The sequence below is a fragment of the Paraburkholderia metrosideri genome (assembly GCF_904848625.1).
Lineage (GTDB): Bacteria > Pseudomonadota > Gammaproteobacteria > Burkholderiales > Burkholderiaceae > Paraburkholderia > Paraburkholderia metrosideri.
The window spans coordinates 1-56308 of record NZ_CAJHCP010000016.1; the positions used below are offsets into that span (position 1 = coordinate 1).

The following is a 56308-nucleotide window of genomic DNA, read 5'->3' on the forward strand; positions in this document are numbered from 1 at the left end:
TCAATGTGTTTGTCTGCGCCACCTGCCTCCGGTGCAGAGCGGCACGCGCGTTTGCATATCTAAAAAACCAAGGGGTGCTCAACGAGTTGCCGAGTATTGCGACCGCACCTGTTCACGCACACCACGGAAAGAATGTCCTTTCCGGCGAGCACGAAGTGCGAGGCGGGAAGTATGACTGCCTTGTCACGAACGCGGAGTGTGCGGGAGCACCGATTCCAGATGTACCACTGCCCCCTCCAAGCCAGGGGACCCACTTAAGAGCTGGCGGTGTGAGCCCGCTTTCTTTGCTTACTTTCTTTGCGGCGGCAAAGAAAGTGAGTGCCGCCCCGCACAGGGGCAACACTAATAGACCACCGTGAAAGCAAGGAAAGGCCAACACCCGAGGAACACAACCAAAACCAACTGCCGCCCCGCACAGGGGCAGCGCTAATAGACCAGCGTGAATTCAAGGAAAGGCCAACACCCGCATAACACAACCAAACCAACCGCCAGCGGCACCCACTACAACATCGTCCTAACCTGCCAAAGCTCCGGAAACAAAACCACATCCAGCATCTTCCGAAGATAAACCGCGCCATTAGTCCCACCAGTCCCCTGCTTAAACCCGATAATCCTCTCAACAGTAGTCACATGTCTAAACCGCCACTGCCGAAAAGCATCCTCGAGGTCGACAAGTTCCTCGGCCATCTCATACAGATCCCAATGCTGCGAAGGATTCCGATAAACCTCCAGCCATGCCGCCTCAACCGAAGCATCATGCACAGTAGGCTGCGTCCAATCCCTCTCCAGCCGCGAGGCTGAAATCTCAAACCCGCGCCGGGCGAGCAACCTCACCACTTCATCGTAAAAAGAAGGCGCTTCAAGCGAAGCTTTGACTTCGGAAAAAACATCCGCCCGATGCGCATGCGGCTTCAACATCTGCGCATTCTTGTTGCCAAGCAAAAACTCGATCTGTCGATACTGGTAAGACTGAAACCCGGAAGAGCTTCCCAAATATGGCCGCATTGCGGTGTACTCGGACGGCGTCATCGTCGCGAGAACGCTCCACGCCTGCACCAGTTGCTCCATGATTCGCGACACACGCGCCAGCATCTTGAACGCCGGCGGCAACTCGTCGCGATGCACCGCTTTCAACGCGGCACGTAACTCATACAGCGCGAGCTTCATCCACAACTCGCTCGTCTGATGCTGAATGATGAACAACATCTCGTTGTGATCCGGCGACAACGGATGCTGCGCACCCAGCACCGTCCCGAGCGACAGATAATCGCCGTAACTCATCGACTCCGAGAAATCGAGTTGCGCGTCGTGCCAGCTATCGCCGGAAGAAGCATCGTCAACCGAACGGGGAGAAGAGTCCGCCGCTGTCATCTCACGGCCATGTCCGAACGGACATCCCTGTGCAGGTTTTTCTTCCGGCAAACCCGGCGTATTCATGTGATCTGTCATCGCAAGCTCCTCAGGTCACCGCCCCGCGCGCGGCGAATTCAGGTGCGCGCCAGGTTTCCTGCGTGAGCACTTCGCGCAAGGTTTCCACCGCGTCCCACACGTCGACAAAACGCGTATAGAGCGGCGTAAAGCCGAATCGCAACACATGCGGCTCGCGGTAATCGCCGATCACCCCACGCGCGATCAACGCCTGCATCACCTCATAACCATGCGGATGTTCGAAGCTCGCATGCGAGCCGCGTTGCGAATGCTCACGCGGCGTGACCAGCTTCAGCGGAAATTCGCTGCAACGCGCTTCAACCAGTTCGATAAACAGATCGGACAACGCGAGCGACTTCTGGCGGATTGTCTGCATATCGGTCTGCAGGAACACGTCGAGCCCGCATTCGACCAGCGACATCGACACCATCGGCTGCGTGCCGCAAAGAAAACGGCCAATGCCATCGTCCGGCTGATACGCCGGGTCCATTTTGAACGGCGCGCGATGACCCCACCAACCGGACAGCGGCTGCGCGAAATCGTTTTGATGCCGCTTCGGCACCCACACGAAGCCGGGCGAACCCGGTCCGCCATTCAGATACTTATACGTGCAGCCCACCGCGTAATCCGCGCCGACGCCGTTCAGATCGACCGGCACGGCGCCCGCCGAATGGGCGAGGTCCCACAGCGCGAGCGCGCCCTTGTCGTGGATCAGTTGAGTCAGCGCGGCCATGTCGTGCATGTAGCCGGTGCGGTAGTTCACATGCGTGATCATCGCGATGGCCGTGTCGTCGCCAATAGCGGAGGGCAACTCGGACGGATCGTCGACCAGACGCAATTCATATCCCCGGTCGAGTTGTTCGATCAGGCCTTGCGCGATATACAGATCGGACGGGAAGTTCGAGCGCTCGGACACGATCACGCGACGCTTCGGATCGCGCGCATTCGCGACCCGCAGCGCCGCGGACAACAGCTTGAACAGGTTGATCGAAATCGTATCGGTGACGACCACTTCGTTGTCGGCCGCGCCGATCAACGGCGCGAGCTTGTTGCCCAGACGCCGGGGCAATTCAAACCAGCCGGCGTTATTCCAGCTGCGGATCAGCCCTTCGCCCCATTCGGCGGCGATCACGGTTTGCGCGCGTTGCGCGGCGGCAGCCGGCGGCACGCCGAGCGAGTTGCCGTCGAGATAGATGGTGGTCGACGACAGCGCGAATTGAGAGCGCAGCGGCGCGATCGGGTCGGCGTTATCGAGCGCGAGTGCTTCGTCACGATGGTTCATGGCGGTTCCGTTGGTGAAATCGTTCAGATTCGGTGAAAAGTTCGATTGGGAGTGGGGATGCGGCACTTAGTGCGGTTCAGGCGACGCATCAGCCTGCATCCCCGGCAACGCCCGTAAAACCGCCCGCACCGGGCTCGCGTCGAGCGTGGTCAGCTTCAGCGGCAGTGCGATCAACTCGTAGTCGCCGGGCGCGACGGCATCCAGCACGATGCCTTCGAGAATCGCCATCCGGTGCGCGCGGATTCGATGGTGAGCATCCATCGTCTTCGATTCCTGCGGATCGAGCGACGGCGTATCGATGCCGACCAGTTTCACCCCTTTCGACGCAAACAGGTCGATCGTCTCGGGTGCAACTGCGCAGAATGCGCTATCCCAAGTGGCGGTCGGCGCATTTCTGTAAGTCCGCAGTAAGACTCGCGGCGGCAGGTTGTCGAGCGACCCGGCGAGGTGTTGTGGCATCACAACAGGAGATACCCCTATGCAATGAATCACCCTGCATAAACCGAGATAGATCTCGAGCGGCACCTCGCCGATTGCCGCGCCCTCGGCGTCGTAATGCAGCGGGGCGTCGGTGTGCGCGCCGGTGTGCGGCGACAGCGTCAGTCGCGCGACATTGACGGGCGAGCCCGCCTCCATACGCCATACGCGCTCGATGGTGACCGGCGTGTCGCCTGGCCAGACGGGCGTCGTGGTATCGACGGCGGGGGTGATGTCCCAGAGTGTTTGCATGTCTCCATCTGCGAAATATGTCTATCCGGAAATGATAGGTGGGTTGCGACGAAATGTGATTGCGAAAAAATCACCTTGTGACGCGTGTCTTGGAACATAATTTGAGTCAAACGTGAAAGGGAGACCGAATATGAACGCGATCTCGCTAGACGCCACCGATTGCCGAATCTTGACGGTGCTTCAGCAAGAAGGACGGATCAGCAATCTCGACCTCGCGGAGCGCATTTCGCTCTCGCCATCAGCCTGTCTGCGGCGCCTGCGTCTGCTTGAAGAGCAGGGCGTCATCGAGCATTACCGCGCCTGTCTGAATCGCGAAGTTCTGGGGTTCGAGCTGGAAGCGTTTGTGCAGGTGTCCATGCGCAACGACCAGGAAAACTGGCATGAGCGCTTTGCGGAAGCGGTGCGTGAGTGGCCGGAAGTGGCCGGCGCGTTCGTCGTCACTGGCGAGAGCCATTATTTGCTGCGCGTGCTCGCGCACAACCTCAAACACTATTCGGATTTCGTGCTTCAGCGGCTCTATAAAGCGCCCGGCGTGATGGATATTCGCTCGAATATCGTGCTGCAGACGTTGAAGGAAGATTCGGGCGTGCCGGTGTCGCTAGTGACGAAGACGGGCGGCCATAGCGCCGCGCATAACGATCGCTGAGCAAACGGCTGGCTGGCTTTGGCGGCCGATGAGGCGGGCGTCGGTGGAGTTTTTCGGCGGCTTGAGCTGAGGCGATTGGCCCGGTTGGCACGATACGCGGCACGGCGAATGACGTGCGGCTGACGGCGTGCATGCCGTCGAGCCCGATTTCCAACATTTTCTCCGCAGGTTCCGCGCGAGCCGCTGTTGCGGTGCGTCTCGCGTGAAGGGCGACCCGCCGTAGTTGAACGCCGTCGTCTACTCCTTGCTGGCGTGTCCTGCGCGACACCCGGATCCACCGGTGCAGACATTTCGCTGCCATTAACGCTGACGTTGACGCGACGCATGTCACTGAACTGATGAGTGCTCGCCACCTCGCGGCACCCGCTAAACCGCATTCAGAGCGATTTAAGCCCGTGAAACTGTCCGTTCTGAAACACGAGCGGCGCAATCTCCGCAGCGTTTTCATGGACGCCGCAGCGTTCCACTTCGCCGACGAAAATCACGTGGTCGCCTTCTTCGTAGCGACTACGGTTATGGCATTCGAACCATGCGAGCGCGCCGTCCAGCACCGGCATGCCGGTATCGCCCTCCGCGTGCGACACGCCTTCGAAGCGGTCGCCCTTCACGGTTGCAAAGCGCTTGCACAGATCGAGCTGCGACGCCGCCAGCACGTTGATCACGTAGTGACTATTAGAGCGGAAGGCCGGCATCGACGCCGAGCGGGTCGCGAGACTCCACAGCACCAGCGGCGGATTGAGCGAAACCGAGTTAAATGAACTGGCTGTGATGCCGATCAACTGGCCGGATGCCGAACGCGTTGTAATAACGGTGACGCCGGTGGCGAACTGGCTGAGCGCCTGCTTGAAAGCGGGCTGGTCAAAATTGGGCGGGCTGGCGTGCTTCATTGAGAGGAGGTTCCTGGCGCCAGTCGGGTGAAACCGGGGCTGAACCCACCGCGCGCGCGGTTGAAAACAAATGATTCGAAAGTCATAGTGAAAATCGTCGATTTGCCCCAATTTTAACTGCAATCGCGGTGGGCTGGCCGTGATCCCAGATGGAGAAAGGGGAAACCCGCTAAGCTGCAAAGTTCTTGCCGATGGCACGAGCGTTGCGTACCAGCAGGACCGGCATGGCCGACTATCAAAGATCAAGGAGCAGGCAGCATGAGTCAGACAGGCGAAATCGCCACCCTCGGTGGCGGATGTTTCTGGTGCCTCGAAGCGGTGTATCTGAGCGTCGATGGCGTGAATTCGGTGCAATCGGGCTATGCGGGCGGCCAGACGCAGAATCCGACCTACGAACAGGTATGTGACGGCGTGACCGGACACGCCGAAGTGGTCAACGTCGACTTCGATCCGGCGAAAATCAGCTATCGCGAGATTCTCGACATTTTCTTTGCGATCCACGATCCGACCCAGTTGAACCGGCAGGGCAACGACGTGGGCACGCAGTACCGTTCGGTGATTTTCACGAACTCCGACGCGCAGCGCGAGACGGCGTTACAGACAATCCGCGAAGTCGGCGAACAGGGCATTTACGACGGTCAGATCGTCACGCAAGTGCTGCCGCTCGATGGCAATTACTGGCCGGCAGAGGCGTATCACCAGAACTATTTCGCGCAGCATCCGAATCAGGGGTACTGCTCGGTCGTGGTGGCGCCGAAGGTGTCGAAGTTTCGTCAGAAATTCGCGCATCGGATCAAGGCGTGAGGATGGGGCGGTGGCGTGAGATTTCAGCATGAGATCCTGGCGCTGATCGTCACGACGAGGACTTGCATAGGCTGCTGCGCCCGGATGACGTCTGACGGCCGGCGCCACATGCAGTCTGTGCGGTCCTCGAAACACAAAGCGACGAGCCGCCACCTGCTCAGCGGTGCCACAGTCTGATCGCGTGCATTCGCGCTCGTCGCACAGCAACCCGCTTTAACGCGTGCCGCTCTGCTTCACCCCGGCTGGCCGCCAGGTTCGCTATCGCCATCCCGATCGTCAGCTTGGTCCGGTTGCTGCTGACTCTCAGCCTGCTCACGCTCATGAAGCAGGCGCGCATACGCATCGATAATCGCGCGCGCCAGTTCCACACAACTTAACGGCGCCGATCCCTCCGCCTTGTTGTTGATGGCGATCACCACCGGCTGGCCGGCCAGCGCATAGCGCGCGGCCAGTTCCGCGAGCGACGCCCGCGTAGCCGGATCCTGATCGACCATTTGATTGAACGGCTCGTACTTGGCCTTCGCCTGCTCGTATTTGAAGCCGCCGTGCAGACTCCAGCGCACGATCAGCGGCCCGGCCGGCTCGCCGTCCAGCAGCGCGAGTGCCGCCGCCTGGCGCGGCGGGTCCGGCATGCGCGCATGAATCCCGACGCAATACCGCACGCCGGTCGCTTTGAGCGTGCGGATAAAGCGCGGCGTCAGCAGACTCGCATCGCGGATTTCGATCGCGTAGCAACTGCCGTCGGGCAGCGTCGGCAGCGCCGTCAGAAATTCGGCCAGCCGTTCGATGAATACCGCCGGCTGCGCGAGCATCTGATCCGGCAACGGCGAAAGCTGGAACACCAGCGCACCCGCTTTCGGACCGAGCCCTTCGAGACAGGGCGTGACGAATTCGTCGATTGCCACCTGCGCGTTCAGAAAGCAGGGGTTCAGCGAGACTGGCTCGCCGCGTGCGGCGCGCACGGTGGCGTCGGTGACCGTCATCGGCGCTTTGACGATGAAGCGGAAATGCTCAGGGACCTGCTGCGCGTAGCGCAAGTAGTCGGTGACGGACAGCGCCTGATAAAACGACCGGTCGATGCTGACCGTCTTTAGCAGCGGATGCGCGCCATAGGCGGTGAGGCCTTCGCGCGAGAGTTGGCTATTGCTGTATTCGTCGCCGTAGACAATGCCGTTCCAGCCTGGAAACGACCAGGTCGACGTGCCGAGGTGAATTTGCGGCGGTAGCTCGTCTGCCAGCGCGAGCAATTCGGCCGATGGCGGCGCCGCGAGGATCTCGCGCGCGCGCCGCTTTTTGGGTGGATCGGCGGCAGTGGACGGCGCGCCGGCTTCGCGGGGCGAACCGGTGTTCTCCAGCGTCGCGCCGGTCGCTGTTGCCGGATGTGCAGGTTCGGGCGCCGCGGCGTCTTCCTGCCAGAGTGATGCAGCCGTGGAAGACTTGGCGCGCGGCTGACGTCGGGCTTCGGGCTGCGTCGATGCAGTCACGGCGGTTTGCGCGTCGCGGGCGGGCGACGCTGGCTCGATTCCAGCGGTGCGGCCTCGTTCTTTCGCCTCCTGTGTCGAGCGCGCTGGCTTCGCGTGCGAAGCATCCGCCACCGCTGCCGCCGACACCGCCCGTTCCACCGGCATCCCAAACAGATCGAACTGCGCAGCTTCACCGCCGCCGTCGACACTTTCGCCATGGCCGTCCAGCGGCTTGCCAATCCCGTTTGTCCCGCTCTGCGCCATCGATATCCGACCTGCTGTTTAAAGTTGCGCCGCGTCGCGACGCCTATCCGCGACGCGACGGCGCAACCGTATCACAGCGGCTTGTCGTACATGTAGCGGCGCGACCACGGCAGGGTTTTCGCGCTGCGGCCGGCCTTGCGGCACACCACCTGATAGATCGACACGTCGTCGGTTTCGAACGCGTAGGCGCAGCCCGCGAGATACACCCGCCAGATGCGGAATTTCTCGTCATCGACAAGTGAACGGGCCTTCTCCGCATTCGCCTCGAAGTTTTCCGCCCAGATATCCAGCGTGTGCGCGTAGTGGCGGCGCAGGCTTTCGATGTCGACCGCTTCCAGCCCGCCGCGCTGCATTGCCTCGAGCGCGAGGCTGATGTGCGGCAACTCGCCATCCGGAAACACGTAACGGTCGATAAACTCGCCGCCACCGAGCGCGGTTTCGCCGCTATCCGAATCGCTCGACGTAATGCCGTGGTTCATCGCCACGCCGTCATCGACCAGCAGGTCGTGGATCTTCTCGAAGTAGCCCGGCAGATTCTTGCGGCCCACGTGCTCGAACATGCCGACGCTCGTAATGCGATCGAATTGCCCCTGAACGTCGCGATAATCCTGCAGACGAATTTCGATCTGACCTTCCAGTCCCGCCGCCTTCACACGCGCGGTGGCGAGATCGAACTGGTTCTGCGACAGCGTCACGCCCACGCACTTCGCGCCGAATTTCTGCGCGGCGCGCAGCACGAGCGCACCCCAGCCGCAGCCGATGTCGAGCAGACGCTGCCCCGGCTGCAACTGGATTTTCGTCAGGATGTGATCGATTTTCTTGATCTGCGCGGTCGCGAGATCTTCATCGCCGTTTTCGAAGTACGCGCACGAGTACACCATGTTCTCGTCGAGCCACAGCTTGTAGAACTCGTTCGACACATCGTAGTGATACTGGATCGCCTTCTTGTCCGACGCCTTCGAATGATGAAAGTAGCGCCGCACGCGCGCCAGCTTGCTCGCGCTGGTGACGGTATTGCGCGCAAGCTGATAGCCGATATTGATGATGTCCGACAGCTTGCCTTCAATATCGATCTTGCCCTGCACGTACGCCTCGCCGAGATTGTCGAGGCTCGGTTCGAGCAGATACGGCAGCGCCGTTGCACTTTTGACATGTAGCGTGACCTGGGGCGCGGCGAACTGCCCGAAGTCATGTTGCTGACCGTCCCACAGCACGAGGCGTGCAGGCAGGTTAGCCTTGGTTTTTACGTCTTCTACCCACTGCGCCAGCTTCTTCTCCCAGAACATGTGATCTCTCCGTGTCCGTTGAATTAAAGCAAAGCTTGTGTGGATCGCGACTCAGCGCGGCGCAACTCCTATGCCGCAGACGCAATCCTGTCGTTGCGCGCTGCTACGTTGGCGGCGCGCTGTCGACGTTATATATTCCGATTCAAGGCGATAGACGGGAGATTTGCCAGTCGCCGTTTTCGCTTTCACGCGTATAGAGCATACGGTCGTGCAGACGCGACGGCCGGCCCTGCCAGAATTCGATTGCTTCGGGTACCAAACGATAACCGCCCCAGTGCGGCGGACGCGGTGGCTGGTCGCCGTATTGCAGACTGATTTCGCGTTCGCGTGTTTCGAGCTGCGAACGGCTTTCAATTACCTGACTTTGATTCGATGCCCATGCACCGATGCGCGAACCGAGCGGACGCGACGCGAAGTAGTTGTCGCTTTCTTCCGCGCTGGTTTTGACAATACGGCCCTCGATGCGCACCTGGCGTTCGAGTTCGATCCAGTAAAACAGCAGGCTCGCGTAGGGGTTGGCGGCGAGTTCGCGGCCCTTGCGGCTTTCGTAATTGGTGAAGAACACAAAACCACGCTCGTCGACGCCTTTGATCAGCACGATGCGCGCCGACGGCCGGCCGCGCGAGTCGACCGTGGCCAGCGTCATCGTATTCGGCTCGGGTAGTTTGGCGTCTACAGCCTGTTCAAACCAGGTGTCGAATTGGCGAAACGGATCGCGGTCGACATCGGCAACGTCCAAAGAACCCAGCGAATAATTTTTTCGAAGTTCTGCGAGTGAGGTCATGTTCTTATGCGAACGCTACAGTCAGGCAAGTATAGCTAAGGAGAAAATTCTTTGCGCGCGAGCAGGTCAAGCTCTCACGCTCTGAATGCACGGCTACGACGTATTGGGTGAGGCTCGACGATTCGTGCATTGCAACGTGTGCGGCGATGCGGCTCGGCGCGTTCAGGCAAAATACGGTCTGAGTGCGTTTCAGGTCGATTGTGAATCGACCCGGACGCCGCCAATTTCCGTTTTGCCAGTCTTCAACGAGTCCCGCCACCATGTCCAGCACCACCGCGCAAGCCGACGCGCAATCCGACGCGCAATCCGATCTTACTACCAGCCTCGACGGGAGTGAAAGCGCCGACCACGCACGACGCTTCGGCGGCATCGCGCGGCTGTACGGCGCGCCTGCGCTCGCCGCGTTCGAAGGCGCACACGTCGCGGTGATCGGCATCGGCGGGGTGGGGTCGTGGGTGGCGGAGGCGCTGGCGCGCAGCGCGGTCGGCACGCTGACGCTGATCGATCTCGACAACGTCGCCGAGAGCAACACGAACCGGCAGATCCACGCGCTCGACGGCAACTACGGGAAACCGAAAGTCGAAGCGATGGCCGAGCGGATCGCCGCGATCAATCCGTACTGCGATGTGCGGTTGATCGAAGATTTCGTCGAGGCGGATAATTTCGACACGACGTTAGGCGGCGGTTTCGATTACGTGATCGACGCGATCGACAGCGTACGCACCAAGACCGCATTGATCGCATGGTGTGTGGAACGCAAGCAGCCGTTGATTACCGTGGGTGGCGCGGGCGGCCAGCTCGACCCGACGCGCATTCGTATCGACGATCTCGCGTTGACGATCCAGGATCCGTTGCTGTCGAAAGTGCGCGGGCAACTGCGCAAACAGCACGGTTTTCCGCGTGGGCCGAAGGCGAAGTTCAAGGTGAGCGCGGTGTATTCCGACGAGCCGTTGATCTATCCGGAAGTGGCCGTCTGCGATATCGACGAGGAAGCGGAGCACGTGAGCACGTCGCCGGGCCACACGGGGCCGGTCGGTTTGAATTGCGCAGGGTTTGGGTCGAGCGTGTGCGTGACCGCGAGCTTCGGTTTTGCCGCGGCTGCGTACGTGTTGCGGGCGCTGGCGAAGCAGGCCGCTGCCTGACGCTCGAGCCGACAGTTTCAGCGAAAAGTTTCAGCCGGATCAGGGCGAAAAGCAAAAGGCGGTGAAAGCGGCGATGCGTCGCTTTCACCGCCTTTTTTTACGGCCCATGCCAACGCGGCAGCTAGCTTCGCAGCGGCCACGCGTGGATGAAGCCAGCGCAAATCAATACAGCGACGCGCTCAACTTGCGCCGCCATTGCGCCACCAGTTCCGGCTGATGCGCGGCCAGATCGAACACGGATAACATCGTCTTGCGGCCGATATCGTCGCGGAACGTGCGGTCGCGTTGCACGATTGCCAGCAGATGTTCAAGTGCTTCTGAATATTTGAGGCGGGCGATCAGCGCGCTGGCCAGATCGAAGCGGGCTTCGAGATCGTCGGGTGCGGCGGCGACTTTAGCTTCGAGTGCGTCGGTGGGCGGCAGATCGGCGGCGGCATCGACGGCGTCGAGGCGGGTTTTGATCGCGTTGAAACGCGCGTCGATACCCTGTGTGGTTTTCGGCGACAGCAGATCGACTTCGTTACGCGCTTCGTCGATACGGTTGTCATCGAGAAGCAGTTCGATGCGGTCCATGCGCGCTTCGTCGAAGCCCGGGTCGTAGGCGAGGGCGGCTTGCAGCGCGTCGTACGCATCGTCGCGACGGCCTTCGGCGAGCGCAGCCTGTGCTTCGAGACGCGCGGCGTCTGCGCCTTGCGGCACGAGCCGGTCGATGAATTCGCGCAACTGGCCTTCCGGCAGCACGCCGACAAACTGGTCGACCGGGCGGCCGTCGGCAAACGCCATCACGTGCGGAATGCTGCGCACCTGGAAATGCGCGGCCAGCTCCTGATTCTCGTCCACGTTCACTTTTACCAGCTTCCATTTGCCGGCGGCTTCGGCTTCGAGCTTTTCGAGCATCGGGCCCAGGCTTTTGCAGGGGCCGCACCACGGCGCCCAGAAATCGACCAGCACGGGGGCCAGTGTCGACGCCGCGATGACGTCCTGTTCAAAAGTGGCCAGAGTGGTGTCCATTGCGTCCTCGTCGATAAAACGGTTTGTCAGTAAATGGGGCCGAACGGCGCGGATTCAATGCGGGGCACGCTTGCCCACGCGAGCGTCGGGGTTAATCGGCGCGGACTCGCGCTCGTGTGCTCATGTGCGCTGATTCGCGCATGTTGCCGCTCACTTACGCTCCGGCAGCGGAATCCATTCGATTTCGCCCGGCACCTTGCCCATTTCCTGATTGCTCCACGCGAGCTTCGCTGCGTCGATTTTCTCGCGCGAACTCGCCACGAAATTCCATTCGATAAAGCGCTCGCCATCCAGTTTTTCGCCGCCGAGTAGCATCGCGCGCGCACCGTGCGTGCTCGCGAGCGTGACAGTTTCGTCAAGCGCGAGCACGGCCATCTGACCGACTTCGAGCGGCGTGCCGTCGATTTCCAGATCGCCGTCGACCAGATAGACACCGCGTTCCTCATGCTCCGGTTCGAGCGCGAACGCGCCGCCCGGCGCGAACTCGGCGGCGACGTACAGCGTGCCGGAGAACGTCGTGACCGGCGACTCCGCGCCGAACGCCGTGCCCGCGATCACACGCAACGTGACGCCATTGCGTTCGACTACCGGCAACGTGTCAGCCGCGTGGTGCGCGAACGACGGCTCGACCTCTTCGTCTTCGAGCGGCAACGCGACCCACGTCTGGATGCCGTGCATGGTCAGCCCACTCGCGCGGTCTTCGGCGGGTGTGCGTTCGGAATGAACGATGCCGCGCCCGGCCGTCATCCAGTTGACGTCGCCGGGGACGATTTTCTGCTCCGAGCCGAGGCTGTCGCGATGCATGATCGAGCCTTCGAACAGATAGGTCACGGTCGCGAGTCCGATATGCGGATGCGGCCGCACATCGAGGCCGGTGCCGGGTTCGAGGGTAGCGGGGCCCATGTGATCGAAGAAGATAAACGGGCCGATCAGACGAGCGGCCATGGCGGGCAGCACACGCCGCACGGTCAGACTGCCGACGTCGCGCAGATGCGGTTTGAGGACGGCTTTGATCGAGGTAGACATGGCAGGCTCGGCTGGAATGGTGGGCGGAAATCTTGCGCAATGGACGATTCTACTGCGCAGCGCACCATGCCGACGCCTCGGTGCCGGCCCGCACTCCGGGAATCCGTAGCGGGGCCGGCGACCGGCAAGGTAAGGCTCCGCTAAACTGCCGGATTGAACAATGGGATGGAGACCGGGATGTCGCCCAAGGATCTGCTGCTCGCGCTGATCGTCGTGGTCGCGTGGGGCGTCAATTTCGTCGTGATCAAGGTGGGTTTGCATGGCGTGCCGCCGATGCTGCTCGGCGCACTGCGCTTCACGCTCGCTGCCGTGCCTGCGGTGTTTTTCGTGAAGAAGCCGAATCTGCCGTGGCGCTGGCTGTTCGCGTACGGCGCGACGATTTCCTTTGGCCAGTTCGCGTTCCTGTTTTCCGCAATGTACGTCGGCATGCCGGCGGGGCTCGCTTCGCTGGTGTTGCAGGCACAGGCGTTTTTCACGCTGATTTTCGCGGCGATTTTCCTGCACGAGCGCTTTCGTTTGCCGAACGTCGTGGGTTTGCTGATCGCGGCGGCCGGTCTCGCTGTAATCGGTTTGCAAGGCGGCCATGCGATGACACTCGCCGGCTTCGTGCTGACCTTGTGCGCCGCATGTTCGTGGGCGCTCGGCAACATCGTCACGAAGAAGGTCGGCAAGGTCGATCTCGTCGGGCTGGTGGTGTGGGGGAGTCTGATTCCGCCGCTGCCGTTTTTTGCGGCGTCGTACGCGTTCGAAGGGCCGCAGCGGATTGCCGCCGCGCTGTCCGGCATCAGCGCGATGTCGATTTTCGCGATCGTCTATCTGGCGTTTATCGCGACATTGATCGGCTATGGATTGTGGAGCCGCCTGTTGTCGCGTTATCCGGCGAGCCAGGTCGCGCCGTTCTCGTTGCTGGTGCCGATTGTCGGGCTGGCGTCAGCATCGTTGCTGCTCGATGAGCAATTGACCGCGGCGCAGGTCGGCGGCGCGTTGCTGGTGATGGCGGGCTTGGCCGTGAATGTGTTCGGCGGATGGGTGGTGCAGAGACTGACGCCAGCGCGCTGAGCGCAGGTGCTGCGGGTCAGTGTCGCGGAGCTCATACGCATCGCGCATCGTGCATCGACAAAAAAACGGCCGCTTCGTCACTGAGCGGCCGTTGTTCATTGCTTCGTTCACTGCAAGCCGAAGCGCGTCAGGTCATCCGGTTTTTCGCCAGCGGCGGATTGGCTGCGAAATAACGCTTGATGCCATTCATGATCGCGTCGGCCATCTTGTCGCGATACGCGTCGTCGTTCAGGCGGCGCTCCTCGTCCGGGTTGCTGATGAACGCGGTTTCCACGAGGATCGACGGAATGTCCGGTGCCTTCAGCACCGCAAACCCCGCCTGTTCGACCGAACCCTTGTGCAGCTTGTTGATACCGCCAATTTCGTTCAGCACGAAGTTGCCGTAGCGCATCGAGTCGCGAATCTGCGCGGTGGTCGACATGTCGAACAGCGCGCGGTTGACGGTTGCGTCGGCGGACTTGATGTTGATCCCGCCGATCTGATCCGACGAGTTTTCCTTGTTCGCCATCCAGCGAGCCGCCGCGCTCGTCGCGCCATGCTCGGACAGCGCGAATACCGACGACCCCTTCGCCTCGGGTGTCGTGAACGCGTCTGCGTGGATCGACACGAACAGGTCCGCGCCGACGCGCCGCGCCTTCTGTACGCGCACGTTCAGCGGCACGAAGAAGTCGGCGTCGCGCGTCATCATTGAGCGCATGTTGGGTTGCGCGTCGATCTTCGCGCGCAGCTTCTTCGCGATGTCGAGCGCGACGTGCTTCTCGTACGTGCCGCCGCCGCCAATTGCACCCGGATCCTCGCCGCCGTGGCCTGGATCGATCGCGACGGTCAAGAGGCGCACCGTGTTGCTCTTGCCGGACTTCGGCGTGGAGAACGCATAGGTGTCGTCGCCGCTGTCGTCGTTGTCGCTGCCCAGGTTGTTCGGCTTGCTGCTGCCTTTGTTGCGCGCAATCGCGGCAGGCGGCGAAAGCGGAACCGCCGGCTTGCCAGCAATGATCGGCGCCGAAGGCGTGGGCGCGACATGCACCTGCGGACGCGGCACGCCCTGCGCAGGCGCTGGACCGCTGTTAGCGCCGCCATTGCTGCCATTCTGCGCATAGCGCTCGAAGAACGCTTCGCTGTTATCCGCGGCGGGCGGCGTGGTGCCGGGACCGCTCAACGTGGCAGGCGGTACGCCGTTCTCTTCGTTGAACGTCTGTTGCTTGTGTTCGGTCTGCGCGAGCAGATCCATTAGCGGATCGGGCGCAACGGCCGGATACAGATCGAACACGAGCCGGTACTTGTACGCGCCGACCGGTGGCAACGTGAACACCTGCGGCTTCACGGAACCCTTCAGGTCGAACACCATACGCACCACGTGCGGCTGATTTTGCCCGACCCGCACCGCCGAAATCTGCGGATCGTTCGGCGTGATCTTCGACACCAGGTCCTTCAGCGCCTGGTCCAGATCGAGACCGCTCAGATCGACCACCAGCCGGTCCGGTGCCTGCAACAGTTGCTGCGTGTTCTGCAGCGGCTGATCGGATTCGATCGTCACGCGGGTGTAGTCGCGCGCGGGCCAGACCCGCACGCCGAGCACCGAGCTGGCCATGGCCAGACGTGGCGCAACCAGCCCGAGTACGAGCGTGGACGCTCCCGCCCGCAGAATCTGCCGGCGCCGCCAGTTATGCGTGGCGGTAGCCGCGGATTCGATTGAGCGGAACGGTTTGATCAACATCTTTCGAGACATGCCTTTCCTGATTCGCTGTATGCCCGTGCGACGAGCACGCGTCCGTCGTTCTCGCTGTCCAGATCGAGTGAGAAGACGAGATCCGGCACCCCCAGAAGGGACCCCGCGCGCTGCGGCCATTCGACAAGGCAGACGGCACCGCTGTCGAAGTACTCGCGAAAGCCCGCGTCGGCCCATTCGGCCGGATCGGTGAATCTGTACAGATCGAAGTGATACAGCGCGAGTTCCCCAGCAGGGCGCTCGAGCGCATAAGGTTCGACGAGCGTGTAGGTCGGACTGCGCACGCGGCCGGTGTGACCGAGGCCGCGTAAGGTCGCGCGTACGAGAGTGGTCTTGCCGGCGCCAAGGTCGCCGATGAGTTGGACTTGCAGCCCGTGGAATGCCGTGTTGCCGTTCGCTTGCGGCGCAAGTTGCGCGGCTTCGCGCACGCTTTCGATCGCCTGCGCGAAACGCTCGCCGAACGCGTGCGTGGCGGCTTCGTCTGCGAGCGCGAAGCTGCGTTCGAGCAGAGGAGTGGCGGACGGCAGAATCGCGTGATCGGGATTGGCAGGCATTCTCGTAAAATGGCGTGATGAAACGAAGTCCGGAGTCCCCCGAGTCCACAGTTGCCAGCCTGCATTCGTCCATCGCAACGGACGATGCGGATAGCGCTCGTCATTACGATGAAGCGGCGCTGAATGCGCTCGCGTTGAACATCAAAAGCTGGGGCCGTGAACTGGGTTTCGGGGCGATCGGCATTAGCGATACCGATCTCTCCGCAGCCGAAGCGCCGCTTGCAGCCTGGCTGGAAGCGGGTTGCCACGGCGAGATGGATTATATGGCGAAACACGGCATGAAACGCGCGCGGCCCGCCGAGCTTGTGGCCGGCACGCGACGTGTGATTACCGCGCGCATCGCCTATTTGCCCGCTCAGACGTTGAAAGGAATCGCGCAGGAAAGCGGCTCCGGCGATGCGTCAATCGCGCAAGACTGGCGCGCAGCCGAGCATGCGCGGATCGCGGACCCGTCGGCTGCGGTGGTGTCGGTCTATGCGCGCGGCCGCGATTATCACAAGGTGATGCGTAACCGCTTGCAACATCTCGCCGAGAAAATCGAAGCGGAGATCGGTGCGTTCGGCTACCGCGTATTTACCGATTCGGCGCCGGTGCTGGAGGTAGAACTTGCGCAGAAGGCCGGCATCGGCTGGCGCGGCAAGCACACGCTGTTGTTGCAACGCGATGCGGGCTCGCTGTTTTTCCTCGGCGAAATTTATGTCGATGTGCCGTTGCCGACCGATGCCGTGACGTCGCCAGACCTCGCGCCCGAAACGCCTGGCTCGCATTGCGGCAGTTGCACGCGCTGCCTCGGCGCCTGTCCGACTGGCGCGATCGTCGCGCCTTATAAGGTCGATGCGCGTTTGTGCATCTCGTATCTGACGATCGAACTGAAAGGCAGTATTCCGCTGGAAATGCGGCCGCTGATCGGCAATCGTGTGTATGGCTGCGATGATTGTCAGCTTGTGTGTCCGTGGAACAAATTTGCGCAGGCCGCGCCCGTTGCCGATTTCGACGTGCGGCATGGGCTCGATCGCGCGTCGCTGGTCGAACTGTTTGCATGGACCGCCGACGAATTCGACACGCGGATGCAGGGCAGCGCGATTCGCCGGATCGGCTATGAAAGCTGGTTGCGCAATCTTGCAGTGGGGATGGGCAATGCGCTGCGTGCAGCGTCGGGAAGTTTGAATGCGTCGGCGCGTGATGCCATCGTGCAGGCGTTGAAGCGACGCGCCGACGACGCCTCCGCGATCGTGCGCGAGCACGTGCAATGGGCGCTGGAAGCGGCGTAAAGTAGCGCAGGCCGCGTGCCCCATGCAGGTACGCCAGCGTGCACCGTCGAGCCGCCGCGAGAGTAAGGAGCAGGCCATCATGTTCAACGCAGTGATTCATGCACCGTTCGGCAAGGTCGGCATTCGTCTCGAAGGCGAAACCGTGCGCGAGATCGTCTATCTGCCGGACTCGATCAACAGCGTCGCGCCCGACTCGCCGTTGGCGAAGCAGGCCGCTGAGCAGATAGATCGATATTTCGAGCGCGCGTCGGCGAAATTCGAGTTGCCGCTGGCCCCGGTCGGCAGCGCGTTCCAGCGCCGCGTCTGGCAGGCGATCAGCGACATTCCACCGGGCGTCGTGCTGACCTACGGGCAAGTGGCGAGGCAAATCGGCAGTGCGCCGCGCGCGGTCGGCCAGGCGTGTGGCGCCAATTTTTTCCCCATTGTGATTCCCTGTCATCGCGTGGTGAGTTCGAGCGGCATCGGCGGATTTGCGCACCACGGCGACGATGGTTTCTTTCGCAACGTCAAGCGCTGGCTGCTGGCGCATGAAGGCATTCCGTACGCATGAGCATGAGCGATACAAGCAATACCCTGACCGATGACGCGAACCTCGCGTCACCTCTTTTCATAGCGAGCACTGCATCGATCGATGCGTTCTGCGACGCGATATGGCTCGAACACGGGCTGTCGCGCAACACGCTCGACGCGTATCGCCGCGACCTGCGGCTCTTTTGCGAATGGCTGGCGCAGACCCGCAACGCGTCGCTCGATACCGCCAGCGAAGCCGATCTCAATGCCTATAGCGCCGCGCGGCATGGTGACAAATCGACGTCGGCGAACCGGCGTTTGTCGGTGTTTCGTCGCTACTACGGCTGGGCGGTGCGCGAGCATCGGGCGCAGGCCGATCCGACGCTGCGCATCCGGTCGGCCAAACAGCCCATGCGTTTTCCGTCGACGTTATCTGAAGCGCAAGTTGAAGCGCTGCTCGGTGCGCCCGATATCTCCACGCCGCTGGGTCTGCGCGACCGCACGATGCTGGAGTTGATGTACGCGAGTGGTTTGCGCGTCACTGAACTCGTCACGCTGAAGACCGTGGAAGTCGGCTTGAACGAAGGCGTGGTGCGCGTGATGGGCAAGGGCTCGAAGGAACGGCTGATTCCGTTTGGTGAAGAGGCGCATGGGTGGATCGAACGCTATCTGCGCGAGGCTCGCCCGGCGCTGCTCGGCGCGCGCTCGACCGATGCGCTGTTCGTCACGAGCCGCGCTGAGGGGATGACGCGCCAGCAGTTCTGGAACATCATCAAACGACATGCGGTGGCCGCCGACGTGCATGCGCCTTTGTCTCCGCATACGTTGCGGCATGCGTTCGCGACGCATCTGCTGAATCACGGCGCTGACTTGCGCGTCGTGCAACTGCTACTCGGGCACACCGATATTTCGACCACGCAGATTTACACGCACGTGGCGCGGGAGCGCTTGAAGTCGCTGCATGCGATGCATCATCCGCGAGGATGATGCATCCAACGCGGCGGCTTCAGACGAATTCGCGCAGCCGGTGCTTGAGAATCTTCCCGGTCGACGCAGCCGGCAGCGCGGCAAGCACTTTCAATTCGGCCGGCCGCTTATACGGCGCAAGACGCTCGCCGCACCACGCGATCAATTCAGCCGATGTCACCGTCGCGCCCGCGATCAATTCGACGAACGCGACCACTTCCTCGTTACCTTCGACCGCGCGCCCGATGACCGCCGATTGCACGACCTGCGGATGCGCGTTCAATACATGTTCGACCTCCGCCGGGTACACATTGAACCCCGAGCGGATGATCAACTCCTTGCTGCGCCCGACGATATGCAATGCACCGTCCGTGTCCTGCCGCGCGAGATCGCCGGTTTTCAGCCAGCCGTCTGCGGTCACGGCTGCACGTGTCTGCTCGGGGCTGTGGTAGTAGCCGAGCATCACATTCGGCCCACGCACCCATAGTTCGCCGATGTCTCCCGACGCTGCTTCGACGCCGTCGAGTCCGACGAACTTCACTTCGACGCCGGGAATCACCTCGCCGACCGAGCAATCGCTGCGCGGCGCGTCGAGCATCGTGTGAGAAACGGTCGGGCTGCTTTCCGTCATTCCGTAGCCGTTGTGCAAAGTCAAACCGTAGACGGATTCGACCTGCGCTTTCAGCGCAGCGTCGAGCGGCGAGCCGCCCGAGTAGGCAAAACGCAGATGCGGTGCCGACCACGCGTGGCCGTGCGTTTGCAAATGTTCGAGCAATTTGGCATGCATGGCCGGCACGCCCTGGAAGATCGACACGCGTTCGTCGGCGAGCGCGCGGCGCACGGCTTCCGGCGAGAAGCGCGGCACGAGCCGCAGCGTTGCGCCTGCATGCAGGCTGCCCAGACACACCGACGCGAAGCCATACACGTGCGAGATGGGCAGCACGGCGTACACGACGTCGTCGGGACCGACTTTACGCAGACGGCTCGACACAGCCGCGATGTACAGCAGATTGCGATGCGACAGCATCACGCCTTTCGGTGCGCCGGTCGTGCCGGTGGTATAGATCAGCGCGGCGCATTGGCGGTCGTTCGCGGCTTCGACTGGCTCGGCTTGCGCGGTGTGGTCCACCGAGTACGACCAAGCGCCGATGTCCAGCGTCATTGCGGGCGCCGGCGTTGCCAGATGGCGCTGCGCATGCTGCTGGGCGTCGGCGGAGCTTTCCACCGCATACGCGACCACACGAGGTTGTGCATGCGCGCGGATCGAATCCAGCTCCGCCGCTGATAACCGCGCGTTCGACACCAGCGCCCACGCGTCGAGCCTGGCAGTCGCGAACAGCAGCACGATCTGCACGATGCTGTTTTCCGCGACGATCATCACGCGATCGCCGCCGCGCACGCCCCATTCGCGCAGCAGTGCGGTGGCGGCATCGACGGCTTGCAGCAGTTGTGCGCTGGTCAGGCGGCGCGCGTCTTCGATCAACGCGACGTGGTGTGGATCACGCGCGGCGGCGAGTGCGGGGATGTCGGCGATGCGTGCAGGCAGTTCGACCAGCAGCGCGGGAATGTCGATGGTGGAACGGGTGGGTGAATCAATGCTCAACACTGTCTCCTACGATTCGATGCCGGCATCCATTGCGCCGGAAGATTTTCGAACGATCGTGCCATAAACGTCAGGCGCGCACAATTGGCCATTCGGCAAATAGCCGTTGCGCAAACTCGCCATTACAATGCGCCGATGAGCAAATCCAGACACGTCTCCGAAACGCCGGCCACGCAGTTCCTGCGCCGTCACGGCATCACTTTCGGCGAGCATCCTTACGAGTATGTCGAGCACGGCGGCACCGGGGAATCGGCGCGCCAGCTCGGCGTGGACGAACATCATGTGGTCAAGACGCTGGTGATGGAAGACGAGCACGCGAAGCCGCTCATCGTGCTGATGCACGGCGACCGCACCGTCAGCACCAAGAACCTCGCGCGGCAGATCGGCGCGAAGCGCGTCGAGCCGTGCAAGCCCGAAGTGGCGAACCGGCACTCAGGGTACCTGATCGGCGGCACGTCGCCGTTCGGCACGCGCAAGCAGATGCCGGTGTATGTCGAATCGACCATTCTCGAGATGGACAAGATCTGGCTGAACGGCGGCCGGCGCGGTTTTCTGGTCAGCATCGAGCCGACCGTGCTGACCGGTCTGCTGGCGGCGAAAGCGGTTCAATGCGCGAGCGTCGATTGACGTTTGCCTGAATGTTTTTCGATCGCGCACGTTGGGTAGAATGTGCGCCGCTTTGCGCCGCGTTGTTTGTTGGCGTTCCCTGTTGCGGCTGAGGTGTCGAGTTTCATCGACTTCAGACCGCCGATCCTTATAAGAGTCCCAGATGCAAAACCTGATCGTTGCTGTCGTTGCTTACCTGATCGGTTCGATCTCGTTTGCCGTCATCGTGAGCGCCGCGATGGGCCTCGACGACCCGCGCTCGTATGGCTCGGGCAATCCGGGGGCGACCAACGTCCTGCGCAGCGGCAGCAAGAAAGCGGCCATTCTGACGTTGATCGGCGACGCCTTCAAAGGGTGGCTGCCGGTGTGGTTCGTCGTGCACTACGGCGCGCGTTACGGGCTGGACGACACGTCGGTGGCGATTGCGTCGATTGCGGTGTTTCTCGGCCACCTGTATCCGGTTTTCTTCCGCTTCAAGGGCGGCAAGGGTGTGGCGACCGCGGCAGGCGTGCTGCTCGCCATCAATCCGATCCTTGGCGTCGCCACGTTGCTGACCTGGCTGATCGTGGCGTTCTTCACGCGCTATTCGTCGCTGGCAGCGTTGGCCGCGGCGGTATTCGCGCCGATTTTCGATGCCTTTCTGTTCGGCCCGCATGTCATCGCGCTGGCTATCGTGGCGATGAGCTCGCTGCTCGTGTGGCGGCATCGCGGCAACATTGCCAAGCTCGCGCGCGGGCAGGAAAGCCGGCTCGGCGACAAGAAGAAGGCGAACGCCCCGGCGGCGGGCAACGATTTGTGACGGTGGAAGGGCGCTGCGCGCCCCTCGCGGTGAATCGCGGAATCAGTCGCGGAAGTTATTGAAGTCGAGCGGCGTATCGGTCACGTCCTTGCGCAGCATCGCGATCACGCTTTGCAGATCGTCGCGCTTGCCGCCCGTGATGCGCACCGCGTCGCCCTGAATGCTCGCCTGGACCTTGATCTTGCTGTCCTTCACAAGACGCACGATTTTCTTCGACAGATCGCCGGACACGCCTTTCTTGATCTTGATGACCTGCTTGACTTTGTCGCCGCCGATCTTCTCGGTCTTGCCGTAGTCGAGGAAGCGCACATCCACGTTGCGCTTGGCCATTTTCGACACCAGCACGTCTGTGACCTGACCGAGTTTGAAATCGTCGTCCGCGTAGGCGGTGATTTCGTTTTCCTTATGTTCGACACGCGCGTCCGACCCTTTGAAGTCGAAGCGCGTTGAGATTTCCTTGTTGGACTGTTCGATCGCGTTCTTGACTTCGATCATGTTCGCTTCGCAGACGACGTCAAACGATGGCATTGCATTCTCCCAATAGTGCTGCGGTGCGTGACGCGGCCGGTCGGCTGCTCACGGGGCACTCGCTATAATCACGGACCGGACGTCATTTTACCGACGCCACTCCCTTTTGCCCAAGGCCGCGCGCATTGTCGCTAGCCTGAGGGCTAGCCTGGCCTCGTTCGCGGTCTCTCTTTCGTCGTTTCATTGCTCTCATTCCGATGTCCCACTCCGATTCCGCCCAGTTCATTGCCGGCTATCCGCTGAAGGCGCACAACACCTTTGGCTTCGATGTCCGTGCGCAGTTTGCATGCCGGATCGAACACGAAGAACAACTGATGGCGGCAGTGCGCGATCCACGCGCAGCCGGCCTGCCGCGCCTCGTGCTGGGCGGCGGCAGCAATGTCGTGCTGACCGGCGACTTCGGCGGCCTGGTGCTGCTGGTCGCGCTGCGTGGCCGCCAGGTCGTACGCGAGGACGACGAAGCATGGTACGTCGAAGCGGCTGGCGGTGAGCCGTGGCACGAGTTTGTCGGCTGGACCTTGTCGCAGGGGATGCCCGGGCTGGAAAACCTCGCGTTGATCCCCGGCACGGTGGGTGCCGCGCCGATTCAGAACATCGGCGCGTATGGGCTGGAGATGTGCGAACGGTTCGCGTCGCTGCGGGTGGTGGAGCTGGCCACGGGCGAAGTCGTCGAGCTCGATGCGCGCGCTTGCCAGTTCGGCTACCGGGACAGTTTCTTCAAGCGGGAAGGGCGCGACCGCTTCGTGATCACGTCGGTGACGTTCCGTTTGCCGAAGGTCTGGCAGCCGCGCGCCGGGTATGCGGATCTGGCGCGGGCGCTGGCTGTGAACGACACGGCGGTTGGCTCGCCGTCTGAGTCAGATGGCTCGCAGCCTTCCGCCCAGGCGATTTTCGATGCGGTGGTGGCCGTGCGTCGCGCGAAACTGCCTGACCCGCTGGAGCTTGGCAATGCCGGGAGTTTCTTCAAAAATCCGGTCGTGGATGCGGCGCAGTTCGGCGCTTTGAAGCTTCGGGAGCCGGAGGTCGTGTCTTATCCTCAGCCGGATGGTCGCGTGAAGCTTGCTGCGGGCTGGTTGATCGACCGATGCGGCTGGAAAGGCCGTGCGATGGGCGCAGCAGCCGTGCATGAGCGCCAGGCGCTGGTGCTGGTGAATCGCGGCGGCGCGAGCGGGGCGGAAGTGCTGGCGCTCGCGAAGGCGATCCAGCGCGACGTGCTGGAGCGATTTGGGGTCGAGTTGGACGCGGAGCCGGTTTGTTTGTGATCTGGACGCAACGGCATGGCGGGAAATGACAACGTGTGCTGAAGGCGAGCCGGGTTTCTAACCGAACTTTGGTTTCACGCCGCGTCGGCACGGTGATTCATGAGGTGGCCATTTCGCCGTGCACCCGTTGATCGGATAACGGGTGCCACGACGCCTGGCGGTGGTTTCGACCTTCGTCGTGCCCGGGTACGCGCTGCCCGGACGCTCAAGACGAGGTCAGGGAAGCGCGCCGGCTCATCAAGGCTCTTGCATTGCATGCAGCCGCAGGACTTGTGGCAAAGCGGGGTGTGCTGAAATTGAAAAAGGCGCCGGGAGTTTCCTCCCGGCGCCTTTTTTTGCATCCGCGTTCGAGACGGACTGCGCTTCACAGCGCACGACTTCACTCGCGCAAAGTCAGCCCAATCTCAAACAGATGCGTTAGTCCCGCTGACGGCGTGCATTCTCCGCAATCCGCATACGCAGCGCGTTCAGCTTGATGAACCCGCCGGCGTCAGCCTGGTTGTAGGCGCCGCCGTCGTCGTCGAACGTAGCGATCGTCTTGTCGAACAGCGTTTCCTTCGAATCACGCGCCACCACCGACACGCTGCCCTTATACAGCTTCACACGCACCCAGCCGTTGACCTTCTCTTGAGTATGGTCGATCAGCACCTGAATCGCGCGACGCTCCGGGCTCCACCAGTAGCCGTTATAAATCAGCGACGCGTAGCGGGCCATCAAGTCGTCCTTCAGGTGAGCCACTTCACGGTCGAGCGTGATCGACTCGATGCCGCGGTGCGCCTTCAGCATGATCGTGCCGCCCGGCGTTTCATAGCAGCCGCGCGACTTCATGCCGACGTAACGGTTTTCGACCAGATCCAGACGGCCAATGCCGTGCTTGCCGCCCAGGCGGTTCAGTTCAGTCAGCATTTCAGCCGCCGACAGACGCTTGCCGTTGATCGCGACCGGATCGCCGTGCTCGTACTCGATGTCGAGGTATTCAGCCTGGTCCGGCGCCTGTTCGGGCGACACGGTCCAGCGCCACATATCGGCTTCGGCTTCGGCCTTCGGGTCTTCCAGATGACGGCCTTCGAACGAGATGTGCAGCAGGTTCGCGTCCATTGAATACGGCGCGCCGCCTTGCTTGTGCTTCATTTCGATAGGAATGCCGGCCTTTTCTGCGTACGCGAGCAGCTTTTCGCGTGACAGCAGGTCCCATTCACGCCACGGAGCGATCACCTTGATGCCGGGTTCCAGCGCGTAGTAGCCGAGTTCGAAGCGAACCTGGTCGTTGCCCTTGCCGGTTGCACCGTGCGACACCGCTTGCGCGCCGGTCGCACGGGCGATCTCGATCTGACGCTTCGCGATCAGCGGACGCGCGATCGACGTGCCCAGCAGGTATTCGCCTTCGTAGACCGTGTTCGCGCGGAACATCGGGAACACGTAGTCACGCACGAATTCTTCGCGCAGGTCTTCGATGAAAATGTTTTCCTGCTTGATGCCGAGTTGCAGGGCTTTCTTGCGCGCCGGATCCAGCTCTTCGCCCTGGCCGATGTCGGCCGTGAACGTGACGACTTCGGCGTCGTAGTTGTCCTGCAACCACTTCAGGATGACGGAGGTGTCGAGGCCGCCCGAATAGGCGAGCACGACTTTCTTGATATCGCTCATGGTGAACTCGTAGCTGGAAAAAGCGGGAAAACAGGCGCACCGGCGGTTCCGGAGCGCGGAAAAGCGCTATTTTGACACTAAACCGCCGGGTGCCCGCGTTTTTGGGACAAGGCGGATCCAGCCGGGTCCGCTTGCAACCGTGGACCCCGGCTCGATGCGCGGCGCTAACGTGGATGCGTTGCCTCGTAGTCAAGGCCCCGTCGCGCTTCGCGCAGGTGTTGCGTGGATGCTACGTAGCGGCTCGCTTAGTGATTCAGCTTGCCCAGCAGCAGGAATTCCAGCAAAGCCTTTTGCACGTGCAGACGGTTTTCCGCTTCGTCCCAGACGACGCTCTGCGGACCGTCGATCACTTCCGCGCTGACTTCCTCGCCGCGGTGGGCGGGCAGGCAGTGCATGAAGAGCGCGTCGGAATTGGCGCGTGCCATCATTTCAGCATCGACGCACCAGTCTGCGAAGGCTTTCTTGCGTGCTTCATTTTCGGCTTCGAAGCCCATGCTGGTCCAGACGTCGGTCGTGACGAGGTCGGCGCCGGCGCAGGCCTCGTTCGGATCGTCGAACTCTTCGTAGAACGGCGCGCTTTCGGCAGCGACCATCGCGCGGTCGAGCTTGTAGCCCGGCGGCGTGGACAGGCGCAGCTTGAAACCGAGAATCTGCGCGGCTTCGATCCACGTGTACAGCATGTTGTTGGCGTCGCCGACCCACGCGACTGTCTTGCCGCGAATCGGGCCGCGATGTTCGAAGAACGTGAAGATGTCCGCGAGCACCTGGCAAGGGTGATATTCGTTGGTCAGACCGTTGATGACCGGGACGCGCGAATTCTCGGCGAAGCGCTCGATGATGTCCTGTCCATACGTGCGGATCATGATGATGTCGACCATGCGCGAAATGACTTGCGCAGCGTCTTCGATCGGTTCACCGCGACCGAGTTGCGTGTCGCGCGTGCTCATGAAGACGGCGTGGCCACCGAGCTGGAAGATGCCGGCTTCGAACGACAGGCGCGTGCGAGTCGAATTTTTCTCGAAGATCATCGCCAGCGTGCGGTCGTGCAGCGGGTGGTAGGTCTCGTAGTTTTTAAACTTGCGCTTGAGAATACGTGCGCGCTCCAACACGTACTCGTAGTCTTCCAGCGAGAAATCCTTGAACTGCAGATAGTGGCGAATTTTCTTGGCGGTCATGAAACAAATACGGCGGTCTCACCCGGCAGGATTGCCGGACGGCGCCGCCGTCGTTTGTGGTAACTCAATGCAGCATAAAGGATTTTGCCCCGTTTGACGAGTCGGCCAAAAGGCCGGGCAAGCCGTCTGAAAGACGCCAGAGCGTGTCGGGCGGAGCTTGTGTGCGCTGCGGAAAAAGGTCCGCTGCGCTATAATCTGCCGGTTATCTCAAAGCCCAGCAGGTAGCTTTTTTGCTTGCGGGACACGGCTCGCGCGGTTTGGAAAGTCTGCTCGCGGTGCGCCGTCATGACAAACGCCGCGGCGGCGCTCAGCCTGCCTCTGGCGGTTTCTGGCGGCACGATTCGCCATCGTGGCGTAGGCAGCGAGTTCAGGCATTCGAGCCGGTTTGCCGTCGGCTTTGCCGTCATCCGCTGGGCAGTCACACAGGTATTCCTACATGGCCGAAGCACCAACCGAATATTTCATTCAGGGCATCACGTCGAAAGGAAAAAAGTTTCGGCCGAGCGACTGGTCGGAGCGGCTTGCGGGCGTGATGGCATGTTTTGGTCCCGGCGCGCGGAAAGGGCCGAACGCCTACATGCAGTATTCGTTGTACGTCCGGCCCACCATGATCGGCGACCTGAAGTGTGTGATTCTCGATTCGCGCCTGCGCGACATCGAGCCCATGGCTTTCGATTTCGTCCTCAACTTTGCGAAAGACAACGACCTCGTCGTGACTGAGGCGTGTGAGCTGGAACTCGAACACGTCGCGCCGCGAGAAAAGCGGCACGTGATCTAGTCCGAGTCGGCCGGGCTGGATCTGCAAAAGCAAAAACCCGCGAGAAGCGGGTTTTTTTGTGCCTGGAAACAACGGCGTCAGGCGGGCGGTCTGTTGAGCCGCAATTCACGAATGATGAGTCACGTGGATCGGAAGGGCGCAAAGTCCCAAGCAAAAAAGCCCGCCGAGGCGGGCCTTTCTGTGCAGCGGAAACAGGAGTTAGCCCACCGAAGCGGGCCGACCGGAATTACTGAGCTGCGGCCGCTTGCAGACCCTTGATGGCTGCAGCGAGGCGGCTCTTATGGCGAGCTGCCTTGTTCTTGTGAACGATGTTCTTGTCGGCAATGATGTCGATGGTCTTCGACGATGCCTGGAAGATTTCTGCGGCCTTAGCCTTGTCGCCGGCGTCGATCGCCTTGCGGACAGCCTTGATAGCCGTGCGGAACTTCGAGCGCAGTGCCGAGTTGTGCGAGTTTGCCTTGGCGGCCTGGCGGGCGCGCTTGCGTGCTTGTGCGGAGTTTGCCATGACGGTTCCTTATCCTGTTCCTGTTTCCAGTACCTGACCTTCAAGTGGTGAGGTGCTGCTTTTAGATCCGAACTCTTGGAAGCGATTGCCCAAGAGCGCAAAAAGTGTCGAAAAATCGATCGAACTACGCGAAGGCGGGCTCGGCTTTTCTTGGTGCTGGAGGGTATTAGCAGGGGGCTTGGTGCCAACCCGCGGTGTCAACACACACCGCCCGAAAATTGAGCGAGCTCTTCGAAGCCGACGATTATAGCAACAAAATCAGGCACGTGGCAACGGGAAAGCGTGATCACGCGATGCCGGCCTGTGGAGCAAGGCCCTGCGAGCCGCAACGCGCCGTGTGTGGCGAGTGCGAAGCGGGCAACGCGGTTGCTGTGCCGGCAGCCGCGCCCAGCACATCTTTTGCGCCGCCCGCAGGCCTCCGGAATCTGCAAAAAAACGCGGTGGACCGCCCATCCAATCGAACGTCTGCACGGTAAATCGGTCCGAATCGCGTCCCGGCTCGTCGTCCGCACTTGCGGCACCCGTATAATAAGCGCCCCATGAATCTAATCCGAGCCTTGCTGACGGTCAGCGGCTTCACGCTGCTGTCGCGCGTGACCGGTCTGGCCCGCGAAACGCTGATCGCTCGCGCGTTCGGCGCCAGTCAATTTACTGACGCGTTCTACGTCGCCTTCCGCATTCCGAACCTGCTGCGCCGCATCTCCGCCGAGGGCGCGTTCTCGCAGGCTTTCGTGCCGATCCTCGCCGAGTTCAAGAACCAGCAAGGCCATGACGCCACCAAGGCGCTGGTCGACGCCACCTCGACCGTGCTTGCCTGGGCGCTGGCGGTTCTGTCGGTAATCGGCGTGCTGGGTGCGTCCGGCGTGGTGTTCATCGTTGCCTCGGGACTTGCGCATGAAGGCCATGCGTACGCGCTCGCGGTCACGATGACGCGCATCATGTTCCCGTACATTATTTTCATTTCGCTGACGTCGCTGGCGTCGAGCGTGCTGAATACGTACAAGAGCTTCTCGTTGCCCGCGTTCGCGCCGGTGCTGCTGAACGTGGCATTCATCCTGGCGGCCGTATTCGTCGCGCCGCGTCTGCAAACGCCGGTCTATGCGCTGGCGTGGGCGGTGATCGTCGGCGGGCTGTTGCAGTTCCTCGTGCAACTGCCGGGTCTGAAGAAGATCGACATGGTGCCGCGCATCGGCCTGAACCCGGTGAAGGCGCTCGCGCATCGTGGTGTCAAGCGGGTGCTGTCCAAGATGGTGCCGGCCATGTTTGCGGTGTCGGTCGCGCAGATCAGTCTGATCATCAACACTAATATCGCGTCGCGCATCGGCCCCGGCGCCGTGTCGTGGATCAACTACGCCGACCGGCTGATGGAGTTTCCAACCGCGCTGCTCGGCGTCGCGCTGGGCACGATCCTGTTGCCGAGTCTGTCGAAGGCGCACGTCGACGCCGATCCGCACGAATATTCGTCGCTGCTCGACTGGGGGCTGCGCGTGACGTTCCTGCTGGCCGCGCCGAGCGCGGTCGCGTTGTTCTTCTTCGCCGAGCCGCTGACGGCCGTGCTATTCCACTACGGCAAATTCGACAGCAACTCGGTCGTGATGGTGAGCCGCGCGCTGGCGGCGTATGGCGTCGGGTTGATCGGCCTGATCCTGATCAAGATCCTCGCGCCCGGGTTCTACGCGAAGCAGGACATCAAGACGCCGGTGAAGATCGGCATCGGCGTGCTGATCGTGACGCAGTTGAGCAACTACGCGTTCGTCCCGATTTTCGCGCACGCAGGCCTGACGTTGAGCGTCGGGCTCGGCGCTTGCGTCAATGCATTGCTACTGTTTCTCGGCCTGCGCAAGCGCGGCATCTATATGCCATCGAGCGGCTGGCTGAAATTTTTCGTGCAGATGCTGGGCGCCTGTCTGGTGCTGGCCGGCGCGATGAGGTGGTTGGCGATCAGCTTCGACTGGATCGGTATGCGTGAGCATCCGGTCAACCGGATCGTGCTGCTGGGTGCGTGCCTCGTGCTGTTTGCCGCGCTATATTTCGGTATGCTCTGGCTGATGGGCTTCAAGTACGCGTATTTCAAAAGACGAGTGAAGTGATCACGATGACGCGAGTTCTCGACTATTTCAGCACGCTCGTTGCCGAAGACGAAAGTCTGCCGTTGACCGAAGCGGCGCTCTCGCTCGCGCAGGACGCTTATCCCGACCTTGATCTGCAAGCGACGCTGGCTGAGATCGACGAACTGGTGTTGCGTCTGCAGCGCCGTATGCCGGAGGACGTCGACCCTCGTCAAAAGGTCGGCATTCTGAACCGGTTCTTCTTCCGCGAGCTGGGTTTTGCCAGCAACCTGAACGATTATTACGACCCCGACAACAGTCATCTGAATGTCGTGCTCAAGCGTCGGCGCGGCATTCCGATTTCGCTCGCGGTGCTGTATCTGGAGATGGCGGAGCAGATCGGTATTCCTGCACGTGGCGTGTCTTTTCCCGGACATTTTCTGCTGCGCGTCACGACGCCTGACGGCGATCTGATGCTCGATCCGACCAGCGGTCATTCGCTGACCGAGTCGGAGATGGTCGACATGCTGGAGCCTTATGTGGCGTCGGCGGGGGAGTCGGTGAGCAGAGCGCTGCGCATGCTGTTGCAGCCGGCCACGAGTCGCGAGATTCTCGCCCGGATGCTGGGCAATCTGAAAGCTGTTTATCGTCAGACGGAACGTTGGCAGCGTTTGCTGGCGGTACAGCAGCGTCTTGTCATTCTGCTGCCGGGCAATATCGAAGAAGTGCGCGATCGTGGCTTTGCTTACGCGCGGCTCGATTATCTGCGGCCCGCACTTGAGGACTTGGAAAACTATCTCGGCGACCGCCCCGATGCCGAGGACGCGATGGTGGTGGAGTCGCAATTGCACGAGTTGCGGCAACGCACGCAGCAAGACGATCACGGCTAGTCGCGTCGCGTTCTGGAAGCGTACCCTGCACGAAACGAAACGCCTGTTCATGATCGACTCATGAGCAGGCGTTTTTTATTGCCGCGTGATGCGTCGTATCGTGGCGACGCACAACTACAGGTCGTTACTTCGGCTGCATCCGGATCGCGCCGTCCAGACGAATCACTTCACCATTCAGCATCGGGTTGTCGAAAATTTGCTTGGCCAGCATCGCGTATTCGGCCGGTTTGCCCAGACGCGGCGGGAACGGCACCATCGCGCCGAGCGCGTCCTGCACTTCCTGCGGCATGCCGAGCAGCATCGGCGTTTCGAAGATGCCGGGCGCGATCGTCATCACGCGGATGGCGTTGCGTGACAGGTCGCGCGCAATCGGCAACGTCATGCCGACCACGCCGCCCTTGGAGGCCGCATAGGCGGCCTGGCCGATCTGTCCGTCGTACGCAGCCACCGACGCCGTGTTGATAATCACCCCACGCTCACCGCTCGCAGTCGGCTCGTTCTTCGACATCGCCGCAGCGGCGAGACGAATCATGTTGAAAGTGCCGATCAGATTGATGGAGATGGTGCGCGCAAACGACTCGAGCGGATGCGGGCCGTCTTTACCGACCGTCTTGACTGCGGGAGCAATGCCCGCGCAATTGACCAGCCCGCGCAACGTGCCGAGCTTCGCCGCGGCCTCGACTGCTTGCGTTGCGTCGTCTTCGCGGCTCACGTCGCATTTGACGAAGATGCCGCCGAGTTCCTTTGCGAGCGCCTCGCCAGCGTCCTGATTCAGGTCGGCCAGCACCACCTTGCCGCCGTTCTCGACGAGCAGGCGCGCGGTGGCGGCACCCAGACCCGATGCACCGCCGGTGATCAGGAACACATTGTCACGAATCTCCATGTCTTCTCCTTTGCTACGGTTATTCAGTCGTGGCCAGATCGAATATTTTTTCGATGATCGATTGTAGCGGCTATGTTGCAACGCGGAAAGCGAGCGGGCAGGGCGCCGGATGCAGACCGCTACGGATGTCTAATTAATGCTGGGCGCCTGGCGGCCAGGGACTGCGAGGGCGTGCTCGAAGCGCTTCGCGCAGCGCACGCCGCAATAAAAAAACCCGCCAACATGGGCGGGTTTTTCGTCAACCAGAAGCCGTGCGCGTTGCGCTTATTTCAGCGCTTCGAACGCGCGCTCACGAATTTCGTCAACGCTGCCGAGGCCCGAAATGCGGCGGTATTGCGGCGCCTTCAGCGAACTCGCCGCATCGCCGTTTTTTGCCCAGCCGTTGTAATAGTCGATCAGCGGCTTGGTCTGCGCTTCATACACTTGCAGACGCTTCTTCACCGTTTCTTCCTTGTCGTCGTCGCGCTGGATCAGCGGCTCGCCGGTCACGTCGTCAACGCCTTCAACCTTCGGCGGATTGAACTTGACGTGGTACGTGCGGCCCGAAGCGGCGTGCGAGCGGCGGCCGCTCATGCGCACGATGATCTCGTCGAACGGCACGTCGATTTCCAGCACGTAGTCGATCGCGACGCCTGCCTGCTTCATCGCTTCCGCTTGCGGAATGGTGCGCGGGAAACCGTCGAACAGATAACCGTTCGCGCAATCGGCTTGCTGCAGACGTTCTTTCACCAGGTTAATGATGAGTTCGTCCGTCACCAGCTCGCCAGCGTCCATGAAACGCTTGGCTTCGAGGCCCAGCGGCGTGCCAGCCTTGACGGCTGCACGCAGCATGTCACCGGTGGAAATTTGCGGAATACCGAATTTTTCCTTGATGAAGTTTGCCTGAGTGCCCTTACCCGCGCCGGGCGCACCCAAAAGGATCAAACGCATGTGATATCTCCAGATCTGTGTGAATTCTTTGATGACGCTGCAGCCATCCGACGATCCGCCGGGGACCCGCATCGGCTACCGTTCGGCTCTCGCGCTGCACGTCGAAACACGACGGCGCTGCAAGATGGAAACGGTGCGACCGGGGCAAACCCTGGCGCTCGCTTGGTGTAGGAGGCGCGCACAACCGTCCGATTATGCCATGGCTTTTTGCGGTCAAGACCCGAATAAAGCCCTGACGCGTGCCAGGTCTGCGGGTGTGTCGACGCCGGGCAGCGGCACGTCCTGGGTGACGAGCACTGCAATTCGTTCGCCATGCCACATCGCCCGCAACTGTTCGAGCGCTTCGACCTGTTCGATCGGCGAGATCGAGAGATTGGGGTAGGTGCGCAAAAACTGGGCGCGGTATGCATACAGGCCGATATGCCGATGAACTACCGCAGGCGCAGGCGGCGCGGGCATTGACGGGACGTTCGGCCAATGCGGCTGATAAGCGTCGCGGGCCCACGGAATCGCCGCGCGCGAGAAATACAGCGCGACGTTGCGAGCGTCGAGTACGACCTTGACGACATTCGGATTGAAGATTTCGGCGGGGTCGGTGATCGGATGCGCGGCGGTGGCGATCGCGCAGCCGTTGCTGGCCGCGAGGTGCGACGCAACGCCGCACACGAGTGCCGGGTCGATCAGCGGTTCGTCGCCTTGCACGTTGACGACGATCGTGTCGTCGCTCCAGCCGAACCGCGCTGCGACTTCTGCGAGACGGTCCGTGCCCGACGGGTGGTCGGCGCGCGTCAGCACGGCTTCGAAACCGTGATCGCGCGCGGCGTCGAGCACTTCCTGTGCATCCGACGCGACCAGCACCTGCTGTGCGCCCGATTCGCGCGCGCGTTCGGCGACCCGCACCACCATCGGTTTGCCGCCGAGGTCCGCGAGCGGCTTGTTAGGCAGACGCGTCGAAGCGAGCCGGGCCGGCACGACGGCGATGAACGGGGGAACAGCGGTGGAGTTGGCTTGAGTCATCAGCGAGATGAGCAGGAAGAGGGGCGGAAAGACGGCGGGCGGCGGAACCGTAAAACGCTTCCGCGCGAGCAGCACGGCGCGAACGAACGGCTACGACGGCAAATGACGGAGAGACTGCAAACGGATCAGTGCACGCGGTTCAACGAAGCGAAGCAGCGCGCAGTTCCGCAACTCCCACTTTGCCCGCGAACACTGGCGCCCGGCGATTCAGGCGACCGAGCCCGGATTCAGATCGACCGGCGTGCCTTCGACGGTCTGCCGCGCTTCGTCGACGAGCATGACGGGAATGCCGTCGCGGATCGGATACGCGAGCTTGTCGGCATTGCAGATCAGCTCCTGGGCGGAACGGTCGTAGCTGAGCGGGCCCTTGCAGATCGGGCAGACGAGAATTTCAAGCAGGCGAGCGTCCACGGACTTTCTCCACAACTAATGCAATGAGGCGATGATCGAGCGCGGCTTCGACCGGGACAACCCAGATGCGCGCATCGTGCCAGGACCCTAATTTTACCGCATCCTTTTCGGTTATCAGGATCGCGTCGGCGTCCACGTCGGTGAAAGGATTGCGCTCGAACGCGTAGTGATCGGGCAGGGCGCGGGTGGCGGGCGTGAGGCCGGCGGCGCGCAGCGTGGCGAAAAAGCGCTCGGGCGAGCCGATGCCCGCTGCGGCCAGCACGCGCTCGCCGCTGAATTGCGCGAGCGGACGGCGTAGCGCAGGGTTATCCAGATGCCATGCCTCGGCGGGCGCGAGCTGCAGCGCGAACGTGTTCGGCCACGGCGGCAGGGAGCGGGCGTAGGGATCGTTGATCAGCGTCGCGTCGCGCCGACGCGACAGCGGCTCGCGCAGCGGGCCAGCCGGCAGCAGAAAACCGTTACCGCCGAGCCGGTGATCGAACACGACGAGTTCCGCGTCGCGCGCGAGGCGGTAGTGTTGCAAACCGTCATCGCTGACGATCACGTCGACTTCGCGATGTGCGGCGCGCAGTGCCTGCGCAGCGGCCACGCGATCCGGGCAGACCCACACTGGCGCACCGGTGCGGCGCGCGATCAGCAACGGTTCGTCCCCGCCGACGCTCGCCGCTGACGCCGGCGTGACCTGTGTCGGCCCCTTGACGCGCGCGCCGTAGCCACGCGACACCACGCCGGGCGTAAAGCCGGCAGCGCGCAATGCTTCGACCAGTGCGATGACAGTCGGTGTCTTGCCGGTGCCGCCGACAGTCACGTTGCCGACCACCACCACCGGCACGCCGACGCGCACCGATTTCAGCCAGCCGAGCGAAAAGGCGGCGCGGCGCGCGGCGGCAACTGCGCCGAACACACACGCGAGCGGCGACAACGCCCACGCGAACGGGCCACGCTGCTGCCATTCGCGCGCAAGGCGCGCTTCGAGGCGGTGGTTGAATTCGCTCATGGGCGAGCCATCTCAGCGGGCGGCACGCGTCTGGCCGAAACCGAACGGCAACTCGCCGGCGTGGAGGCGCCATGCGCAATACGCGGGGTCTGCATCAACGCGGTTCTCCGGAGAATCGAAAGTGAAGCAAAAAATGAAGCAGCGAGGGCTTGAACCTCAGCGCCTGATGCTCTCGCGCAGTGTGCCGCAACGGCAGGGTTCGCGGGCGTCCGGCATGCCGTCGAACCCGCCACTCTAGCGCGCAGGCGTCCCGCCCGGCAAGTCGCGCAGTGACGCCGCGGGGGCGCCTCAAGACTGTCTTCGTTACCCACAGCCTGTGGATAACTTTGTGGAGAACCTGCCGCTCAACGGGCTGCGAGGGCCATTTGGAGGGCTCCGGATCGGTATTGGTTCTCGTTATTGAGATATAAACCTTATATAAATCAACAACATGCTTTAGATTCATGCGCTCTGGCGGGCAGTTTGGCGGATTGCGCCTGGCGACTCCCGCCATGTGGACACTTTTAACAATTCAGCGGACAGGCTGGACGCGGATGGCCGCTCGGTCTATCGTCTGTCCGGCCAGTCACAGATACTCCCTCGCATGAATCCCGAAAGTCCTTTTGCTTCGTCGGCTACGCCCGGCGGTGAGGTTGTCGTTCCCGTTTCCGCGCTCAATCGCGCGATCGGCACGATGCTCGAACGCTCGTTTCCGCTGGTATGGGTGGCGGGCGAGGTGTCCAATTTCACGCGTGCCGCGAGCGGCCACTGGTATTTCTCGATCAAGGACGCGCAGGCGCAAATGCGTTGCGTGATGTTTCGCGGACGCGCGCAATACGCGGAATTCACGCCGCGTGAAGGCGACCGTATCGAAGTACGCGCGCTGGTCACGATGTACGAACCGCGCGGCGAGTTGCAGCTGAACGTCGAAGCGGTACGGCGCACCGGGCAGGGGCGTCTGTACGAGGCGTTTTTGCGGCTGAAGGCGCAGCTCGAAGCCGAGGGTCTATTCGCCGCCGAGCGCAAGCGCGCGCTGCCATCTCATCCGCGAGCAATCGGGATCGTCACTTCATTGCAGGCTGCGGCGTTGCGCGATGTGCTGACCACGCTGTCGCGCCGCGCACCGCACATTCCGGTGATCGTTTATCCGGCGCCGGTGCAAGGCGTGGGCGTCAGCAACAAGCTCGCGGCGATGGTCGATGCCGCCAATGCGCGACGCGAAGTCGACGTGCTGATCGTGTGCCGTGGCGGCGGATCGATCGAAGACCTGTGGGCGTTCAACGAAGAGGTGCTGGCCCGCGCGATTGCGGAAAGCGCGATTCCGGTGGTGAGCGGCGTCGGTCACGAAACCGATTTCACGATTGCCGATTTCGCCGCCGACGTGCGCGCGCCAACCCCAACCGGCGCCGCTGAACTCGTCAGCCCGCAGCGCGTGTTGTTGCTGCGCGAACTCGACCAGCGGCACGCGACGCTTGCGCGCGGATTCGGTCGAATGATGGAGCGGCGTGCGCAACAACTCGACTGGCTTGCGCGCAGGCTGGTGTCGCCCGCCGAACGTCTCGCGCGGCAACGCACGCATTTGCAGCAACTGAGCGTGCGGCTCGCCTCCGCCGGCACGCGTCCCGTGCGCGATGCAAAAGCACGTTTTTCTCTGCTGCAGATGCGCTGGCAACGCTGGCGTCCCGATCTTGCCGCGCATCGGGCGAAGCTTGGCAATCTTTCGCAACGTCTCGACGCGGCATTGTTACGCCAGCATGAACGTCAGCTTGCGCGAATCGGTACGCTTGCCGCACGGCTCGACGTGCTGAGTCCGCAACGTACGCTGGAGCGTGGTTATGCGGCTGTGCTCGACGCACAGAGCGGCCGCGCGGTGCGTGCGCCTTCGTCATTGAAGCCGGGCCGGCGACTGACCGTGCATCTCGCCGAGGGCTCCGCCGACATTGCACTGGCCGACGTGCAACCGCGCCTTACCGACGGTTTCTGACACTTTGCCGACGCCTTGCGCCTGCCCGATTCTGACATGCGGCGCGAGGCAGGCACACGACATGCGGCGACCTTCAACGCGCTTCATGCACGGCCTGTTTACCGATCCCGGGCATAAAGTCCGTTGGTTTGCGGGGTTATTCCAACTCGCCTACAATCGAGTGCTCAAAAGCGTTATCCGCAAACTCCCCCACAACAGATACAGACACAAGGAAAGCACCATGGAACATACGCTCCCGCCGCTGCCGTTCGCGAAAAACGCTCTCGTCCCGCACATGTCGGAAGAGACGCTCGAGTTTCACTATGGCAAGCACCATCAGACCTATGTGACCAACCTGAACAATCTGATCAAGGGCACGGAGTTCGAGAACCTGTCGCTCGAAGAGATCGTCAAGAAGTCGTCGGGTGGCGTGTTCAACAACTCGGCTCAAGTGTGGAACCACACGTTCTTCTGGAACAGCCTGTCGCCGCAAGGTGGCGGTGCTCCGACCGGCGCACTGGCTGACGCGATCAACGCCAAGTGGGGTTCGTTCGACAAGTTCAAGGAAGAATTCGCCAAGACCGCAGTCGGCACGTTCGGTTCGGGTTGGGCATGGCTCGTGAAGAAGGCTGACGGTTCGCTCGACCTCGTGTCGACGAGCAACGCAGCAACGCCGCTGACCACCGACGCAAAGGCACTCCTCACGATCGACGTGTGGGAACACGCGTACTACATCGACTACCGCAATGCGCGTCCGAAGTTCGTTGAAGCGTACTGGAACATCGTCAACTGGGAATTCGCGTCGAAGAACTTCGCGTAAGACTGCCGATAGTGCGTCTTTGCGTAACGTCTGACTCTTGCGCAAGCGCCAACAGCTGGCAACACCGGTAGTACGACAGAAAGCCCTCACGTGTGAGGGCTTTCTGTTTTTTGGGTCCGCGATAATGGGTTTATGTGAGTCGTCCGTAGCAAAGTGTGATCGATAAATAGCAAGACAGTCAGAGGCACGATGGACCGCAATCAGATTCTGGAACTCGCGATGGCACGCCACCTCGCGGGCGCGTTCGGCGAAGCGCGCGAACTGTACGAAAATGCGCTCGCCAGCGAGCCAGCGGATGCAAACGTGATGTTCCGGCTCGGCGTGCTCGACATGCAGACCGGTGCGAATGACAGCGCACTCCACTGGCTCGACCGTGCATTGAAGCACGCTCCCAGTACGGCGAAATATCACTTCGTCCGTGGACATGTGCTTGCTGCCGAACAACGGCTCGGCGAAGCAATTGGCGCATACCGGCAAGCACTTGCCGTAGACCCCGCTTCCGCCGATGTGCTGTGCGCATTGGCATCGGCGTTGCAGACCAGTGCCGACTATCCGGCGGCCATCGAATCCTATACGGCGGCGCTCGCGCTCGAACCCGCTCACACCGACGCGCTCAACAATCTGGGCAATTGCCACCGTCAACGCGGCGATACGCACGCCGCTGAAGCCGCGTATCGCCGCGCACTCGCATTGCATCCCGACGACGCCAACGCGCTTACGAATCTCGGTACGCTGCTCGAGTCGAGTGGCCGTCCGGACGAAGCTCTGGCGTTGCTCGAAGCGGCCGTGCGCGCGGCGCCCGCGTCGGCTTATGCACTGGTGAATCTCGGCGTTGCGCTTCAGCAGCGAGGCGAGTCCGCAAACGCCGTCACGCTGCTCACGCGAGCGCTGGAACTCGATCCGGCCGTCCCCGAAGCCGCATACAACCTGGCCAACGCATTGCATGCTCTCGGCAGACGGCGTGAAGCGGCGCTCCACTATCAAAAGGCACTGGCGCAATCGCCCACACATGCAGATGCCTATAACAATCTGGGCATCGTCTACCAGGAATCGGGCGCGCATGACGACGCGGAGAAAGCGTTCGACGCGGCGATCCGTTTGCGCCCGCGCTTCGTCGCCGCGCTCAACAACGCCGCGACGCTCAAGCGCAAGCTTGGGCGTATCGCGGAGGCGCAGGCTCATCTGCGAGAAGCGCTGAGCGTCGATCCCCATCACTCCGTCACGTATAACAATCTGGGTAACGTGCTGAAGGACCAAGGGCGTCTCGATGATGGCATCGACAGTTATCGGCGCTCGCTCGCGTGCGACCCGGACAACCTGATCGCGCACAGCAATCTCGCGTATGGCCTGACCTTCCAGGCCGAGCATTCGCAACCTCTGCTGGACGAATGTCTGCGCTGGTCGTTGCAGCACGAGACGCGTTATCTCGCCACTCACCAACCGCATGCCAACGATCCAACGCCGTCGCGGCGTTTGCGTATCGGCTACGTATCGCCGGATTTTCGCGATCATTGTCAGACGCTGTTCACGTTGCCGCTGCTGTCGCATCACGATCATGTGCAGTTCGAGGTCTTCTGTTATGCAAGCGTGACGCGGCCCGACGATCTGACGCAACGCGTCGCATCGTATGCCGACGTATGGCGCGACGTGCGCGAACTCGACGACGCGCGGCTCGCGCAATTGATCCGCGACGACCGCATCGACATTCTGGTTGACCTGACCATGCATATGGCGGACGGGCGCCCATTGCTGTTCGCTCGCAAGCCCGCGCCGGTGCAGATTGCATGGCTCGCTTATCCGGGAACGACTGGCATGCGCTCGATCGATTACCGGCTGACCGATCCCTGGCTTGATCCCGCTGGCGTTGATGACCAGTACAGCGAACGTTCGATCCGTCTACCGGATTCGTTCTGGTGCTACGACCCACTGACGGATACACCGACGGTCAATGCGCTGCCCGCGCTCACCAATGGATACCCGACGTTCGGCTGCCTGAACAACCCGTGCAAGCTGAGCGACGCCACGTTCAGGATGTGGGGCGACGTGATGCGTGAAGTGAAGGATGCGCGGCTGTTGCTGATGGCGCCCGATGGGCCGGCTCGCACGCGTCTGGCTGAACGGCTCGGCAAAGTGGGGATCGACGTCGAACGAATCGCTTTCGCTCCGTTCCAGCCACGCGCGGACTATCTGCGCACCTATCACCGGATCGATGTGGGTCTCGATACGTTTCCCTACAACGGCCACACCACCAGCCTCGACTCGTCCTGGATGGGCGTGCCGGTCGTCACGCGGGTTGGCGAAACGGCGGCGGGGCGCGCGGGGCTGAGCCAGTCGGCGAATTTGGGGTTGCGCGAACTGGTCGCTGAAAGCGATGCGCGGTTTGTCGACATCGCGGTCGGACTGGTGCGGGACCTGCCTCGGCTGAGCGCCATACGCGCGAGCTTGCGCGCACGCCTCGAAGCGTCGCCGTTGATGAACGGCACGCGCTTTGCTGCGCATGCCGAGACGGTTTATCGCACGGTCTGGACCGAGTGGTGTGGGCGGCGGGGTGGGACCGACCGGTGACAAAAAGTTGTCACAGTTGGTAACTGGGCGAGGCTTGCTGGTTTCGATTGCGAGCGCAACCCGCTGCGTTGGCTGGTTCGTTGGCCCGCCGGCACGTTTTACGTGCGCGCCGCGTCCGGGGCTGCCTCAGGGCTGCACGGACGCGCCACCCCCCGAGCCGGAATCCGTCGAAGTCTGACGACGCCGATGGCCTCGGCCGCCGTTCGACGACGGCGAACTGGCGGGCGCGACGGGAGGTGGCGGGTGATTCATGTACTGAAAGTTGTCGGAGATGGCGGCGGTGGTGCTGGAGAAGTTCGTGACCGGATGCTGGATCACGTCGCTCTGCACAGTCTGATCCGACTGCGCGAAGACGGTCGACGAGCCGGCCAAACCGGACAAAGAAGCGACACAGGCCGCGCCCACAGTGAAAACGAGCCGATTCATTGAGTCATCCTTTGTTTTGTTGACGGCCGCCGATGCTGGCCGATGCTTGTCCGTGCGGCGGGTGGCGAGGTCGCGGGGCACTCTCCCGGGGTTCCGGAGTCAGGCTTGGCGCTTACGCGCAGCGGTTCTCACCGCACCCTCGCACTCCGGTTCGCAGCGAGTTTATGCCGCTTGATGCAGAATTTGATTGCTGCCGCGCTTACAAGCGTTACCCGATATGACGCAATCGATAGCGCTGGCGATTCAGGTATGCTCGCGGCTCGCGCGGCCCACGTGCGGGGCGCAGCAATAAACTTTCTGTAACGATCCAGTAACCACGAACCGGGCCGATTGGCCTAACGTTTGAATTCCGATCCTCTGAAGTGCACCAGCATGATTTCCAGAACTAAAACCATCAGTCTCGCGATACCGGCCGTCATTGTTGCGCTCGCGCTGGGCGGCTGCGCGGTTGCGCCTCCCAGCGGTCCGAGCATCGTCGCGCTGCCACGTAGCGGCGAGACGCTCGGCCAGTTCCAGCAAAACGACTATGAGTGCCGCGACTACGCGTACCGTTCGACCGATCCGAACGGCACCGCATCGCAAGCGGCCACCACCAACAGCGTCAACAGCGCGGCCTTGGGCACACTTGGTGGCGCGGCCCTCGGCGCTCTGATCGGTGCGGCAGCTGGCAACGCGGGCGCGGGCGCGGCGATTGGCGCGGGCAGCGGTCTGCTGATCGGCGGCTCGAATGGCGCAAATAGCGCGCAGTATTCCGCAGCGGGCCTGCAGGCACGCTATGACACGGCGTACGCTCAGTGCATGACCTCGAAGGGTGAAACAATCCAGCCGCGCGGTTACTACGCCGCGCCGCAGCCGGTGTATGTTGCGCCGCAGCCTTACTACGCTCCGCCGCCGCCGGCCATGTACGCGCCGTATTAATCAGCATAAATCCGCCTACTCGCTTGGTCGCGTCGCGTCTTTGTTGAACCCGGCAAAGGGTTGTAAAGATTCCGTCATCTCTGGCGGAAACACGCGACACCATGGCGACAGCGCCGCCGGCAAAGGGCGTACGTTTGGATGGAGTGTATGACCGCTGCCTGAATAGGCGGTCCTGCGCGGTCAGTCACATCCAGCTTATCCCTGCCGGCATGAGACGTTTTTTACTCCGCCATCTGACGCGGAGCGCTCCCGGCGCGGTGCGAAAAAAAACGAGGCGATTATGCGGAGACCCAAAACCGGCCCACGTGTTCCGAGTGTGGGGTCGAGCGTGTGCGCGTGGCTCGCGACAGCTTTGATCGTCGCTGTGTTCGTTTCGTGCGGCGGGGGCGGAGGCGGCTCGGGTGCGGATGGTTCAGCCGCGCCGTCATCGGGTTCCGGAGGTAGCAGCGGAGCCGGCAATCCTGGCGGGAGTGCAACCGGCGGCGGCACGACTAGTGGCACGGGGACCTCGTCGACGGGAACGGGTAGCGGCGGTGGCAGCGGTAGCAGTGGTAGCGGCACGACCACGGGTACCGGATCAGCCACTGGCTCAGGCAGTTCGTCCACATCAACCATCGCCTACGCGACCGATGTCCTGATGCATCACAATGATCTCGCGCGCACCGGCCAGATGCTCGCCGAGACCACACTGACTCCCACCAACGTCAATTCCGCCAGCTTCGGTAAGGTCGCGTTTCTTGCCGCCGATGGCAAGGTCGACGGACAACCGCTCTTCGTCACCAGTCTGCCGATAGGCGGCGCATCTCACGACGTCGTCTACGTCGTCACCGAACACGACAGTGTCTACGCGTACGACGCCAATACCTTCGCCCAACTGTGGAAAGTTTCTCTAGTTGGAAGCGGCGAAACCGCCAGCGACGACCGGGGCTGTCAGGACATCACGCCGGAAATCGGCATTACGTCGACGCCGGTGATCGACCGCAATCGCGGCACCAATGGCGTGCTCTATGCCGTTGCGATGACGAAAGACGGTAGCGGCGGCTACCATCATCGCCTCCACGCGCTTGATCTCGTCACCGGCTCAGAAGTGCTCGGCGGCCCGACGGAGATCGCGGCCACGTACCCCGGCAACGGCGCGGGGAGCGTCAACGGTGTGATCACGTTCAACCCGGCGCTACATGCGGTGCGTGCGGCGCTTACGCTGGTCGGCGGCAATATTTATATGGGCTGGACGGCGCACTGCATGTCGGGTGCTTATAGCGGCTGGCTGATGGCGTATAGCGCCGACACACTCAAGCAGACGAGTGCGCTGAACGTCGCGCCGAACGGCAGCCAGGGATCGGTGTGGATGGCAGGTTCGGGGATGGCGTCGGACGGCACGTCACTCTATGTCGTTGATGGCAACGGCACGTTCGGCACGACGCTGAACGCGCAGGGCTTTCCCGTCGATGGCGACTATGGCAACTCCCTGATGAAGTTGTCGTTGGGCGCTTTGCAGGTGACCGACTACTTCGCAATGGATAACGTCGTAGCTGAAGCCACCGCCGACAATGATTTCGGCTCGGGTGGCGTGATGCTGCTGCCGGATCAGACGACTGCCGGCGGGGTTGTCAAACATCTTGCGGTGGCCGCGGGTAAAGACAACATCATTTATGTCGTCGATCGCGACTCGATGGGCAAATTCAACCCGACGACCAACAACATCTGGCAGGAACTGATCGGTACCCTGGCGGGCGGTATTTGGGGATCGCCGGCCTATTACGGGGGAGTGGTGTATTACGGTGGTTTGAGCGACAACCTGAAAGCGTTGCCGGTGACGGCCGCGATGCTGGCGACTACCGCAGCTTCAAAGAGTCCGACGACATTTGCCTATCCCGGTGCGACGCCGGCTGTGTCGGCTAATGGTGCGAGCAATGCCATTGTGTGGGCTGCGGAAAACGGCACGACCGGCGCTTTGCATGCCTACGACGCCAGCAATCTCGCGCGTGAGTTGTACAACAGCAATCAGGCCGGAACGCGGGATCAATGGGGCGCCGGCAACAAGTTCATTACGCCGATGATCGCGCGAGGGAAAGTTTATGTGGGGGCGACTAACGGGGTGGCGGTGTTTGGTTTGCTGTGAGGGTATGGAGGCGTGGCTGACGGCGAAGATGGATCTTTGAGAGGAGCGGGTCGGGACGGGTAGGAGCGGAGCTGGCGTGCAGGAAGCGGCTGGACGGGAGAGGCGGATACGCAGGCGCAAGGAGGAACACTCTCCGCTTTTAGAGGCTGCTGGCAGCGGCCGAGGTGCGAGCTTTGTGCCGATGAACCGCTCGTCGTCTTTTTAGTAACGACCAGGATTACCGTTGCTCGGTCGTACAAGCCCCTGCTCATCACAAGCAGGGGCTTTTCGCTAACGGCGCGGCTGCTACTTCGCTCTCACATTGCGACAATCGCCACGGGTTGCCATTCAGCACGAATCGCGCGACGTGACGCACTCGTTACGCGTCACTCGCTGCGGCTGTCTTACGCGGACGCCTGCTACGTGGCGCTGCCTTTCTTGCCGCTTTTTTCGCTGCTGCCGGAGCCTCTTCCACATCGCTCGACGCAACTGACGCAACCGCCGGTTCCGCCGGCGCGGCGATCTCGGGTATTTCGTCGACAGATCGCGGCACGCTCTTTTTCGCTTTCTTCGCGGCAGTCTTGCGTGGTGCTCGTGTCTTACGGCGTTCGGCTGGTTTGCCGTCGGTTTCCGTGTGCTCTTCGTCCTTGTACTCTTCGCTACCTGCTGCGGCCGGTCCGGTCGTGGCGTTTTCCGATTCCGACGCACTGACTTCTGGCGCTACTGAAGGGGCTTCTGTTGCCACCGAAGCAGGCTCCGGGTGCTCGAAGACCGGTTCGGTTGGCCACGCCGGCTCATACCGATCGTCTTCGTGAAACTGCACGTTGACTGCCTGGTCGGCGTTGGCCCGTTCGTCGTGAACGGCTTCCTTCTGACCGCGCCCCGGTTTGCGATTACCTCGGCCCCGGCGCCGGGACTCATACTTGCCGGCTGACTCAGCAACTACCACCTCGGTAACCTGCGCGTCATCCAACTGTTCGGCCGGTTCAGACTCGACAGCCTCATTCGCGTTGTCGGCCGCCGCGCTCGCAGCGTTACTGCGATACACATAAGCACCCGATTTCTCGTCGCGGCCAAACTCGAGCAGACCACGCGCGTGCGCCTCTTCGAGCAGGTTGCCGAACGCGCGGAAACCGTAATAGGTTTCGTTGAAATCCGGTTTGCGGCGTTTGATCGCGTTTTTCAGCACCGACGCCCAGATCTTGCCGCTGTCGCCCCGCTCGGACGCAAGCGCATCGAAGGTTTGCACAGCAATCTCGACTGCCTTGGTGCGCCGCTTTTCCAGGTCGTCCTTGTGGCGGGGCTTCTCTTCGTCCGGCGCCCGCTTGGCCGCCTGCTGGGTGTCTTTCGGCGGGCGCGAGGATTCACGTTTGGCGACGGTGCGCTGACTCTCGCGCACCAGATCGTCGTAAAAGAAGAACTCGTCGCAGTTTGCAATCAGCAGATCCGACGTGGATTGCTGCACGCCCACGCCGATCACCTGCTTGGCGTTTTCGCGCAACTTCGACACGAGCGGCGAGAAGTCCGAATCGCCACTGATGATCACGAACGTATTGACGTGAGACTTCGTATAGCAGAGGTCGAGCGCGTCGACCACGAGCCGGATGTCGGCGGAATTTTTGCCCGATTGGCGCACGTGCGGAATTTCGATCAGTTCGAAATTGGCTTCGTGCATCGCGCCTTTGAAACTCTTGTAGCGGTCCCAGTCGCAATAGGCTTTCTTCACGACAATGCTGCCCTTGAGCAGCAGACGTTCGAGCACCAGCTTGATATCGAACTTGTCGTACTTCGCGTCGCGCACGCCTAGCGCGACATTTTCGAAGTCGCAGAATAGCGCCATGCTGACGGTTTCGTTGGATGACGCCATGTATATCTCCATTGAAGCGATCGTCGAACTCGACGAATCGCGACCATGATAGCGATTCCAGCGAAGGTGAGCAGATTTTGTCGCGCATGCGCACCGACAGGGGCAGCAAAAGTGCATCAGAATTTCAGTGCTCCACATGGACGCCGCTCCACGCGTAGCGACGCTTCGCGACGAAAATCCGAATTGATGCCTGATGCGAGCTTGCACCTCCCCATGGTTAAGGCCGCGACGCCCCGGATTAGCAGCACTACATATCCCGATAACGGCTCGGATCGCCTAGCGCGGCGCGTGTTTCCAGCACATCGTCGATCAGGCCATAGCCCTTGGCTTCGTGAGCTGACATGAAGTTGTCGCGATCGGTGTCCCGCACGATTTCTTCGACGCTGCGCCCGGTACGCCCGGCTGTTATCGCATTGAGCCGTTCGCGCAAATAAAGCACCTCTTTCGCCTGGATTTCGACGTCTGCCGCCGTGCCCTGGCTGCCGCCAGATGGCTGGTGGATCATGATGCGGGCGTTCGGCAACGCGTAGCGTTTGCCGCGTTGTCCCGCGGTCAGTAAAAAGGTACCCATGCTCGCAGCGAAGCCGATGCACAGCGTCGATACCTCCGGTTTGATGAACTGCATCGTGTCGTAAATCCCGAGGCCGTCGTATACCGAGCCGCCCGGCGAGTTGATATAAAAAGAAATATCCTTGTCGGGGTTTTCCGATTCCAGAAACAGCAACTGGGCGACAATCAGACTGGCCGATTGCTCGTTCACCGGCCCGACCAGAAACACGATGCGCTCGCGCAGCAGACGGGAATAAATGTCGTAGGCGCGCTCGCCGCGGCCGGATTGTTCGATCACGGTAGGAACGAGGCCGAGACCGGTTATGGAGGGGTAGCTGGAATGCATAGATGCCTCGTTATAAGCAGCGCGACGTTGACGCCCGATAGCCGCGGCGGATTTAGAACCGCGCGCCCCATGCGCCGGTTGTTGGTCATTTGACGAGGCAGGGCGGCGCGATGTGACAGAAATATTTTTTCTGTTTGTTGTCACATCGTCGATGGTCACAGCGTCAAGCCGGGAAGAGCGACAAGAAGAAAGACAAAGAAAAAGACACAGGCGAAAGCAAAAGGAAGATACCGAAGGCAGGCAGCACTTTTTCACCACGAATCTGGAGATCCAGGCATGACGAAACAGGGAAACGACAAGGCATCCAGCTTCGAGGCCGTGCGCGCCCGCCTGCTCGGGCTGGCATACCGCATGCTCGGCAGCCGTGCCGAAGCGGAAGACGTGGTCCAGGACGTCTGGCTCAAGTGGCATCTTGCCGACACGCGGGCGGTGCAAACGCCGGTCGCGTGGCTCACCACACTTACCACGCGCACAGCGATCGACCGCTTGCGGCATGCGCAGCGCGAACGGGCCTCTCAGGCTACCGGTTGGCTACCGGAGCCATGGCTTGACGAGGTGGCCCCATCGGCGGAGGAGTTGGCGTTGCGGGCAGCGGAAATGTCTTATGGCGTCATGTTGCTACTCGAACGTCTTAAGCCTGATGAACGCGCCGCGTTCGTACTACATGAAGCTTTCGACTGCGACTACGCGGAGATCGCGGGCATTCTTGAGCGCACGCCGGCTGCGTGCCGGCAGATCGTCCATCGGGCCAGGGCGCGTCTGCAACGCGCGGGCGCGCCGTCGCAACGGCCCGATCCTGCCGCGCACGCCCAGATCGTGGAGCGCTTGCGTGCAGCGCTGGAGGCACAGGATCGTACAGACCTGCTGCGGCTCTTTAGCGATTCGCCTGAAATTGTTAGCGACGCGCCCGTTTGTGGGCCCGCGTGTGCGAGTGCGCCGGCTGCGGCAGGCTGGGTGGACACGGTCACGTCGCTTGCCCAGCAGGCGAACAATGCCGAGGTGGTGTCGGTGCAGGGGGCGATGTGCGTCGTCCTGTTCTTCGAAGGCGACGTGGTCGGGTTGCTCGACGTGTGGACAGACGGTGTGGAAGGTTCGACGAAGATAATTTCGTTGCGCATCGTGACCGGCGAGGAGCGCCTGCAGGCTCTCAATCGCGTGGTGGGTCGTGCGGCAGTTACGCAACTGCTCACACGAATCCAGCAAAACCCCACCCCCTCAATTACGATGGGCAGCGACTTCCCAGTTGATGTCCACGCATAGCACCTGCGTGCCGTGCGGCGTGTGGGCAGCGATCGATGCTGTCACGCACAGGTGGGCTTCGTTAATCGACAGATAGGGGGGCGTGAGATGCACCTGGCCGGGCATGCGCATCGCCTGGATAAAGTATGGCCGGCGTTCCCAACTCGCCCCTTCCGAATGCAGCAGCGGGCGGAAGCGCTTGGCGCGTTGTGAAGTGCGCCCCGGCGGCAGCACGTTATCGCCGATTTGCCGGCCAGAGCCATCGAGTATGAAGCAGCGCGCTGTTTCGCCGAGCGTGAGGAGCGGTGCGGTCGCCCCGGAAATGGATTCCCCCGCAATCAGCTGTGCGGCTGCGGCTTCCAGCGCCTTGACGTACGGCGCCAGTCGCGTGGCTTGTGCGCGTTCGCGTGTGGCGACCCGTTCGCGTAGCGCCGCGGAGAGCGAGTCCATCAAGCCTGCTGCGGCTTGCGGTTTAACTGGCTCGACGCTCGGGCCTGCGAAAAACGCGCCTTGCACAAAATCCACGTTGCATTCGAGCGCGATCAGTGCGTCGCGTTCGGTGCTGAGGCCGCCCATCAGCACCAGTTGCCCGGATTCGTGCAGCAGTGAAACGAGGCCTGGCAGCACGCGCTCAATATGCGAGTGTTCGCTGGCTTGCGCCAGAATGCAGCGGTCGAGCGTGACGATGTCCGGGCGCAGATTCCACACCCGGTCAATGTTCGAATGCTTCGCGCCAAATCCGTCAAGCGCGATCAGGAAGCCGGACTTTCGCAGCGCGTCGATGATTTCGGCAAAGCGCGTGGTTTCGCCGCCAGCCTGTTCGGACACTTCCAGCACCACGCGCTGAGGCGGCAAGCCGAGCGCTTTGAGGCCGGCAAGCAGCGCATCGCCATAACTGGTGTCCATCAGCGCAGCCGGGTGCAGGCTTAGAAAAAGCCATTCGTCATGGCTGTCGAATGCGTTGAAGTTGCCCAGATGCAGCGATTCAGCCAGTCGGCCGAGTTCCAGCAGGTCGCCGCGTCGGGCGGCCTGCGTGAATACTTCATGCGAAGGCACTTGCTGTGAATGTTCGTCGTGGGCGCGCAGCGAAGCGTGGTACCCAATCGCGCGCCGGTGCGACACTGAAAAAACCGGCTGAAACACGCTGAATACGGTGTAGCCGCCGTATAGAACGGTGCGCCGGGAGCCTTCGTCGCCGGCCATCGGGCGCGGCGGCTGGAAGCCTGGAGGATCGAGTTCGATCATGCTCATCATGTCAGTCGTGTGGAGGTACTGCGCGCCTGGAGGCCCGACTCGCGTCGGTACGCGTAAAACGTGAGTTTACAGGATAGGCGAGCAAGAACTATGCGCGAACGGAAACACAACGTGGCACCCGGCAATCGCGCTTCGATCCGACGATTGTGCGCCAGCGCGGGCATCGAAGCGAAAGTTCGCACTTTGCTGGTGCGGCCCGCGCCCCTTTGCGGGTCGAAATGCGAGTCCGCGAATCCGCGCACAGGTCAAAAAAGCGCTGGCAAAAGTGAATCGCGTGAATCGGGCGTCGAGGCCAAAAAACGACCCGATCGCAGTCGGCTGCCGTTCGTTCGCCAGCGCAATTGCAGAGCAGCGAACGCCGGGACGGCCGTCAGGTTCGCTCAGACGGATCGGTCTTTTTCGCCGGCGTACGGATATCGGGCGACAACTGCGCGAAGATCCACGACGAGGCCGCCGTGATAATGCCAACGCACAGGAAGGTCGCGTGAAATGCCGGCAGTGAATTGATCGCGGTCACTCGCTGCAGGAGGCCCGTGAAGGTTGCGAGCAGCGCCCCTGCGACTGTTACGCCGAGACTCATCGAAAGCATCTGGACGAGCGAAAACAGACTGTTGCCGCTGCTGGCGCCGCCGGTGCCCAGGTCTTTGAGCGTCAACGTGTTCATCGCGGTGAACTGGATCGAGTTGACGGCCCCGAACAGCGCCAACTGGATCAGGCGCAGCCATAGCGGCTGACTCGCGCTGGTGAGCGCGAAGCTCGCCATGGCGATGCCAACCAGCACCGTGTTGACGATCAACACGCTTCGGTAGCTGTACTTGACGATCAGTTTGGTCACCAGACGTTTGGACGCCATGCCGGCGGCGGCGACCGGTAGCATCATCAGGCCGGCTTCAAATGCGCTATAGCCGAGACTGACCTGCAATAGCAGAGGGATCAGATAGGGCATCGAGCCGCTGCCGATTCGCGCGAACAGATTGCCGAGCAGGCCCACGCTGAACGTGTGAATCTTGAAGAGATCGAGCGAAAAAATCGGTGAAGGCTCGCGTTGCGCGTGCAGCCCGTAAGCGACGAAGCAGCCGAGGCTGAGAATCAGCAGCACCAGCACGGTGGCGTGCTGAATACCGAATTCGGTGCGGCCATCGAGTGCAAACGAGATCGCGATCATGCCGACGATCAGCAGCAGATAGCCTTTCAGGTCGAATTTGCCCGTGTCTTCGTTGCGGCTGTCCGGCATGAAGATAAACGTCGCGATGCAGCCGATGATCCCCACCGGCACATTGATCAGAAAGATCCAGTGCCACGACGCGATTTTTACCAGCCAGCCGCCCAGCGTAGGCCCAATCAGCGGTCCGATCAGGCCGGGTATCGCGACGAACGACAACGCCGGTAAATAACGTTCTGCCGGAAAAGTGCGCAGTACTGCGAGCCGTCCAACAGGCAGCAACATCGCACCCCCCACGCCTTGCGCGATGCGGAAAATCACCAGCTGGTTCAGCGTGTGCGCATTGGCGCATAGCAGCGAGCCGACAGTAAAGACGAGGATCGCGCTCATGAACACGCGCCGCGTGCCGAGCTTGTCGGCGAGCCAGCCGGACACCGGAATCATGACGGCCATCGTGAGCGAATAGGCGATCACGACCGATTGCATGCGCAGCGGCAACTCGCCGAGGCTCGTCGCCATCGCCGGCAGCGCGGTGTTGACGATGGTGGAATCGAGCGTCTGCATGAAGAAGCCCGTGGCGACCACCCACAGCATCACGTTGAGCGAGCGGGCCGGAGGGGTGGCGGGTGCGGCGGCGGGCGGGGTCGGCGTGGACATGGAGGGCGGCGGGGCGCGCCGGGACGGGCTGGGACTCGCTATTCTAGGGAAAAGCGGGGTGCAGCGCAGCCTGGGGAGCGGATTCCATGCGGGCAGGTTCGACGAGCACGGCGATTCGCTGAGCGTTGACGCATGGCCGGACCGGGAAGCCGTACGCTCATGCCGCGGAACACGACCCAGTCCAGCGCCTTGAGTGCGCTCGCAACAGATTGTGTGAATCGTTCTCCGGGGTTGCCTGCTAAAAACGCTCACCGCGTCCCGACCGTTCCGCCGCAGTTGAAGACGCCCCCGCCGCCTTGCTCGCACCCAGGTGCCAGGTGTATCCCGATCAACGGACTTCATTGCCCTGTTCAGCCGGACAGAGTCAACACGTCATGCGGTCCGAGGCGAAGGCACATCGCGCGGGCAATCGATTTGTGCTATCAGTCCTCCGGCTGATCGAACGAGCTCATTCCCGTCACGTCAGATGACCCATCGCTGCAGCCTTTGCAAGCCACCACAACAAAGCCAACTCTTCAATCCGCCGGCAGGCTCGCCGCCGCCCGGAAAAACGCCTGCGCCTTGGGATCATTGCCGAACGCGACATGAATCCTGATCCACGGCGTCGCTTCCATATTCGGCCTGAAGTGGCTGCCGGGCACCACGATCACGCCCATTGGCGCACCGCATTCCACCAACCGCTCAGCGTCGGCGACATGCGGCACGCGCGCCCACACGAACTTGCCGCCCACTGGCTTTTCAAAGATTTCCCAGCCCGCATCTTCCAGCGTGCGGATGGACGAGCCCAGCGCGTCGCGCATCCGGCGGCGCAGGCGATCCAGATACTTGCGATACGCGCCGCGCTCCAGCATCGCTACCGCAACCGCTTCGGCAAAGCGCGAGCCACCAAGGCTCGTCAACATCTTGATGTCGATCAGGTCCTTGATGATCGCGTGGCGCGCGACCACGCAGCCGATCCGCAGCGACGACGACAGCGTCTTCGACAACCCGCCCACGTAGATCACATGTTCGAGTTGGTCGAGAGTGGCGAGCCGGTCGGTGAGTTCGGTCTGAAAGTCGGCGTAGATGTCGTCTTCGATGATCGAAAAGCCATGTTCGCGCGCCAGTTGCAAGATCCGGAACGCCACCTGCGGCGCAACCGTGGTGCCGGTGGGATTGTGGAACACCGTATTGATGAATAGCAGCCTGGGCCGGTGCAGCTTGAGCTGCGCCTGGAGAACGTCGAGGTCGGGGCCGTTCCGCGTGCGTGGGATGCCGATCATCTTCACGCCATGCAGCTTGAACAGGCCATACAGATTGTAGTAACCGGGGTCTTCGACAAAGATCGTGTCGCCCGCCTTGAGCATGTAGCGCATCAGCAGATCGAACGCCTGGCTCGCGCCGTTGGTGATCAGGATCTGCGACGTGTCGGCCTGTATCCCCAGCAGCCCGATACGGTTTTGCAGATGCTCGCGCAAGGTCGGGTTGCCGAGCGGCGTTGCGTAATCAACCATGCTCGCCGGGTCGGTGCGCGATACGTGGCGGATCGCCTGCGCAATGGCGTCCATATCGCGCCAGCTTTCGGGGGTGAAGCCGCTGCCGAGCTCGAGCATTTCACCCGGCGAGTCGAATTGCTGAAGCAGGTGGCCCGATTCGTCCTCGGCGCGACGCGGGTCCGACGTGCCTTCGCTGTGCGGCCCGATCTGCTGACGGTCGGCGACATAGAAGCCTGAACCGTGGCGCGAATCGACGTAGCCGAGCGACACCAGCCGGTCATAAGCCTCGATCACCGGGAAGCGGCTTACGCTGAAATCGGTGGCGAATTGACGAATGGACGGCAGCTTCGAGCCGGGATGCGTCGCGCGAGACCTGATCCAGCTCATGACGCCAGTGACGATCTGTTCGGTTAGCGGTACGCCGCTTTCCCGATCAAGCTGGATTTCAAGTTTCATGCTGTTTATTCCTTCACCGAACCGTACTGAACGGGGCAGTTCGAGAGTTCTGCCCATGCGCCGTACTCACAACGCATAGTGATGCCAACTGTTCGCTTTTTTGACTGAACAGTTCCGATGAAAGTGTTCGGAACTGTACATGGGTATTCGATCATCGCACGTCAATAATTCCTGCAACAGAGGAAAATTCCCTGAAGGAGAAAGGCGATGCGTGAGGTCCGGATTTACGAATTGGAACAGGGCGAGCCGGTGACCGCCTGGCGTGTCGCGCGGCCGTCGACCTTCAAGGTAGTGTCGGGCGAGATCTGGCTGACCGTCGAAGGGGACAGCGAGGATCATTGGCTGCGTGCGGGTGAATCGATTGATTTGCCGCGCGGGTCGGTAGCGTGGATCAGCGCAAGCCAGAATGGCGCCCGCTTTGCGTTGGCGAGCGGTTCGGAGCGGGCGGCGTTGAAGCCCACGCTGCGGGTATCCGTGTTGAGCTGGTTGCCGCGCTGGCTCGGCGTGGCCTGACGAGGTACAGAAGCGGACAGGCAGGCGCCCGTTAGCCCTCGGTCCCTGCTTCATATTCCCCGATGTACCGCGCGCGCGGCCGGATCAACCTTGCGTCGCGCGCCTGTTCCATCGCGTGCGCAATCCAGCCCACCACGCGACCTACCGCGAACAGCGTAAAAGCAGCGCCTGCGGGCAATCCAAGCACACGTTCTATCGCGGCGAGCGCGTAGTCGACGGTGGGTTCGGCGCCGGTCGTATCGTGCACGGCGCGCGCGAGTTTCAAGATTTCACCCATTGGCGAGCGAGCCGGCGCGCAGTCCGCGAGCAGGTCGAGCAACAGCCGCGCACGCGGATCCCCATCGGGATAAAGCGGATGGCCAAATCCCGACAGTCCCGGCCCATATGAACCCCGTTCATGCAGCGCGAGACGGTTCGCCAGATAGCGATCGAGATCGGGCGCGCGCGAAGCTTCTTCGAACAGCGCCGCAATGCGGGTTGTTTCACCGCCGTGTTTCGGGCCGGCCAGTGCAGCGAGTCCTCCCGCCACCGCGCCGAACAGATGCGTTCCCGTGGACGTGATGCAGCGGACCGTAAAGGTCGACGCGTTCAGTTCATGATCCGCGCACACCACCAGCGTCGCGCGCAACAGGCTGGTTTGCTGGCGGTTGCGCACATTCCACGCCGAAGCCAGTTGCCGATGCAGCGGTTCGTTCGACGGCGCCGCCGAGATCATCGCCGCCGCCAGCAGCCGCATGACGGCGCAGGCCGTATCGAGTTGCGCATCGCGGCCGAGCGCCCACACGCGTGGCATCTGCGCCGCGGCCGCCGGCAGCAGCACGAGCGCGCGATCGAGCGGCGTGCTGTCGCCCCACAGCTTGAGCCACGCAGCCCACTGTGCTGCGGCGAGCGGCGCGGCCGGCGCGTCCGCGATCCGGCGTGGACTGCATTCCCAGAGCAACGCCGCGATGTCTTCCAGCGACGCGGTTCGCGCCAGCTCCATCGCATCGTGTCCGCGATACAGCAGACGCCCCTTCGCCACCAGCGTGATCGACGATTCGAGCACCGGCACGCCCCAGTCCAGCACCTTCTGCGCGACCTTGCCGGCGCGCTTGCCGTCTTCCTTGCGTCGCGCGAGACGTCGCACCTCGGCGGCATCGTATAGCCGGTGCTTGCCCTGACTATCCGCCGATGAGCTCAGCATGCCGCGACTCACATAGGCATACAGGGTCGGCAAGCTGATGCCGAGCGCGGCAGCCGCTTCTGTGGCATTCATGAAGTTTGAAGTTGGCATGAAGACGCTCGGAAACCGAAGAAATCAATATATATTGATTATCATAATCAAGATTGATTGACGCACGGCGGAATTCTAGACTCGGTTCACTTCCACCTGTGTCGACATCAATACCATGACGCCTGAACTCGCACTCAAACATATCTGGACTGTCGCGGGATGCGACCCGACCGCGCTAAGGTCCGTCACGCTAAGCGGCGCCGATCCAAGCTTGCCGTCGGTCTACCGGGTCGGTAGCCTCGCGTCGGCGACGATCGCCGCGACCGGGCTGGCTGCGGCCGAATTCCACCGCTTGCGCACGGGCCAGGGCCATCGGCAACACGTCACGGTGCAGATGCGGCGCGCGCTGGCATCGTTTCGCAGCGAGCGGTATCTGCGGATCGATGGGGGGCCGCCGCCGGTGTTGCGCGATCCGGTAACCGGCTTCTACGAGACACGGGATGGCCGCTGGATTCAGCTGCACACGAACTTTGCGCATCACCTGCACGGCGTTCTGAAGGTGCTCGGCTGCGAGAGCGATCCTGCGGCGGTGGCCAAAGCGATCCGCAAATGGGACGGCTCGACGCTCGATCAGACACTCGCCGACGCGGGCCTCTGCGCGGCGCTGATCCGCACGCCCGACGAATGGGCTGCGCTCGATCAGGCTAAAGCGGTTGCGGGCTTGCCGTTGTTCGAGATCGAGCGGATCGGCGACGCCCCGCCGGAATTGCCGCGCCGCACCGGCTTAGAAAGGCCGCTTGCGGGTGTGCGGGTGCTCGATCTGTCGCGCATCATCGCGGGGCCGGTGGCCGGCCGTGCGCTCGCTCAGCATGGCGCGGACGTGTTGATGATCAACGGTCCGCATCTGCCGAATATTGCGCCGCTGGTGATCGACAACGGGCGTGGCAAGCGCTCGGCGGTGGTCGATCTGCGCGATGCAGGTGGGCGCGAGACGTTGCGCGGTCTGTCCACAGACGCCGATGTGTTCTTGCAGGCTTATCGTCCTGGTGCGTTGGCGGCGCGCGGGTTCGGTCCCGAGGAACTGGCGCGGATCAGGCCAGGAATCATCTATGTGTCGGTGTGCGCGTATGGCTATGACGGCCCGTGGGCACAGCGGCGCGGGTTCGATAGCCTCGTGCAATCGGCGAGCGGGATTGCCTTCACCGAACGGCAGGCGGCAGGTGGTGACGTGCCGAAACATCTGCCGTGTCAGGCGCTGGATCATGCCACCGGCTATCTGGCTGCGTTCGGCGCCATGGCGGCGTTGGCGCGGCGTTCGACGGAGGGCGGAAGCTGGCACGTGCGCGTATCGCTCGCCCAGACCGGGCGCTGGCTGCAGTCGTTCGGAACGATCCCTGACGGCTGGCAAGCGCCCGACGTCACGCTCGACGACGTTCGCGACAGTCTTACGACGGTCGAGTCCGAGTTTGGAAGCGTGCTAGGGGTGCAGCCGGCCGAGGAGCTGAACGAAACGCCCGCGTTTTTCGCATTGCCGCCGGCAAGGGTGGGGGCGCATGACGCTCGCTGGGCTCGATGAATCAGGTCGCCGGGGTTCGATTTTGTCGACTGCCGATCGTTGGACTGCGCCAGCGCAATCCAACCATCGGCAACCCGCGCCACGCCCGACAGTCCATTGCGCACTAGCCACGCCTATTTCCGCAACTCCGCGACAAAATCGTAGTAATCGTTGCGGCAGTACGTGTCGGTCAATTCGATCGCCCGCTGATCGGCGGTATAGCCGACACGGGTGATCAACAGCAGCGCTTCGTTCGGCGCAATACTCATTTGCTGCGCGATTTCCTCGTTCGCGTTCACCGCGCGGAAATGTTGCAACGCGCGGACGATCGACAGG

Annotated in this window: 50 protein-coding genes (1 of these 50 cut by a window edge); 21 read left to right on the forward strand and 29 right to left on the reverse strand. The window is 62.1% G+C overall.

Annotation, left to right across the window (positions count from 1 at the left end):
• Positions 1-501: 501 nt before the first annotated feature.
• The 3 genes from kynA to kynB all read right to left on the reverse strand — a co-directional run bounded on the left by kynA (position 502) and on the right by kynB (position 3439).
• Positions 502-1449: a tryptophan 2,3-dioxygenase gene (gene kynA / locus LMG28727_RS28925; protein WP_201645764.1), complete on the reverse strand. Its 948-nt coding sequence runs from the start codon at positions 1447-1449 to the stop codon at positions 502-504.
• Positions 1450-1459: 10 nt separating this feature from the next.
• Complete coding sequence (kynU, locus tag LMG28727_RS28930) at positions 1460-2710, reverse strand: kynureninase (protein WP_201645765.1); 1251 nt, start codon at positions 2708-2710, stop codon at positions 1460-1462.
• Between the two features lie 66 nt (positions 2711-2776).
• The gene (gene kynB, locus LMG28727_RS28935) at positions 2777-3439 is read right to left on the reverse strand and encodes an arylformamidase (RefSeq protein WP_201645766.1); all 663 of its coding nucleotides are present in this window, start codon (positions 3437-3439) and stop codon (positions 2777-2779) included.
• 130 nt (positions 3440-3569) lie between these two features.
• Here kynB and LMG28727_RS28940 point away from each other — a divergent pair, with 130 nt between their 5' ends.
• The gene (locus tag LMG28727_RS28940) at positions 3570-4085 is read left to right on the forward strand and encodes an Lrp/AsnC family transcriptional regulator (protein ID WP_201645767.1); all 516 of its coding nucleotides are present in this window, start codon (positions 3570-3572) and stop codon (positions 4083-4085) included.
• 377 nt (positions 4086-4462) lie between these two features.
• On the opposite strand, the gene LMG28727_RS28945 is transcribed toward LMG28727_RS28940, so the two are convergent.
• The gene (locus LMG28727_RS28945) at positions 4463-4972 is read right to left on the reverse strand and encodes a flavin reductase family protein (RefSeq protein WP_201645768.1); all 510 of its coding nucleotides are present in this window, start codon (positions 4970-4972) and stop codon (positions 4463-4465) included.
• A gap of 258 nt (positions 4973-5230) precedes the next feature.
• Between LMG28727_RS28945 and msrA the strand changes: the two genes are divergently transcribed.
• Entirely contained in the window at positions 5231-5776 is a 546-nt protein-coding gene (msrA, locus tag LMG28727_RS28950) for a peptide-methionine (S)-S-oxide reductase MsrA (protein ID WP_201645769.1), read from the forward strand.
• Positions 5777-6009: 233 nt separating this feature from the next.
• Here the strand turns inward: msrA and LMG28727_RS28955 are convergent, their stop codons facing one another.
• The 3 genes from LMG28727_RS28955 to pdxH form a co-directional block, all read right to left on the reverse strand.
• Entirely contained in the window at positions 6010-7503 is a 1494-nt protein-coding gene (locus LMG28727_RS28955; RefSeq protein ID WP_201645770.1) for a DUF72 domain-containing protein, read from the reverse strand.
• Positions 7504-7574: 71 nt separating this feature from the next.
• Positions 7575-8789, reverse strand: coding sequence for an SAM-dependent methyltransferase (locus tag LMG28727_RS28960; protein ID WP_201645771.1), 1215 nt, complete (start codon positions 8787-8789; stop codon positions 7575-7577).
• Positions 8790-8931: 142 nt separating this feature from the next.
• A complete protein-coding gene (pdxH, locus tag LMG28727_RS28965; RefSeq protein ID WP_201645772.1) occupies positions 8932-9573 on the reverse strand; it encodes a pyridoxamine 5'-phosphate oxidase in 642 nt (213 codons plus the stop codon).
• A gap of 260 nt (positions 9574-9833) precedes the next feature.
• On the opposite strand from pdxH, the gene tcdA reads away from it, so the two are divergent.
• Complete coding sequence (tcdA, locus tag LMG28727_RS28970; protein ID WP_201645773.1) at positions 9834-10715, forward strand: tRNA cyclic N6-threonylcarbamoyladenosine(37) synthase TcdA; 882 nt, start codon at positions 9834-9836, stop codon at positions 10713-10715.
• 162 nt (positions 10716-10877) lie between these two features.
• On the opposite strand, the gene trxA is transcribed toward tcdA, so the two are convergent.
• Positions 10878-11726 carry a thioredoxin gene (gene trxA, locus LMG28727_RS28975; protein WP_201645774.1) on the reverse strand — a complete coding sequence of 283 codons (849 nt, stop codon included), beginning with the start codon at positions 11724-11726 and terminating at the stop codon, positions 10878-10880.
• A 150-nt stretch (positions 11727-11876) separates the two neighbouring features.
• Positions 11877-12752: a pirin family protein gene (locus LMG28727_RS28980; protein ID WP_201645775.1), complete on the reverse strand. Its 876-nt coding sequence runs from the start codon at positions 12750-12752 to the stop codon at positions 11877-11879.
• Between the two features lie 177 nt (positions 12753-12929).
• Between LMG28727_RS28980 and LMG28727_RS28985 the strand changes: the two genes are divergently transcribed.
• A complete protein-coding gene (locus LMG28727_RS28985; protein WP_201645776.1) occupies positions 12930-13811 on the forward strand; it encodes an EamA family transporter in 882 nt (293 codons plus the stop codon).
• A gap of 127 nt (positions 13812-13938) precedes the next feature.
• Here LMG28727_RS28985 and LMG28727_RS28990 read toward each other — a convergent pair whose 3' ends face one another.
• The gene (locus tag LMG28727_RS28990; protein ID WP_201645777.1) at positions 13939-15537 is read right to left on the reverse strand and encodes an N-acetylmuramoyl-L-alanine amidase; all 1599 of its coding nucleotides are present in this window, start codon (positions 15535-15537) and stop codon (positions 13939-13941) included.
• Positions 15519-16091, reverse strand: coding sequence for a tRNA (adenosine(37)-N6)-threonylcarbamoyltransferase complex ATPase subunit type 1 TsaE (gene tsaE / locus LMG28727_RS28995; RefSeq protein ID WP_201645778.1), 573 nt, complete (start codon positions 16089-16091; stop codon positions 15519-15521). Before tsaE ends, LMG28727_RS28990 begins: the two co-directional genes overlap by 19 nt.
• 17 nt (positions 16092-16108) lie before the next feature.
• On the opposite strand from tsaE, the gene queG reads away from it, so the two are divergent.
• The 3 genes from queG to xerD all read left to right on the forward strand — a co-directional run bounded on the left by queG (position 16109) and on the right by xerD (position 18859).
• Positions 16109-17362, forward strand: coding sequence for a tRNA epoxyqueuosine(34) reductase QueG (queG, locus tag LMG28727_RS29000; RefSeq protein WP_201645779.1), 1254 nt, complete (start codon positions 16109-16111; stop codon positions 17360-17362).
• Between the two features lie 79 nt (positions 17363-17441).
• Positions 17442-17912, forward strand: coding sequence for a methylated-DNA--[protein]-cysteine S-methyltransferase (locus tag LMG28727_RS29005; RefSeq protein ID WP_201645780.1), 471 nt, complete (start codon positions 17442-17444; stop codon positions 17910-17912).
• Positions 17909-18859, forward strand: coding sequence for a site-specific tyrosine recombinase XerD (gene xerD, locus LMG28727_RS29010; RefSeq protein ID WP_201645781.1), 951 nt, complete (start codon positions 17909-17911; stop codon positions 18857-18859). The genes LMG28727_RS29005 and xerD overlap by 4 nt, the downstream gene beginning before the upstream one ends.
• 19 nt (positions 18860-18878) lie before the next feature.
• Here the strand turns inward: xerD and LMG28727_RS29015 are convergent, their stop codons facing one another.
• Positions 18879-20441, reverse strand: coding sequence for a class I adenylate-forming enzyme family protein (locus LMG28727_RS29015; RefSeq protein ID WP_201645782.1), 1563 nt, complete (start codon positions 20439-20441; stop codon positions 18879-18881).
• Between the two features lie 135 nt (positions 20442-20576).
• Here LMG28727_RS29015 and ybaK point away from each other — a divergent pair, with 135 nt between their 5' ends.
• Positions 20577-21068, forward strand: coding sequence for a Cys-tRNA(Pro) deacylase (gene ybaK, locus LMG28727_RS29020; RefSeq protein WP_201645783.1), 492 nt, complete (start codon positions 20577-20579; stop codon positions 21066-21068).
• 142 nt (positions 21069-21210) lie between these two features.
• On the forward strand, positions 21211-21846 hold the full coding sequence (gene plsY, locus LMG28727_RS29025; RefSeq protein ID WP_201645784.1) for a glycerol-3-phosphate 1-O-acyltransferase PlsY: 636 nt from the start codon (positions 21211-21213) through the stop codon (positions 21844-21846).
• Between the two features lie 42 nt (positions 21847-21888).
• Here the strand turns inward: plsY and LMG28727_RS29030 are convergent, their stop codons facing one another.
• A complete protein-coding gene (locus LMG28727_RS29030; protein ID WP_201645785.1) occupies positions 21889-22374 on the reverse strand; it encodes a YajQ family cyclic di-GMP-binding protein in 486 nt (161 codons plus the stop codon).
• A gap of 197 nt (positions 22375-22571) precedes the next feature.
• Here LMG28727_RS29030 and murB point away from each other — a divergent pair, with 197 nt between their 5' ends.
• On the forward strand, positions 22572-23636 hold the full coding sequence (gene murB / locus LMG28727_RS29035; RefSeq protein ID WP_201645786.1) for a UDP-N-acetylmuramate dehydrogenase: 1065 nt from the start codon (positions 22572-22574) through the stop codon (positions 23634-23636).
• Positions 23637-24053: 417 nt separating this feature from the next.
• Here murB and LMG28727_RS29040 read toward each other — a convergent pair whose 3' ends face one another.
• Positions 24054-25280, reverse strand: coding sequence for an argininosuccinate synthase (locus LMG28727_RS29040; protein ID WP_201645787.1), 1227 nt, complete (start codon positions 25278-25280; stop codon positions 24054-24056).
• Positions 25281-25525: 245 nt separating this feature from the next.
• On the reverse strand, positions 25526-26455 hold the full coding sequence (gene argF / locus LMG28727_RS29045) for an ornithine carbamoyltransferase (RefSeq protein ID WP_201645788.1): 930 nt from the start codon (positions 26453-26455) through the stop codon (positions 25526-25528).
• A gap of 436 nt (positions 26456-26891) precedes the next feature.
• Between argF and LMG28727_RS29050 the strand changes: the two genes are divergently transcribed.
• Entirely contained in the window at positions 26892-27233 is a 342-nt protein-coding gene (locus LMG28727_RS29050; RefSeq protein ID WP_074765442.1) for a DUF3579 domain-containing protein, read from the forward strand.
• Between the two features lie 226 nt (positions 27234-27459).
• On the opposite strand, the gene rpsT is transcribed toward LMG28727_RS29050, so the two are convergent.
• The gene (gene rpsT / locus LMG28727_RS29055) at positions 27460-27738 is read right to left on the reverse strand and encodes a 30S ribosomal protein S20 (RefSeq protein ID WP_074765441.1); all 279 of its coding nucleotides are present in this window, start codon (positions 27736-27738) and stop codon (positions 27460-27462) included.
• A gap of 539 nt (positions 27739-28277) precedes the next feature.
• On the opposite strand from rpsT, the gene murJ reads away from it, so the two are divergent.
• Positions 28278-29828 carry a murein biosynthesis integral membrane protein MurJ gene (murJ, locus tag LMG28727_RS29060; protein WP_201645789.1) on the forward strand — a complete coding sequence of 517 codons (1551 nt, stop codon included), beginning with the start codon at positions 28278-28280 and terminating at the stop codon, positions 29826-29828.
• Between the two features lie 5 nt (positions 29829-29833).
• Entirely contained in the window at positions 29834-30676 is an 843-nt protein-coding gene (locus LMG28727_RS29065; protein WP_201645790.1) for a SirB1 family protein, read from the forward strand.
• A gap of 124 nt (positions 30677-30800) precedes the next feature.
• Here LMG28727_RS29065 and LMG28727_RS29070 read toward each other — a convergent pair whose 3' ends face one another.
• From LMG28727_RS29070 to lpxK, 5 genes are all read right to left on the reverse strand, one after another.
• Positions 30801-31559 (reverse strand): 3-hydroxyacyl-CoA dehydrogenase, encoded by a 759-nt coding sequence (locus LMG28727_RS29070; protein WP_201645791.1) that lies wholly within the window; start codon positions 31557-31559, stop codon positions 30801-30803.
• A gap of 264 nt (positions 31560-31823) precedes the next feature.
• On the reverse strand, positions 31824-32489 hold the full coding sequence (gene adk, locus LMG28727_RS29075; protein ID WP_201645792.1) for an adenylate kinase: 666 nt from the start codon (positions 32487-32489) through the stop codon (positions 31824-31826).
• 213 nt (positions 32490-32702) lie between these two features.
• The gene (gene kdsB / locus LMG28727_RS29080; RefSeq protein WP_201645793.1) at positions 32703-33506 is read right to left on the reverse strand and encodes a 3-deoxy-manno-octulosonate cytidylyltransferase; all 804 of its coding nucleotides are present in this window, start codon (positions 33504-33506) and stop codon (positions 32703-32705) included.
• A gap of 207 nt (positions 33507-33713) precedes the next feature.
• Positions 33714-33917, reverse strand: a complete 204-nt coding sequence (locus LMG28727_RS29085; protein ID WP_006050060.1) for a Trm112 family protein — start codon at positions 33915-33917, stop codon at positions 33714-33716.
• Positions 33898-34914, reverse strand: a complete 1017-nt coding sequence (gene lpxK, locus LMG28727_RS29090; protein WP_201645794.1) for a tetraacyldisaccharide 4'-kinase — start codon at positions 34912-34914, stop codon at positions 33898-33900. Before lpxK ends, LMG28727_RS29085 begins: the two co-directional genes overlap by 20 nt.
• A gap of 583 nt (positions 34915-35497) precedes the next feature.
• On the opposite strand from lpxK, the gene xseA reads away from it, so the two are divergent.
• From xseA to LMG28727_RS29105, 3 genes are all read left to right on the forward strand, one after another.
• Positions 35498-36877, forward strand: coding sequence for an exodeoxyribonuclease VII large subunit (gene xseA / locus LMG28727_RS29095; protein ID WP_201645795.1), 1380 nt, complete (start codon positions 35498-35500; stop codon positions 36875-36877).
• A gap of 220 nt (positions 36878-37097) precedes the next feature.
• On the forward strand, positions 37098-37676 hold the full coding sequence (gene sodB / locus LMG28727_RS29100; RefSeq protein ID WP_074765429.1) for a superoxide dismutase [Fe]: 579 nt from the start codon (positions 37098-37100) through the stop codon (positions 37674-37676).
• A gap of 189 nt (positions 37677-37865) precedes the next feature.
• Positions 37866-40241 carry a tetratricopeptide repeat protein gene (locus tag LMG28727_RS29105; RefSeq protein ID WP_201645796.1) on the forward strand — a complete coding sequence of 792 codons (2376 nt, stop codon included), beginning with the start codon at positions 37866-37868 and terminating at the stop codon, positions 40239-40241.
• A 126-nt stretch (positions 40242-40367) separates the two neighbouring features.
• Here the strand turns inward: LMG28727_RS29105 and LMG28727_RS29110 are convergent, their stop codons facing one another.
• Complete coding sequence (locus LMG28727_RS29110; RefSeq protein WP_201645797.1) at positions 40368-40667, reverse strand: hypothetical protein; 300 nt, start codon at positions 40665-40667, stop codon at positions 40368-40370.
• A gap of 372 nt (positions 40668-41039) precedes the next feature.
• On the opposite strand from LMG28727_RS29110, the gene LMG28727_RS29115 reads away from it, so the two are divergent.
• Both LMG28727_RS29115 and LMG28727_RS29120 read left to right on the forward strand, forming a co-directional pair.
• Complete coding sequence (locus tag LMG28727_RS29115; RefSeq protein WP_201645798.1) at positions 41040-41585, forward strand: glycine zipper family protein; 546 nt, start codon at positions 41040-41042, stop codon at positions 41583-41585.
• A gap of 280 nt (positions 41586-41865) precedes the next feature.
• Positions 41866-43707 (forward strand): pyrrolo-quinoline quinone, encoded by a 1842-nt coding sequence (locus LMG28727_RS29120; RefSeq protein ID WP_201645799.1) that lies wholly within the window; start codon positions 41866-41868, stop codon positions 43705-43707.
• A 358-nt stretch (positions 43708-44065) separates the two neighbouring features.
• Here LMG28727_RS29120 and LMG28727_RS29125 read toward each other — a convergent pair whose 3' ends face one another.
• Together LMG28727_RS29125 and clpP are read right to left on the reverse strand one after the other, a co-directional pair.
• Positions 44066-45553 (reverse strand): NYN domain-containing protein, encoded by a 1488-nt coding sequence (locus tag LMG28727_RS29125; protein ID WP_201645800.1) that lies wholly within the window; start codon positions 45551-45553, stop codon positions 44066-44068.
• 247 nt (positions 45554-45800) lie between these two features.
• Positions 45801-46448 (reverse strand): ATP-dependent Clp endopeptidase proteolytic subunit ClpP, encoded by a 648-nt coding sequence (gene clpP / locus LMG28727_RS29130; RefSeq protein WP_201645884.1) that lies wholly within the window; start codon positions 46446-46448, stop codon positions 45801-45803.
• A gap of 276 nt (positions 46449-46724) precedes the next feature.
• Here clpP and LMG28727_RS29135 point away from each other — a divergent pair, with 276 nt between their 5' ends.
• Positions 46725-47708 carry a sigma-70 family RNA polymerase sigma factor gene (locus LMG28727_RS29135; RefSeq protein ID WP_201645801.1) on the forward strand — a complete coding sequence of 328 codons (984 nt, stop codon included), beginning with the start codon at positions 46725-46727 and terminating at the stop codon, positions 47706-47708.
• On the opposite strand, the gene LMG28727_RS29140 is transcribed toward LMG28727_RS29135, so the two are convergent.
• From LMG28727_RS29140 to LMG28727_RS29150, 3 genes are all read right to left on the reverse strand, one after another.
• On the reverse strand, positions 47664-48938 hold the full coding sequence (locus LMG28727_RS29140; RefSeq protein ID WP_201645885.1) for an EAL domain-containing protein: 1275 nt from the start codon (positions 48936-48938) through the stop codon (positions 47664-47666). The two genes, LMG28727_RS29135 and LMG28727_RS29140, sit on opposite strands and share 45 nt — an antisense overlap.
• Before the next feature lie 373 nt (positions 48939-49311).
• Positions 49312-50760, reverse strand: a complete 1449-nt coding sequence (gene mdtD, locus LMG28727_RS29145; protein WP_201645802.1) for a multidrug transporter subunit MdtD — start codon at positions 50758-50760, stop codon at positions 49312-49314.
• A gap of 515 nt (positions 50761-51275) precedes the next feature.
• Entirely contained in the window at positions 51276-52691 is a 1416-nt protein-coding gene (locus tag LMG28727_RS29150) for an aminotransferase-like domain-containing protein (protein ID WP_201645803.1), read from the reverse strand.
• Between the two features lie 207 nt (positions 52692-52898).
• Between LMG28727_RS29150 and LMG28727_RS29155 the strand changes: the two genes are divergently transcribed.
• Positions 52899-53204: a DUF2917 domain-containing protein gene (locus tag LMG28727_RS29155; protein ID WP_201645804.1), complete on the forward strand. Its 306-nt coding sequence runs from the start codon at positions 52899-52901 to the stop codon at positions 53202-53204.
• A 31-nt stretch (positions 53205-53235) separates the two neighbouring features.
• On the opposite strand, the gene LMG28727_RS29160 is transcribed toward LMG28727_RS29155, so the two are convergent.
• Positions 53236-54477, reverse strand: a complete 1242-nt coding sequence (locus LMG28727_RS29160; protein ID WP_201645805.1) for a citrate/2-methylcitrate synthase — start codon at positions 54475-54477, stop codon at positions 53236-53238.
• Between the two features lie 115 nt (positions 54478-54592).
• Between LMG28727_RS29160 and LMG28727_RS29165 the strand changes: the two genes are divergently transcribed.
• Positions 54593-55993 (forward strand): CoA transferase, encoded by a 1401-nt coding sequence (locus LMG28727_RS29165; RefSeq protein WP_201645806.1) that lies wholly within the window; start codon positions 54593-54595, stop codon positions 55991-55993.
• Positions 55994-56106: 113 nt separating this feature from the next.
• On the opposite strand, the gene LMG28727_RS29170 is transcribed toward LMG28727_RS29165, so the two are convergent.
• A protein-coding gene (locus LMG28727_RS29170) for a GntR family transcriptional regulator (RefSeq protein WP_201645807.1) crosses the window boundary here: on the reverse strand, positions 56107-56308 show its final stretch. Its footprint extends 545 nt past the window's final position; 202 of the gene's 747 nt are visible here — the last part of the coding sequence; its start codon lies beyond the right edge, outside the window; it ends in the stop codon at positions 56107-56109.

Bases quoted from the DNA above. Each gene is read 5' to 3' on its own strand.
- kynA (WP_201645764.1), bottom strand. From the start codon at position 1,449: ATGACAGATCACATGAATACGCCGGGTTTGCCGGAAGAAAAACCTGCA.
- kynU (WP_201645765.1), bottom strand. From the start codon at position 2,710: ATGAACCATCGTGACGAAGCACTCGCGCTCGATAACGCCGACCCGATC.
- kynB (WP_201645766.1), bottom strand. From the start codon at position 3,439: ATGCAAACACTCTGGGACATCACCCCCGCCGTCGATACCACGACGCCC.
- LMG28727_RS28940 (WP_201645767.1), top strand. From the start codon at position 3,570: ATGAACGCGATCTCGCTAGACGCCACCGATTGCCGAATCTTGACGGTG.
- LMG28727_RS28945 (WP_201645768.1), bottom strand. From the start codon at position 4,972: ATGAAGCACGCCAGCCCGCCCAATTTTGACCAGCCCGCTTTCAAGCAG.
- msrA (WP_201645769.1), top strand. From the start codon at position 5,231: ATGAGTCAGACAGGCGAAATCGCCACCCTCGGTGGCGGATGTTTCTGG.
- LMG28727_RS28955 (WP_201645770.1), bottom strand. From the start codon at position 7,503: ATGGCGCAGAGCGGGACAAACGGGATTGGCAAGCCGCTGGACGGCCAT.
- LMG28727_RS28960 (WP_201645771.1), bottom strand. From the start codon at position 8,789: ATGTTCTGGGAGAAGAAGCTGGCGCAGTGGGTAGAAGACGTAAAAACC.
- pdxH (WP_201645772.1), bottom strand. From the start codon at position 9,573: ATGACCTCACTCGCAGAACTTCGAAAAAATTATTCGCTGGGTTCTTTG.
- tcdA (WP_201645773.1), top strand. From the start codon at position 9,834: ATGTCCAGCACCACCGCGCAAGCCGACGCGCAATCCGACGCGCAATCC.
- trxA (WP_201645774.1), bottom strand. From the start codon at position 11,726: ATGGACACCACTCTGGCCACTTTTGAACAGGACGTCATCGCGGCGTCG.
- LMG28727_RS28980 (WP_201645775.1), bottom strand. From the start codon at position 12,752: ATGTCTACCTCGATCAAAGCCGTCCTCAAACCGCATCTGCGCGACGTC.
- LMG28727_RS28985 (WP_201645776.1), top strand. From the start codon at position 12,930: ATGTCGCCCAAGGATCTGCTGCTCGCGCTGATCGTCGTGGTCGCGTGG.
- LMG28727_RS28990 (WP_201645777.1), bottom strand. From the start codon at position 15,537: ATGTCTCGAAAGATGTTGATCAAACCGTTCCGCTCAATCGAATCCGCG.
- tsaE (WP_201645778.1), bottom strand. From the start codon at position 16,091: ATGCCTGCCAATCCCGATCACGCGATTCTGCCGTCCGCCACTCCTCTG.
- queG (WP_201645779.1), top strand. From the start codon at position 16,109: ATGAAACGAAGTCCGGAGTCCCCCGAGTCCACAGTTGCCAGCCTGCAT.
- LMG28727_RS29005 (WP_201645780.1), top strand. From the start codon at position 17,442: ATGTTCAACGCAGTGATTCATGCACCGTTCGGCAAGGTCGGCATTCGT.
- xerD (WP_201645781.1), top strand. From the start codon at position 17,909: ATGAGCATGAGCGATACAAGCAATACCCTGACCGATGACGCGAACCTC.
- ybaK (WP_201645783.1), top strand. From the start codon at position 20,577: ATGAGCAAATCCAGACACGTCTCCGAAACGCCGGCCACGCAGTTCCTG.
- plsY (WP_201645784.1), top strand. From the start codon at position 21,211: ATGCAAAACCTGATCGTTGCTGTCGTTGCTTACCTGATCGGTTCGATC.
- LMG28727_RS29030 (WP_201645785.1), bottom strand. From the start codon at position 22,374: ATGCCATCGTTTGACGTCGTCTGCGAAGCGAACATGATCGAAGTCAAG.
- murB (WP_201645786.1), top strand. From the start codon at position 22,572: ATGTCCCACTCCGATTCCGCCCAGTTCATTGCCGGCTATCCGCTGAAG.
- LMG28727_RS29040 (WP_201645787.1), bottom strand. From the start codon at position 25,280: ATGAGCGATATCAAGAAAGTCGTGCTCGCCTATTCGGGCGGCCTCGAC.
- argF (WP_201645788.1), bottom strand. From the start codon at position 26,455: ATGACCGCCAAGAAAATTCGCCACTATCTGCAGTTCAAGGATTTCTCG.
- LMG28727_RS29050 (WP_074765442.1), top strand. From the start codon at position 26,892: ATGGCCGAAGCACCAACCGAATATTTCATTCAGGGCATCACGTCGAAA.
- rpsT (WP_074765441.1), bottom strand. From the start codon at position 27,738: ATGGCAAACTCCGCACAAGCACGCAAGCGCGCCCGCCAGGCCGCCAAG.
- murJ (WP_201645789.1), top strand. From the start codon at position 28,278: ATGAATCTAATCCGAGCCTTGCTGACGGTCAGCGGCTTCACGCTGCTG.
- LMG28727_RS29065 (WP_201645790.1), top strand. From the start codon at position 29,834: ATGACGCGAGTTCTCGACTATTTCAGCACGCTCGTTGCCGAAGACGAA.
- LMG28727_RS29070 (WP_201645791.1), bottom strand. From the start codon at position 31,559: ATGGAGATTCGTGACAATGTGTTCCTGATCACCGGCGGTGCATCGGGT.
- adk (WP_201645792.1), bottom strand. From the start codon at position 32,489: ATGCGTTTGATCCTTTTGGGTGCGCCCGGCGCGGGTAAGGGCACTCAG.
- kdsB (WP_201645793.1), bottom strand. From the start codon at position 33,506: ATGACTCAAGCCAACTCCACCGCTGTTCCCCCGTTCATCGCCGTCGTG.
- lpxK (WP_201645794.1), bottom strand. From the start codon at position 34,914: ATGAGCGAATTCAACCACCGCCTCGAAGCGCGCCTTGCGCGCGAATGG.
- xseA (WP_201645795.1), top strand. From the start codon at position 35,498: ATGAATCCCGAAAGTCCTTTTGCTTCGTCGGCTACGCCCGGCGGTGAG.
- sodB (WP_074765429.1), top strand. From the start codon at position 37,098: ATGGAACATACGCTCCCGCCGCTGCCGTTCGCGAAAAACGCTCTCGTC.
- LMG28727_RS29105 (WP_201645796.1), top strand. From the start codon at position 37,866: ATGGACCGCAATCAGATTCTGGAACTCGCGATGGCACGCCACCTCGCG.
- LMG28727_RS29110 (WP_201645797.1), bottom strand. From the start codon at position 40,667: ATGAATCGGCTCGTTTTCACTGTGGGCGCGGCCTGTGTCGCTTCTTTG.
- LMG28727_RS29115 (WP_201645798.1), top strand. From the start codon at position 41,040: ATGATTTCCAGAACTAAAACCATCAGTCTCGCGATACCGGCCGTCATT.
- LMG28727_RS29120 (WP_201645799.1), top strand. From the start codon at position 41,866: ATGCGGAGACCCAAAACCGGCCCACGTGTTCCGAGTGTGGGGTCGAGC.
- LMG28727_RS29125 (WP_201645800.1), bottom strand. From the start codon at position 45,553: ATGGCGTCATCCAACGAAACCGTCAGCATGGCGCTATTCTGCGACTTC.
- clpP (WP_201645884.1), bottom strand. From the start codon at position 46,448: ATGCATTCCAGCTACCCCTCCATAACCGGTCTCGGCCTCGTTCCTACC.
- LMG28727_RS29135 (WP_201645801.1), top strand. From the start codon at position 46,725: ATGACGAAACAGGGAAACGACAAGGCATCCAGCTTCGAGGCCGTGCGC.
- LMG28727_RS29140 (WP_201645885.1), bottom strand. From the start codon at position 48,938: ATGAGCATGATCGAACTCGATCCTCCAGGCTTCCAGCCGCCGCGCCCG.
- mdtD (WP_201645802.1), bottom strand. From the start codon at position 50,760: ATGTCCACGCCGACCCCGCCCGCCGCCGCACCCGCCACCCCTCCGGCC.
- LMG28727_RS29150 (WP_201645803.1), bottom strand. From the start codon at position 52,691: ATGAAACTTGAAATCCAGCTTGATCGGGAAAGCGGCGTACCGCTAACC.
- LMG28727_RS29155 (WP_201645804.1), top strand. From the start codon at position 52,899: ATGCGTGAGGTCCGGATTTACGAATTGGAACAGGGCGAGCCGGTGACC.
- LMG28727_RS29160 (WP_201645805.1), bottom strand. From the start codon at position 54,477: ATGCCAACTTCAAACTTCATGAATGCCACAGAAGCGGCTGCCGCGCTC.
- LMG28727_RS29165 (WP_201645806.1), top strand. From the start codon at position 54,593: ATGACGCCTGAACTCGCACTCAAACATATCTGGACTGTCGCGGGATGC.